The 48,031-nt window shown below is 67.7% G+C and carries 45 protein-coding genes and 1 pseudogene; 10 read left to right on the top strand and 36 right to left on the bottom strand.

Annotation, left to right across the window (positions count from 1 at the left end):
* Window positions 1-30 precede the first annotated feature (30 nt).
* Window positions 31-1,161 (top strand): GNAT family N-acetyltransferase, encoded by a 1,131-nt coding sequence (locus SB4_RS05580; RefSeq protein ID WP_082669994.1) that lies wholly within the window; start codon window positions 31-33, stop codon window positions 1,159-1,161.
* A 3-nt stretch (window positions 1,162-1,164) separates the two neighbouring features.
* Here the strand turns inward: SB4_RS05580 and SB4_RS05575 are convergent, their stop codons facing one another.
* Genes SB4_RS05575 through SB4_RS05565 form a run of 3 tightly spaced genes read right to left on the bottom strand, consistent with a single transcriptional unit; the run spans window position 1,165 to window position 5,656 of the window.
* Window positions 1,165-2,829 (bottom strand): hypothetical protein, encoded by a 1,665-nt coding sequence (locus tag SB4_RS05575; protein WP_058751762.1) that lies wholly within the window; start codon window positions 2,827-2,829, stop codon window positions 1,165-1,167.
* A gap of 10 nt (window positions 2,830-2,839) precedes the next feature.
* Window positions 2,840-4,402 carry a hypothetical protein gene (locus SB4_RS05570; protein ID WP_153006082.1) on the bottom strand — a complete coding sequence of 521 codons (1,563 nt, stop codon included), beginning with the start codon at window positions 4,400-4,402 and terminating at the stop codon, window positions 2,840-2,842.
* 33 nt (window positions 4,403-4,435) lie between these two features.
* Window positions 4,436-5,656 (bottom strand): argininosuccinate synthase, encoded by a 1,221-nt coding sequence (locus SB4_RS05565; RefSeq protein WP_058751760.1) that lies wholly within the window; start codon window positions 5,654-5,656, stop codon window positions 4,436-4,438.
* A gap of 148 nt (window positions 5,657-5,804) precedes the next feature.
* Here SB4_RS05565 and SB4_RS05560 point away from each other — a divergent pair, with 148 nt between their 5' ends.
* On the top strand, window positions 5,805-6,185 hold the full coding sequence (locus SB4_RS05560) for an EF-hand domain-containing protein (protein ID WP_058717837.1): 381 nt from the start codon (window positions 5,805-5,807) through the stop codon (window positions 6,183-6,185).
* A gap of 112 nt (window positions 6,186-6,297) precedes the next feature.
* Here the strand turns inward: SB4_RS05560 and SB4_RS05555 are convergent, their stop codons facing one another.
* The 4 genes from SB4_RS05555 to SB4_RS05540 all read right to left on the bottom strand — a co-directional run bounded on the left by SB4_RS05555 (window position 6,298) and on the right by SB4_RS05540 (window position 12,453).
* Window positions 6,298-7,647 (bottom strand): ammonium transporter, encoded by a 1,350-nt coding sequence (locus SB4_RS05555; RefSeq protein WP_058751759.1) that lies wholly within the window; start codon window positions 7,645-7,647, stop codon window positions 6,298-6,300.
* Between the two features lie 13 nt (window positions 7,648-7,660).
* The gene (locus SB4_RS05550; RefSeq protein WP_058717839.1) at window positions 7,661-7,999 is read right to left on the bottom strand and encodes a P-II family nitrogen regulator; all 339 of its coding nucleotides are present in this window, start codon (window positions 7,997-7,999) and stop codon (window positions 7,661-7,663) included.
* A gap of 311 nt (window positions 8,000-8,310) precedes the next feature.
* Window positions 8,311-9,759, bottom strand: a complete 1,449-nt coding sequence (tldD, locus tag SB4_RS05545; RefSeq protein WP_420893877.1) for a metalloprotease TldD — start codon at window positions 9,757-9,759, stop codon at window positions 8,311-8,313.
* Window positions 9,760-10,041: 282 nt separating this feature from the next.
* A complete protein-coding gene (locus tag SB4_RS05540) occupies window positions 10,042-12,453 on the bottom strand; it encodes a ligase-associated DNA damage response DEXH box helicase (RefSeq protein WP_193753743.1) in 2,412 nt (803 codons plus the stop codon).
* Window positions 12,454-12,472: 19 nt separating this feature from the next.
* On the opposite strand from SB4_RS05540, the gene SB4_RS05535 reads away from it, so the two are divergent.
* A complete protein-coding gene (locus tag SB4_RS05535) occupies window positions 12,473-13,471 on the top strand; it encodes a ligase-associated DNA damage response exonuclease (RefSeq protein WP_058751758.1) in 999 nt (332 codons plus the stop codon).
* A 6-nt stretch (window positions 13,472-13,477) separates the two neighbouring features.
* Here SB4_RS05535 and mdoH read toward each other — a convergent pair whose 3' ends face one another.
* The 3 genes from mdoH to SB4_RS05520 form a co-directional block, all read right to left on the bottom strand.
* Window positions 13,478-15,268: a glucans biosynthesis glucosyltransferase MdoH gene (mdoH, locus tag SB4_RS05530; protein WP_058751757.1), complete on the bottom strand. Its 1,791-nt coding sequence runs from the start codon at window positions 15,266-15,268 to the stop codon at window positions 13,478-13,480.
* 17 nt (window positions 15,269-15,285) lie between these two features.
* A complete protein-coding gene (locus SB4_RS05525) occupies window positions 15,286-16,806 on the bottom strand; it encodes an OpgD/OpgG family glucan biosynthesis protein (protein WP_058751756.1) in 1,521 nt (506 codons plus the stop codon).
* 455 nt (window positions 16,807-17,261) lie between these two features.
* Window positions 17,262-17,864 carry a TlpA family protein disulfide reductase gene (locus SB4_RS05520; RefSeq protein ID WP_058751755.1) on the bottom strand — a complete coding sequence of 201 codons (603 nt, stop codon included), beginning with the start codon at window positions 17,862-17,864 and terminating at the stop codon, window positions 17,262-17,264.
* Window positions 17,865-17,880: 16 nt separating this feature from the next.
* Between SB4_RS05520 and argH the strand changes: the two genes are divergently transcribed.
* The 5 genes from argH (at window position 17,881) to SB4_RS05495 (ending at window position 22,607) form a co-directional block, all read left to right on the top strand.
* The gene (gene argH, locus SB4_RS05515; RefSeq protein ID WP_058751754.1) at window positions 17,881-19,248 is read left to right on the top strand and encodes an argininosuccinate lyase; all 1,368 of its coding nucleotides are present in this window, start codon (window positions 17,881-17,883) and stop codon (window positions 19,246-19,248) included.
* Window positions 19,245-19,481 (top strand): hypothetical protein, encoded by a 237-nt coding sequence (locus SB4_RS05510; RefSeq protein WP_058751753.1) that lies wholly within the window; start codon window positions 19,245-19,247, stop codon window positions 19,479-19,481. Before argH ends, SB4_RS05510 begins: the two co-directional genes overlap by 4 nt.
* Window positions 19,481-20,743 (top strand): diaminopimelate decarboxylase, encoded by a 1,263-nt coding sequence (lysA, locus tag SB4_RS05505; protein WP_058751752.1) that lies wholly within the window; start codon window positions 19,481-19,483, stop codon window positions 20,741-20,743. The genes SB4_RS05510 and lysA overlap by 1 nt, the downstream gene beginning before the upstream one ends.
* 140 nt (window positions 20,744-20,883) lie before the next feature.
* Window positions 20,884-21,657 (top strand): precorrin-2 dehydrogenase/sirohydrochlorin ferrochelatase family protein, encoded by a 774-nt coding sequence (locus tag SB4_RS05500; RefSeq protein ID WP_058751751.1) that lies wholly within the window; start codon window positions 20,884-20,886, stop codon window positions 21,655-21,657.
* Window positions 21,654-22,607, top strand: coding sequence for a zinc transporter ZntB (locus SB4_RS05495; RefSeq protein WP_058717959.1), 954 nt, complete (start codon window positions 21,654-21,656; stop codon window positions 22,605-22,607). The genes SB4_RS05500 and SB4_RS05495 overlap by 4 nt, the downstream gene beginning before the upstream one ends.
* A gap of 48 nt (window positions 22,608-22,655) precedes the next feature.
* Here the strand turns inward: SB4_RS05495 and SB4_RS05490 are convergent, their stop codons facing one another.
* The 18 genes from SB4_RS05490 to SB4_RS05405 form a co-directional block, all read right to left on the bottom strand.
* Complete coding sequence (locus tag SB4_RS05490) at window positions 22,656-23,072, bottom strand: flagellar export chaperone FliS (protein ID WP_058717960.1); 417 nt, start codon at window positions 23,070-23,072, stop codon at window positions 22,656-22,658.
* Between the two features lies 1 nt (window position 23,073).
* Window positions 23,074-24,537, bottom strand: a complete 1,464-nt coding sequence (gene fliD / locus SB4_RS05485; protein ID WP_058751750.1) for a flagellar filament capping protein FliD — start codon at window positions 24,535-24,537, stop codon at window positions 23,074-23,076.
* A gap of 100 nt (window positions 24,538-24,637) precedes the next feature.
* A complete protein-coding gene (locus tag SB4_RS05480) occupies window positions 24,638-25,762 on the bottom strand; it encodes an EscU/YscU/HrcU family type III secretion system export apparatus switch protein (RefSeq protein ID WP_058717962.1) in 1,125 nt (374 codons plus the stop codon).
* On the bottom strand, window positions 25,762-26,535 hold the full coding sequence (gene fliR, locus SB4_RS05475; protein ID WP_058733632.1) for a flagellar biosynthetic protein FliR: 774 nt from the start codon (window positions 26,533-26,535) through the stop codon (window positions 25,762-25,764). Before fliR ends, SB4_RS05480 begins: the two co-directional genes overlap by 1 nt.
* Before the next feature lie 4 nt (window positions 26,536-26,539).
* Window positions 26,540-26,809 (bottom strand): flagellar biosynthesis protein FliQ, encoded by a 270-nt coding sequence (fliQ, locus tag SB4_RS05470; RefSeq protein WP_058717964.1) that lies wholly within the window; start codon window positions 26,807-26,809, stop codon window positions 26,540-26,542.
* Window positions 26,810-26,960: 151 nt separating this feature from the next.
* On the bottom strand, window positions 26,961-27,857 hold the full coding sequence (gene fliP, locus SB4_RS05465) for a flagellar type III secretion system pore protein FliP (RefSeq protein ID WP_058751749.1): 897 nt from the start codon (window positions 27,855-27,857) through the stop codon (window positions 26,961-26,963).
* Complete coding sequence (locus tag SB4_RS05460) at window positions 27,854-28,207, bottom strand: FliO/MopB family protein (protein ID WP_058717966.1); 354 nt, start codon at window positions 28,205-28,207, stop codon at window positions 27,854-27,856. Before SB4_RS05460 ends, fliP begins: the two co-directional genes overlap by 4 nt.
* Window positions 28,208-28,215: 8 nt before the next feature.
* Window positions 28,216-28,506, bottom strand: a complete 291-nt coding sequence (gene fliN / locus SB4_RS05455) for a flagellar motor switch protein FliN (protein WP_007406148.1) — start codon at window positions 28,504-28,506, stop codon at window positions 28,216-28,218.
* Entirely contained in the window at window positions 28,503-29,483 is a 981-nt protein-coding gene (locus tag SB4_RS05450; RefSeq protein ID WP_058751748.1) for a flagellar motor switch protein FliM, read from the bottom strand. The genes fliN and SB4_RS05450 overlap by 4 nt, the downstream gene beginning before the upstream one ends.
* A 3-nt stretch (window positions 29,484-29,486) precedes the next feature.
* Complete coding sequence (locus tag SB4_RS05445) at window positions 29,487-30,194, bottom strand: flagellar basal body-associated FliL family protein (RefSeq protein ID WP_058717968.1); 708 nt, start codon at window positions 30,192-30,194, stop codon at window positions 29,487-29,489.
* Between the two features lie 11 nt (window positions 30,195-30,205).
* Window positions 30,206-31,756: a flagellar hook-length control protein FliK gene (locus SB4_RS05440; protein ID WP_058751747.1), complete on the bottom strand. Its 1,551-nt coding sequence runs from the start codon at window positions 31,754-31,756 to the stop codon at window positions 30,206-30,208.
* Between the two features lie 99 nt (window positions 31,757-31,855).
* Entirely contained in the window at window positions 31,856-32,296 is a 441-nt protein-coding gene (locus SB4_RS05435; RefSeq protein WP_058717382.1) for a hypothetical protein, read from the bottom strand.
* A 17-nt stretch (window positions 32,297-32,313) separates the two neighbouring features.
* Window positions 32,314-33,651: a FliI/YscN family ATPase gene (locus tag SB4_RS05430; protein ID WP_058751746.1), complete on the bottom strand. Its 1,338-nt coding sequence runs from the start codon at window positions 33,649-33,651 to the stop codon at window positions 32,314-32,316.
* A complete protein-coding gene (locus tag SB4_RS05425) occupies window positions 33,645-34,448 on the bottom strand; it encodes a FliH/SctL family protein (RefSeq protein ID WP_058751745.1) in 804 nt (267 codons plus the stop codon). The genes SB4_RS05430 and SB4_RS05425 overlap by 7 nt, the downstream gene beginning before the upstream one ends.
* Window positions 34,441-35,460 (bottom strand): flagellar motor switch protein FliG, encoded by a 1,020-nt coding sequence (gene fliG, locus SB4_RS05420; protein ID WP_275044888.1) that lies wholly within the window; start codon window positions 35,458-35,460, stop codon window positions 34,441-34,443. The genes SB4_RS05425 and fliG overlap by 8 nt, the downstream gene beginning before the upstream one ends.
* Window positions 35,457-37,310 carry a flagellar basal-body MS-ring/collar protein FliF gene (gene fliF / locus SB4_RS05415; protein WP_058733624.1) on the bottom strand — a complete coding sequence of 618 codons (1,854 nt, stop codon included), beginning with the start codon at window positions 37,308-37,310 and terminating at the stop codon, window positions 35,457-35,459. The genes fliG and fliF overlap by 4 nt, the downstream gene beginning before the upstream one ends.
* Window position 37,311: 1 nt before the next feature.
* A complete protein-coding gene (fliE, locus tag SB4_RS05410; protein ID WP_058717384.1) occupies window positions 37,312-37,659 on the bottom strand; it encodes a flagellar hook-basal body complex protein FliE in 348 nt (115 codons plus the stop codon).
* A gap of 23 nt (window positions 37,660-37,682) precedes the next feature.
* Window positions 37,683-38,966, bottom strand: a complete 1,284-nt coding sequence (locus SB4_RS05405; RefSeq protein ID WP_058751744.1) for a sigma-54 interaction domain-containing protein — start codon at window positions 38,964-38,966, stop codon at window positions 37,683-37,685.
* 297 nt (window positions 38,967-39,263) lie between these two features.
* Between SB4_RS05405 and SB4_RS05400 the strand changes: the two genes are divergently transcribed.
* Both SB4_RS05400 and SB4_RS05395 read left to right on the top strand, forming a co-directional pair.
* Complete coding sequence (locus SB4_RS05400; protein ID WP_058751743.1) at window positions 39,264-40,112, top strand: flagellin N-terminal helical domain-containing protein; 849 nt, start codon at window positions 39,264-39,266, stop codon at window positions 40,110-40,112.
* 200 nt (window positions 40,113-40,312) lie between these two features.
* The gene (locus SB4_RS05395) at window positions 40,313-41,149 is read left to right on the top strand and encodes a flagellin N-terminal helical domain-containing protein (protein ID WP_058751742.1); all 837 of its coding nucleotides are present in this window, start codon (window positions 40,313-40,315) and stop codon (window positions 41,147-41,149) included.
* A 127-nt stretch (window positions 41,150-41,276) separates the two neighbouring features.
* Here the strand turns inward: SB4_RS05395 and SB4_RS05390 are convergent, their stop codons facing one another.
* The 8 genes and pseudogenes from SB4_RS05390 to SB4_RS19935 all read right to left on the bottom strand — a co-directional run.
* Complete coding sequence (locus SB4_RS05390; protein WP_058751741.1) at window positions 41,277-42,506, bottom strand: ABC transporter permease; 1,230 nt, start codon at window positions 42,504-42,506, stop codon at window positions 41,277-41,279.
* An 89-nt stretch (window positions 42,507-42,595) separates the two neighbouring features.
* The gene (locus SB4_RS05385; RefSeq protein ID WP_058733621.1) at window positions 42,596-43,405 is read right to left on the bottom strand and encodes a sigma-70 family RNA polymerase sigma factor; all 810 of its coding nucleotides are present in this window, start codon (window positions 43,403-43,405) and stop codon (window positions 42,596-42,598) included.
* Entirely contained in the window at window positions 43,402-45,483 is a 2,082-nt protein-coding gene (gene flhA, locus SB4_RS05380) for a flagellar biosynthesis protein FlhA (protein ID WP_058751740.1), read from the bottom strand. The genes SB4_RS05385 and flhA overlap by 4 nt, the downstream gene beginning before the upstream one ends.
* 3 nt (window positions 45,484-45,486) lie before the next feature.
* Complete coding sequence (locus SB4_RS05375; RefSeq protein WP_058751739.1) at window positions 45,487-46,344, bottom strand: hypothetical protein; 858 nt, start codon at window positions 46,342-46,344, stop codon at window positions 45,487-45,489.
* Between the two features lie 235 nt (window positions 46,345-46,579).
* A complete protein-coding gene (locus SB4_RS05370) occupies window positions 46,580-46,891 on the bottom strand; it encodes a flagellar protein FlgN (RefSeq protein WP_058717371.1) in 312 nt (103 codons plus the stop codon).
* Window positions 46,878-47,129 (bottom strand): flagellar biosynthesis anti-sigma factor FlgM, encoded by a 252-nt coding sequence (gene flgM / locus SB4_RS05365; protein WP_058717370.1) that lies wholly within the window; start codon window positions 47,127-47,129, stop codon window positions 46,878-46,880. The genes SB4_RS05370 and flgM overlap by 14 nt, the downstream gene beginning before the upstream one ends.
* Window positions 47,130-47,286: 157 nt before the next feature.
* A complete protein-coding gene (locus SB4_RS05360) occupies window positions 47,287-47,784 on the bottom strand; it encodes a flagella basal body P-ring formation protein FlgA (RefSeq protein WP_058751738.1) in 498 nt (165 codons plus the stop codon).
* Window positions 47,781-48,031: pseudogene (locus SB4_RS19935) on the bottom strand (hypothetical protein); the annotation flags it as partial. The gene SB4_RS05360 and the pseudogene SB4_RS19935, both read right to left, overlap by 4 nt.

The raw sequence follows: 48,031 nt of genomic DNA, 5'->3' as shown, positions 1-48,031 counted from the left end.
ACCCCACCCCACACCGCATATTCCCCAGCGATGACCACCGCCGTCGCGCGTATCCTGTCCGGCGCCACCGCCCTCTCCCCCGAGCAATGGGACGCCTGTGCGGGCACGGCCAATCCCTTCACATCCCACGCCTTCCTCACCGCACTGGAGGACTCGCACAGTGTCGGTGGCCGCTCCGGCTGGACGCCCGCCCCGATCGTCATCGACGGCCCCGATGGCCAGCCCGCCGCCATCGCGCCCGCCTATCTAAAGGCGCATAGCCAGGGCGAATATGTGTTCGACCAAGGCTGGGCCGATGCCTGGGAGCGGGCCGGGGGGCGCTACTATCCCAAGCTCCAGATCGCCTCGCCCTTCTCGCCCGTTCCCGGCCCCCGGCTGCTGCTGCGCGATCCCGCGCTCGCCCCGGCGCTGATCGGCGCGATCGAGGCGGTGACCGACCAGAACGAGCTGTCCTCCGCGCACGTTACCTTCGTCACGCCCGACCAGCTGCCGCATTTCGAGGCGGCGGGCTGGCTGATCCGCGAGGGCGTACAGTTCCACTGGCGCAACGACGGTTACGCCTGTTTCGACGATTTCCTGGATGCGCTCGCCAGCCGCAAGCGCAAGGCGATCCGCAAGGAACGCGCCGCCGCCGTCGAGGGGCTGACCATCCGCCATTTGAACGGTGCGGAGATTCAGCCCCATCATTGGGACGCCTTCTGGACCTTTTATCAGGACACGGGCAGCCGCAAATGGGGTCGCCCCTATCTCACCCGTGCCGCCTTCGACCGGATCGGCGAGCGGCTGGGCGACAAGGTGCTGCTGATCCTGGCCGAGCGCGACGGCGTACCGATCGCGGGGGCGCTCAACCTGATCGGCGCGGACACGCTCTATGGCCGCTATTGGGGCGCGACCGAGGAGGTGCCCTTCCTCCATTTCGAGCTCTGCTATTACCAAGCGATCGACGCCGCCATTGCGCGGCGGTTATCGACCGTGGAAGCGGGCGCACAGGGCGAGCACAAGCTGGCGCGCGGTTATGTCCCCGTGCCGACCTGGTCGGCGCATTACATCCCCCACCCCGCTTTCCGCCGCGCGGTCGCCGAATTCGTGGAACGCGAGCGTCACGCGATCGAAGCGGAAAGCGAGTATCTGGGCGAGCTTACCCCCTTCCGCCGGGGGTAGGCCTTATTTGTCGTCCTGATCCGCCGTGGCGCTGCGCCGGGCGGGGGCGCGCTTGTCCTCTTCGGGCAGCGGGCGGCTGAGCAGCTCATAGGCCGCCGGGTCGATGATCGGGCGACGATCATCGATGCGGTAGAGCACATCGCGCCCGGACCGCCAGATCGGCGTCAGCCCACGCGTCAGGCTCTCGTCATAGCGCGGCGGATGGACCAGCCAGACATAATCAAAGGCATCACGCGGCAGCAGCTTCAGCGCGGTGTCGATCGGCCGCCACCATTGCCCGCGACAGCGGATCTGGGTCACGATCTCCGACGGGTCATGCGCGAAACGCTTGGCGGGGGCATAGCGCACGGTCAGCAGCTGTCCACCCGCCATCGACCATTGGTCGTTCGCATAGGCCAGCTTGCGCTCCAGCGCGAGGCCGGCGACATGCTCCAGCCGGCTCGACGGCCAGACATCGGCGCAATATTGGCGGCCGACAAAGGTCAGTAGGCGCGCGCGCGGCGGGACATGATCGAGCGCGGTCAGCACCCGGTCATAGTCATTGCTGTACATCACATAGCTGACCGTGGTCGCCCCGATCCGCACGACGAAGAATAGCAGGCCGACCACCGCCAGCGTCGACGCACCACGCAGCGACAGGCCGCGCCGGGGCCTGAGCGCGATCAGCGCGATGGCCAGGACATACGGCGCGAGGCGCATATCGGCATAGGCCGAGCCGAAGACGACTCGGGGCAGCAGCAGGTAGACGACGAAGAGGAACGCCGCCGACAGGACCAGATTGCGCGAATATTCGACCCGCTCGTCGCGCACGCCCTTGAGCAGGACGAGGAACAGCACCGTGACCGAGGCGAGGTCGAACGCCATCCAGCGATCGCGCAGCACCATCGTGACCCAGTTGATCTTCCACCGCCAGTTGAACCAGTCGGTGGTCTTGCCGGTCACGTCCGCGCCCGACCGCCACAGCACCATCAGCACCATGGGCAGCGCCAGCGGGATACAGCCGATCCCGGCATGGAAGGCCGACTGGGCCCAGCCCCGGACGCCCTGGGCTCCCTTGGCCCGCCGGATGTCATGCTGGCGGATCAGCTCGGCCGAGAAGGCCAGCACGCCCAGCACGCCCCAGCCGAAGGTATGCGCGACCCACAACACGCAGGACAGCGGCACGAAGATCGCGGCGCGCAGGCGCACCGCACCCAGCCGCCCCATGCGCAGCCACAGGCCGAACAGGTTCAGCGCCAGCGCCATCGCCAGCGCGAAATTCACGAAGCCGAACTGGAAGGGATAGCTATAGGCGAGCGGCAGCGCGAACAGCGCGGTCGCGGGGATACGCCCCTGAACCTCGCGCGCGATCCAGAGCAGGCCGGTGACGGTCAGCACCGGAATCGCGATCACGATCAGCTTGACCGCGAGTTCGAGCCCGAAGATCGGCGCCAGCGGCTCGATCAGCAGGTCGATGCCCAGATTGCCGATCATCTGCCATTCGAAACGATACCAGGTCGCCAGCCAGGGCTGGTTCGCATAGTCCAGCTGGACGCGGTAGCGCCCCATATGCCCCGGCAGGTCGACCAGCGGCGGCACGGTCGGCCAGAGCAGCGGCAGGGCCGCGAGCAGCGCCATCGCCACCACGAACCACCGCGTCTGCCACCAGTTGAGCTTTCCCCCATTCATGCCGGTCGGCCTAGCGGATGGAGGGGGCGTCCGACAAGCATCGGCCGCGTCGAACGCGATAGACCGCCGAATCTCCCTCGGCCCAGACCGGCACCAGATCGGCGGCGCGGGCCCGCCCGCGTGGGAAACCGATCGTCCACACGGCGTCGAAGGCGCAGCGGTCGAACTCGCGGATCGCCTGGTCGAAATCGGTCGCCCCGCCTTCCGATCCCGGCGCGAAGACCAGGCCCGACGGGTCGCGGTCATAGGGGGCGGCGCGAGACACGCGCGGGCGGATCAGATGCTGGCCGGGCATGACCCAGGGCGTGTTGGTGAACACGCCCGCCCGCGCGATGGCGAGCCCCGCGACATGCCAGCGGCGCGGCGCATCCCAACGCTCCTCGCCCGCGACATTGGTCAGGACCAGCACCGCGCCGCCCTTCGGTAACGCCGGGATGGCGCGCCAGTCCCTCTCCTGCCCCTGCGCCAACTGCGCGAAGGCCAGTGTCGTGCCGACCAGCCGCGCCACGAAGAATCCCGTCGCCGCCAGCGCCAGACCGCCGCCCGAACCCGCCGGGATCACCCGCACCGACAACAGCCCCAGCATGAAGGCGGGGGCCAGCATCCGCATGTCGAGATAGGCACCGCCCTGAACGATATAGGGCAGCACCATGAAGATGACGAAGCCCAGCGCGGCGGGCACGCCCAGCACCGGCCGGACCGCCAGCCGCCGCGAGCGGATCGCGGCATAGCCGAACAGGATCAGGATGATCAGCGCGGCGACGTCCCAGGCAATCCACCGCTCCTGCAACAGGGTCAGTATCCAGCGCGTCTTGTACCACCAGATCCAGCGCCCGGTCTCGCCCGCCACTTGGTCGCCACCGCCGCGCAGCATCCACAGCGCAGGCAGCGTCATCGGCAGGACCATCAGCCCCGCCTGCACGGCGGCCGTCCACCAGCGCCGCCCCAGCTCGACCAGCCGCCCGGCCTCCATCGCAAAGACAAAGGCGAGCAGCATCGCCCAGCCGAGCGCATGGCACAGCCAGACGACCGGCGCGATCACCGCGAAGATCGCCAGCCGCCAGATCGGCGGCCGGGTCCGCGCCAGTCGCAGCCAAAGCGCCATGCTCAGCAGCACCAGCGCTTGGGCCAGACAGAAATTGACGAAGCCCATCTGGAACGCCTGGGCATAGGCCAGCGGAAAGGCGAGCATCGTGCCGGGCTGCACCTGCCCATGCGCCGCGCGGGCCAGCGCGATCATCCCCGCCACGGTCAGCGGCGGGATGATCAGCACCGCGATCTTGGCGGCGGGTTCGATCCCGATGCCCAGCGCATGGAGCGCCAGGACGATAGCCTCGACCCCCAGATTGCCGACCGCCGCCCAGTGCACGTCGTAATGCCGCGCCAGCGGCCCCCGCCCGGCTTCGGCCAGAATGCGGTAGCTGCCGATATGGTCGCCCATGTCGCTGAGCGGCGGGACGGCGGGCCAGAGCAGCGGCACCGCCGACAGGATCACGCACAGCCACAAAAAGGGGCGGGACTGCCACCACAGCCCCGCCCCTTCGTGCGTCGTCCCGTCCTGTCGGCGATCCATGCGCATGGCTCCTGTCAGGACGGGCACGTCGGATCAAATCTGGTCGCGACGTCCCAGCAAGCGCAGGCGCAGCGCGTTCAGCTTGATGAAGCCCGCCGCGTCGCGCTGGTCATAGGCGCCCTGATCGTCCTCGAAGGTGACGACCTTTTCCGAATACAGGCTGTAGGGCGACTTGCGGCCGGTCACGATCGCCTGGCCCTTGTACAGCTTCAGGCGGACGGTGCCGGTCACCTTTTCCTGGCTGTAGTTGACGGCGGCCTGCAGCATCTCGCGCTCCGGCGAGAACCAGAAGCCGTTATAGACCAGCTCGGCATAGCGCGGCGCCAGTTCGTCCTTCAGGTGCGCGGCACCCCGGTCGAGCGTGATCTGTTCGATGCCACGATGCGCCAGCGCATAGATGGTGCCGCCCGGCGTCTCGTACATGCCGCGGCTCTTCATGCCGACGAAGCGGTTCTCGACCAGGTCGAGGCGGCCGATGCCGTGCTTGCGACCCAGCTCGTTCAGCTTGGTCAGCAGCGTCGCGGGCGAGCACGCCTCGCCGTTCAGCGCAACGCCGTCGCCACGCTCGAAGTCGATGGTGATCGTCTCAGGGAGATCGGGCGCGTCTTCCGGGTTGACGGTGCGCGAATAGACGTAATCGGGGACCTCATCCCACGGATCCTCCAGCACCTTGCCCTCGGACGAGGTGTGCAACAGGTTCGCGTCGGTCGAGAAGGGCGCTTCACCGCGCTTGTCCTTCGACACCGGGATCTGGTGCGCCTCGGCAAACTCGATCAGCTTGGTGCGGCTGGTCAGGTCCCATTCGCGCCACGGCGCGATGACCTTGATGTCGGGGTTCAGCGCGTAATAGCCCAGCTCGAAGCGGACCTGGTCGTTGCCCTTGCCGGTCGCGCCGTGGCTGACCGCGTCGGCGTTGACCATCTTGGCGATCTCGATCTGGCGCTTGGCGATCAGCGGCCGCGCGATTGAGGTGCCGAGCAGGTACAGCCCCTCGTACAGCGCGTTGGCGCGCATCATCGGGAACACGTAGTCCTTGACGAACTCCTCGCGCAGATCGTCGATGAAGATGTGTTCGGGCTTTACGCCCGCCATCTCGGCCTTCTTGCGCGCGGGCTCCAGCTCTTCGCCCTGGCCCAGATCGGCGGTGAAGGTCACGACCTCGCAGCCATAATGCTGCTGCAGCCACTTGAGGATGACGCTGGTGTCGAGGCCGCCCGAATAGGCGAGGACGACGCGCTTGATATCTTCGCTCATGGCAAAGTCCTTCAAGGAAATGGGATGGATTTGCCTCGCGCCCTATGCGCTGTCGCGGTCCCACGCAACCTTCGGTTGGTTCGTTCATTGCGGCGACAGCCAAAGGCCGTCAGGAGCGGCCGTGATGTCCCGTTCTGGAGTCTCGTGCATGACCCGTTTCCTCCTCGCCGGCCTGATCGCCGCCACGCTGACCGTCCCCGCCCTGGCGCAGCAGGACACCCGCGCCTCGGCCGCCGCCAAATTCTCGCGTGAGTTCAAGGCGCGCGACACCAATCACGACGGCGTGCTGACCAAGGCCGAGGTCAAGGCCGCGATCATGAAGATGGGCAATGGCAAGAAACAGATCGATGCCGTCCATGCCCAGCGGCTGACCGACCTGTGGTTCGACAAGGCCGATGCCAACAAGGACGGCAAGGTGACCGAGGCCGAGGCGCAGGCGCTGCTGTCGCGCACCTTCGACGAATATGAAGCGGCCAAGGCGGCACAGGCCAAGGCCGCCGGTCCGGTGGCCGGGCCCAAGGGACGGTAAAGCCCCTTCCTCCTCGCGCACAAAAAAGGCCCGGTGCGTTGCCGCACCGGGCTTAGGTCGTCCGCAGGAGGAACGTCGTGGGGTGCGGGGGTTCTGTCGCCCCCGCGCCCGATCAGTTGTAGGCGCGCTCGCCGTGCTCGCCGAGGTCGAGGCCTTCCTGCTCGACTTCCTTCGAGACCCGCAGGCCGGTCAGGGCCTTGGCGACGAACATGGCGATGACGGTGCCGATGGTGGCCCAGACGATGGTTGTGGCAACCGCCTCGACCTGCACCAGCAGCTTGGGGCCAATGGCGTAATCGGCCGCACCCGGACCGCCCAGCGAGGGCGAATAGACCACCGCGGTGCCGATCGCGCCGATCATGCCGCCGATGCCATGGACACCAAAGGCGTCGAGCGCATCGTCATAGCCGAGCTTGGGCTTCAGGACCGACACGGCGTAGAAGCAGACCACGCTGGCGATGGCACCGAGCACGATCGCGCCGAACGGACCCGAATTGCCCGCCGCCGGGGTTACCGCGACCAGCCCTGCGACGATGCCCGAGCAGAAGCCCAGCGCCGAGCCCTTATGACCCGCAACCCGCTCGACCAGCATCCAGGCTAGGCCACCGGCGGCCGTCGCGACGAAGGTGTTGATCATCGCCAGACCCGCCGAGCCATTGGCCTCCAGCGCCGAGCCCGCATTGAACCCGAACCAGCCGACCCACAACAGGCCGGTGCCGACACCGGTCAGCGTCAGCGAGTGAGGGGGCATCGGCGTGGTCGGATACCCCATGCGCTTGCCCAGGATCAGTGCGGCGACCAGCGCCGAGACACCGGCGTTGATGTGCACCACGGTGCCTCCCGCAAAGTCGAGCGCGCCCGCCTTGAAGAACAGGCCCGACGACGCCCAGACCATGTGCGCGATCGGCAGGTAGACGATGGTCAGCCACACGGCGACGAATGCCATCACGGCCGAGAACTTCATCCGCTCGACCACCGAGCCCAGCACCAGCGCGGCGGTGATCGCGGCGAAGGTCATCTGGAAACAGATAAAGACATATTCGGGGATTTCGACGCCGGCGGTGAAGGTCGCCGCCTGGCTGGCGGGCGTGACGGCCTTCAGGAACGCCTTGCCAAGCCCCGACACGAAGTTGGAGGCGAAGCCGGGCACATCGGGGCCGAAGGCGACGCTATAGCCGTACATCACCCAGATCAGCATCGCGAGGCAGGCCGCCGCGCCGATCTGGGTCATGGTGGACAGCATGTTCTTCGCGCGGGTGAGGCCGCCATAGAACAGCGCCAGGCCCGGCAGGATCATCATCATGACCAACACGGTCGAGGTGAGCATCCATGCGGTGTCGCCCTTGTTCACGGTCGCGGCCGGGGCGGCGGTGGCCGCCGCTTGCGCCCAGGCGGGCATCGCGGCGAAGAGCGACAGGCCCAGGCCCGCTGCGCCGGTCGCCAATTTGGTGACATGCTTCATCGAAATCCCCCTCTCAGAGCGCTGCGTCGTCGGTTTCGCCGGTGCGGATACGCACGGCCTGGCCGACATCGAGCATGAAGATCTTGCCGTCGCCGATCGCGCCGGTATTGGCGGCGGCCTGGATCGATTCGACGACACGGTCGGCGATCTCGGACGCGCAGACGACCTCGATCTTGATCTTGGGCACCATGTTGGTGCTGTATTCGGCACCGCGATAGATTTCGGTCTGGCCCTTCTGCCGTCCGAAACCCTTCACCTCGGTCACCGTCATGCCCGCCACGCCCAAAGTGGTGAGCGCCTCGCGCACCTCGTCGAGCTTGAACGGCTTGATGATAGCAATGATCAGCTTCACCTACGCCCCCTTTGCGTTACCCGAGCAAAGGTATCGCAAGGGGTGTGCCAATTTACGTTTTTGTGACTTTCCAAGCGTAGGATGGTGCAGTGCGGGATGCCCGGCCTGCTCAACTGCATCAAATTTTAGGCATTCGATCAAGGATGCCCAAATTTTGGGCATCCCGCGTTCCTCCCCTGCAAGGGGAGGTGGCGCGCGCAGTGCGACGGAGGGGTGTACCGGTAGGAGGGGAAACCCGCCGTCGCGACCGGATACACCCCTCCACCAGCTTCGCTGGTCCCCCTCCCCTTGCAGGGGAGGAATTTTTGGGATTACGCCGCCAGCGCGGTTCCGCCGACGGTCAGTCCTTCGACCAGCAGAGTCGGCTGGCCCACGCCTGCGGGCACGCTCTGCCCGCCCTTGCCGCAGACTCCGACGCCCTCGTCCAGCGCGAAGTCGTTGCCGATGCCCTTCACCCGCGTCAGCACGCTGGGGCCGTCGCCGATCAGCGTCGCACCCTTGATCGGCGCACCCAGCTTGCCGTTCTCGATCCGGTACGCCTCGGTGCAGGAGAAGACGAACTTGCCGGACACGATGTCGACCTGCCCGCCGCCGAACGACTTGGCGAAGATGCCGTTCTTGACGCGCGACAGCAGCTCGGCGGGATCGTCCTGCCCGCCCTTCATGAAGGTGTTGGTCATGCGTGGCATCGGCGCATGGGCAAAGCTCTCGCGGCGGCCATTTCCGGTCGGCGCGACGCCCATCAGCCGCGCGTTGAGCCGATCCTGCATATAGCCCTTGAGGATACCGTCTTCGATCAGCACGACCTCGCGCGTCGGCGTGCCCTCGTCGTCGATCGACAGCGAACCGCGCCGGTCGGCAAGGCTGCCGTCATCGACCACCGTGACGCCGGGTGCCGCGACCCGCTCGCCGATGCGCCCCGAAAAGGCCGAGGTGCCCTTGCGATTGAAGTCGCCCTCCAGCCCGTGCCCGATCGCCTCGTGCAGCAGCACGCCCGGCCAGCCCGGCCCGAGCAGCACGGTCATCTCGCCCGCCGGGGCCGCAACCGAGTCGAGATTGACCAAGGCCTGGTTCAGCGCGACGTCGATGCCCCGCTCCCAGATCTCGCGCGCGACCAGCCGGTCGTAGAGGTAACGCCCACCGATCCCGAAGCTGCCCGTCTCGCGCCGCCCATTCTGCTCGACCACCACCGAGATGTTGAGCCGCACCAGCGGTCGCACATCGGTGGCGACGAAGCCGTCGGCGCGGACGATCTCGACCACGCTCCAGCTGCCCGACAGGCCGACCGACACCTGCACCACGCGCGGGTCGCGCGCGCGGGCAGCGGCGTCGATCGTCTGGCAGAGCGAGACCTTCTCGGCGAAGGGGATCAGGTCGAGGGGGTCGGTCGCGGTGTAGAGGTGCCGGTTGGTCCCCTGCGGCGGGGGCGCGGCGACGCCCTTGGCGGGGTCGATCAGCGCCATGGTCTGCGCGGCACGCTGGATCGCGGCCTCGGAGAGTTCGTTGGCATGGGCGAAGGCGGTCATCTCGCCTGACACCGCGCGCAGGCCGAAGCCGGAATGGGTATCGTAGCTGGCCGTCTTCAACCGCCCGTCGTCGAAGCCGAACGCTTCGGACCGCTTATACTGCAGATACAGCTCGCCATCATCGGCGCGGGACAAGGCGTTGGCGGTAAGCCGCAGCGCGGCGTCGGGGTCCAGCGTGTCGCGGTAGAGGAGCGAACGGGGGTCGGTGGCGGTCATCTTGGCGATATAGGGCATCCCTCACCGCTTTAAAACTGTAGCGCCTCGCCACGTCTTCTCCCCTCCCGCAGGCGGGAGGGGTCGGGGGAGGGCATGGAGTCTCACCGAGACCAGCGTCTGCGGCAAAACCCTCCCCCATCCCAGTTTCAGGTAAACGATGCCCCGCATCGTTTAGGTCATGCCGGGGGCATGACCGACCTGAAACTCGTTTACGGGAGGGGAGCGGCTAGGGGCGAGAGTGGCCCATACCCAACCGCCGTTCAGCCTGAGCGAAGTCGAAGGCCAAGGAAATCCCCCGCCTCACTCCGCCATCGCCTCCGCCGCCAGCGCCTCCGCCTCGATCAACAGATCGTCATCCGCACTTCCGGTCGCGACCTTCTCGCGCCCGATCAGCACCAGCACCGGCACCGCCAGAGGACTCACCCGCTCCAGATCGACATGCAGCATCGTGCCGCCCGCCCGGTCGAGCAGGTTAGCCAGCCGCCCGACATCGGTCATCCGCGCCCGCGCATCGTCCCATGCCGCCTGGAGCAGCAGATGCCCCGGCTCGTACTTGCGCAGCACGTCGTAGATCAGGTCGGTCGAAAAGGTCACTTGTCGCCCGGTCTTGCGCTTGCCGGGATGCTGGCGCTCGACCAGCCCGCCGATCACCGCCACCTCACGGAACGCGCGTTTCAGAAGGTGCGATTGCTGCACCCAGTCGACGAACTCGTTTTCGAGGATGTCGGGCGAGAAGAGGCTGGCCGGATCGGTCACCTTCTCCAGCCCGTAACAGGCCAGCGCATAGTCGCTGGCGACGAAGCCCAGCGGCTTGAGCCCTTGCACCTCCATTCGACGCGTGATCAGCATCCCCAGCGACTGGTGGGCGTTCCACCCCTCGAAGCTGTAGGCGACCATGTAATGCCGCCCCTCGCGCGGGAAGGTCTCGACCAGCAGCTGGCCGGGGCGGGGCAGGACCGAGCGGCGGTCCTGCATTTCCAGCCAGTCGTGCACGTCCGGGGGGAAGCGGTCCCATGCCGTCCGGTCGGCCAGGAACTCGCGCACCCTGTCGGCGAGGCTGGTCGACAGCGGCATCCGGCTGCCGCCATAGGTCGGGATGCGCGCAGGGCGGGAGGTGGCGCGGACGATCAAATCCTCGCCGTCGATCGACTCGACCTCCAGGCTTAGCCCGGCGAAGAAGAAGGTGTCGCCGGGGGCCAGCGTCGCGGCGAATCCCTCCTCGACCCGGCCCAGCTGGCGGCCGTTGCGGAAGCGGACCTTCAGCATCGTCGCTTCGACGATGATCCCGGCGTTCAGGCGATGCTGCGCCACGAACTGCGGATGGGTGACGCGCCACAGGCCATCGGGCTGCTGCACCAGCCGCTTGAACTTGTCATAGGCACGCAGCGAATAGCCGCCGTCCGCGATGAAATTGAGCACCCGGTCGAAGGTCGCGTCGTCCAGCGCCGAATAGGGCATGGCCGAGCGGATTTCGTCCAGCAGCGCGTCCTGCTCGAACGGCGCGGCGCACGCACAGGCCATGACATGCTGCGCCAGCACGTCGAGCGCACCGGGGCGGAAGACGTCGGGGTCCAGCTCGCCCGCCTCCACCGCGTCGAGCGCGGCGCGCGCCTCCAGATATTCAAAGCGGTTGCCGGGGACCAGGATCGCACGGCTCGATTCGTCCAGCCGGTGATTGGCGCGGCCGATCCGTTGCAAAAGCCGCGACGAGCCCTTGGGCGCGCCCATCTGGATCACGCAATCGACATCGCCCCAGTCGACGCCGAGGTCCAGGCTGGCGGTCGCGACCAGCGCGCGAAGCTGGCCGTCCGCCATCGCGCCCTCGACCTTTTGCCGCGCTTCCAGCGACAGCGAGCCGTGATGGACGCCGATCGGCAGGCTCTTGTCATTGGCTTTCCACAAATCCTGGAAGATCAGTTCGGCCAGGCTGCGGGTGTTGCAGAAGACGATGGTGGTCCGGTTCGCCTCGATCACGCGCATGACCTGCGCGGCGGCATAGCGGCCCGAATGGCCCGCCCAGGGGACGCGGTCCTCGGGTAGCAGGATCGAGATATTCGGCGGCGCGCCGGGTTCGCCGGTGACGAGGCCGACCGCATCGATATCGCCATCGGGGGCCAGCCAGGCGCGATAGCCGTCCGGGTCCGCCACCGTCGCCGACAGCGCGACGCGCCTTAGGTCAGGAGACAGCCGCTGCAATCGTGCCATGCACAGGGACAAGAGGTCACCGCGCTTGCCGGTGGCGAAGGCATGGACCTCATCGACCACGATGGTCTTCAACCCGGCGAACATCGTCGCGGCATCCGGGTAGCTGAGCAGCAACGACAGCGATTCCGGCGTGGTCAGCAATATCTGCGGCGGCTTCACGCGCTGCCGCGCCTTCTTGTCCGAAGACGTGTCGCCGGTTCGCGTTTCGACGCGGATGTCCAGGCCCATCTCCTCGATCGGCGTGACTAGGTTGCGGCGGATGTCGACTGCCAGCGCTTTCAGTGGCGAGACATAGAGCGTGTGCAGCCCCTCGCTCGGGGCTTCGATCAGCTCGGTCAGGGTCGGCAGGAACCCCGCCAGCGTCTTGCCCGCGCCCGTCGTCGCGACCAGCAGCGCGTGGCGGCCTGCGCGGGCTTCCTCCAGCATGGCCAGCTGATGGGTGCGTGGCGACCAGCCCTTGGCGGCGAACCAGTCGGTCAGGGCGGGGGGAAGGGAACCGGGGGGCATCCCAAAGGATATAGGTATCATGGTCAAGCTCGGCGACTGGATACAGCCCCATAAACACGGGATTTACGTGGCCTCCGCCGATGTCTGGGTCGATCCGTCCGAACCCGAGCCACGCGCGCTGGTGACGCACGGCCATGCCGACCATGCGCGCGGCGGGCACGGCACGGTCTGGGCGACGCCCGATACGCTGGCGATCATGGAAGCGCGCTACGGCCCGCAGAACGGTGTCGGCGTCGGCTATGGCGAGACGATCCGGCTGGGCGAGGTGGACGTCAGCTTCGTGCCCGCGGGCCATGTGCTGGGATCGGCGCAGATCGTGCTCGACTATCGGGGCGAGCGGGTGGTGGTGTCGGGCGATTACAAGCGCCGCGCCGACCCGACCTGTACGCCGTTCGAGCCGGTGAAATGCGACGTGTTCGTTACCGAGGCGACCTTCGCGCTGCCCGTCTTCCGCCATCCCGAGACGGGCGACGAGATCGACAAGCTGATCGCGCGGCTGCACGCCAATCCGACGCGCTGCGTGCTGGTCGGGGCCTATGCGTTGGGCAAGGCGCAGCGGGTGATCGCCGAACTGCGCGTGCGCGGGCATGAGGCGCCCATCTATCTGCACGGCGCTTTGGCGCGGCTATGCTCGCTGTATCAGGAACTGGGCGTCGATCTGGGCGAACTGCGCATGGTGGCGGACACCCCCAAGGCGGAGATGGCGGGCCATGTCGTGATGTGCCCGCCGGGTGCGCTCAACGATCGCTGGTCGCGGCGGCTGCCCGACCCGATCACCGCGATGGCCAGCGGCTGGATGCGGGTGCGCCAGCGCGCGCGGCAGAAGAATGTCGAGCTGCCGCTGATCCTGTCCGATCACGCCGATTGGGACGAGCTGACCCAGACCCTGACCGAGATCGCCCCGCGCGAGGTGTGGGTGACACATGGGCGCGAGGAGGCGTTGGTCCACTGGTGCGAGACCCGGCAGATGAAGGCGCGAGCCCTGGCGCTGGTGGGGTTCGAGGATGAGGATGATTGAGCGGCCTTAGGCCATAGCCAAGGGCCGCGCCGGTTCCGCCACCGCCGACCCCGGCACCGCGAACACCCCTTTTTTCGCCAGCTGCTCGCCCGGCCGAACCTTCGCGGTCTCCATCGCCAGCCAAGGCGCCAGCAACAGCCCCAGCGTCACCGGCGACAACCAGGCCCCCAACATGGGGTTGAGGAACGATACCCCCAGCAGCAGCACACCTACGGCCCAATGCCAGTAATAGCGCGGCATCGCGTCCGCCGCGGCCAGACCGTCGCGCACCCGGCTCTGCGGGTTCCAGCCGGACGGCTTGCCGCGCACGATGTTGATCAGGTCGATCGTCTGGGTCAGCGCGATCACCGGCGCGGTCAGGATCGACAGCGGCACGTCGAGCGCCACCGAGGACAGGATGCCGCGCACCCCGCCATAGCTTGCCCGGCGGTCGCGGTCGGCCATCGCCCAGATCATGCTGAGGATCTTCGGCCCGAACAGCAGCACCAGTGTCACCGCCAGCACCCGCACCGAGGTGACGGCATGGACCGTCGCGGCATCGTCGGACAGGCTCTGCGCGATCGAGGTGGCGATCAGGACCAGCCAGGCGGGCGACATCAGATAGGCCGACGCGCCGATCAGCAGCTGCATCCGGCTGGTCGGGTGGAAACCGCTGGCACCCAGCAGTTTCAGATGCTGGATATTGCCCTGCGCCCAGCGCCGGTCGCGCACTGCCTGGTCGATCAGGGTGGGCGGAAACTCCTCGAAACTGTCCTCAACCATCAGCATGTGCAGCCGCCAGCCGCGCCGCCGGAGCAGTGCCGCCTCGACCATGTCATGGCTCATGATCGTGCCGCCGAAGGGCGGGCTTCCGGGCAAATCGGGCAAGCCGCAGCTTTCCGCAAAGGCGCGGATACGGATCAGCGCGTTGTGCCCCCAGAAGGTCGATTCTGACCCCGACCACCAGACCAGCCCGGCGGTCGAGATCGGCCCATAGAAGCGGCTGGCGAACTGCATCCAGCGCTGGAAGAAGGTCGTCGCGCCGATGATCATCGGCACCGTTTGCAACAGCGCAATCGAGGGACGCTGCTCCATGATCTGCGCCATGCCGACGATCGTGTCGCCGCCCATCAGGCTGTCGGCGTCGAGCATCAGCATGAAGTCGTACGCGCCGCCATGGTTGCGGACCCATTCGGCGACATTGCCCGGCTTGCGCCCGATATTCTCGGTCCGGCGGCGATAATAGAGCGGCACGCGCAACCGGGGGGCCAGCCGTTCCCAGGCAGCACGCTCCTCGGCCTCGGCGGCTGGCCCCGAATCGGACAGGACGAAAAAGGCGAAGCGGTCGGCGGCTCCGGCACGGTCGATCATCGTCGCCATGCGCGCGATCCGGTCATACACCGCATCGACGTCCTCATTATGCACCGGCACCAGCACGGCCGTCCGGGCGGAGGGCGGGGTGCTGCCGCGCGGCGCGGGCGTGATGCCCGGATGCGCGCCCGAGATCAGCAGGATGAAGCCGATCGCCGCCGACACGAAGCCGAACGAAATCCAGGCGAAGAGCGGGAAGAACAACAGGAGCAGCATCCCGTCGAGCAGGCTGAACCCGTCGCTGAGCAGCGCCTCCTTGACCGAAGCCGAGGCAGCGGTCGCCAGCAATCCGGTCAGCAGGATCAGCAGCAATCGCCGGGTCAGGATGTCGTCGGGCGACAGGTTGACGCCGGGGCGGGGTTCGGGCGCGTTGTGCGGCGGGGGCGGGCCGTCGAAGCGCTGCACCGGCATGTCGAGCGGCGCGGGATCGGGCATGATCGGCGGCATCACGCCGTGCCGCCCACTCATGGCAGGAACACCGGCATGAGCACCGTCTCGGTCAGTGCCGTGTCACCGCGCTTCAGGAACAGGCGGACGTCCGCCGGTCCCTGACCCTCGGGCGCGATATCGGCGGTGACGCGCCAGCGATTGGCCTGCCCCACCACCGGATAGGCGGCCTGGGTCAGCAGCTTGCCGCGCGAGACCCCGATCTCGGCGGTCACGCCGCTCTGCCGGTCGAGCCCGGCGAGTACCGGGCCGATAAAATCGACGACCACCTTGCGTGCGCCGGGCGTCGGCTCGGCACCGGGGCGTCCAGCGGCACCGGTCCAGCTGTCGACCGCATGGGCGGCGGCGGGCACGATGGTCGGGTCGGTCGATCCCCAGCTCAACCGGTAATCGAACTGCTGCTTCTGCCCGGCCTTGGGCGCATCGGCGGGGTTCCAGAAGGCGACAATATTGTCGACCGTCTCGGAGTTGGTCGGGAAGGCATAGAGCATCACCTGGCCCCGACCCCAATCGCCCTGCGGCTGCACCCACAGATTCGCGCGGCGGTCGTAAAAGGCACCGTCATCCTGATAATGGTCGAACGCCTGGTCACGCTGGAGCAGGCCGAAGCCGCGCGGATTGGTGTCGGCGAAGCTGTCGAGCGTGGGACGCGGCGGATTGACCAGCGGTCGCCACAGCCGCTCGCCAGCACCCGTCAGCAGCGCCAGGCCGTCGGAATCGTGAATCTCGGGCCGCCAGTCGCTGCCGCCCGCACGGTTGCCCTCGCCATACCAGAACATGCTGGTCGCGGGAGCGATGCCCAGCCGTTCGACATCGCGGCGGAAGAACAGGACGGCAGAAATGCGTTGCTCCACCCCGTCCGCGTCCTTGGCCGACTCGATGCGGTAGGCACCGGTGACGCTCGGTCCGTCGAGCAGGGCATAAACGGTATAGCTTTGCGCCCCCGTCCGCTCGATCCAGAAGTCGGTGAAGGCGGGAAATTCCTCGCGTCCGTCGATGCCGGTGTCGATGGCGATGCCGCGCGCCGACAGGCCATACTGGTCCTGCGCACCTGCCGTGCGGAAATAGGAGGCGCCCTGAAAGGCCAGCCAGTCGCTCTTCCCGTCCGCCGTCATCGCCCGGAAACCGGCGATGCCCAGCGGTGGCGCATGACCCGCCTCGGCGGTGAAGAGCGAGGGCGAGAAGGGGACAGTGCGAGCGGTGCCGCCCTCGACGATATGGATGCCGACCGGGTTGGGGGCGTAGCGGCCGAGCGGGAACAGGCGGATGCCGCCCGCCAGCGTCTGGTCGTCGCGGTAACGGATGGTGCCGACCGCGTCATAGTCGATCGCGGCGGCGGCCTCGACCTTGGCTTGCGGGCGATAGGGCCGTCGCGCGAGCGACTCGGCGCGTGATTGCAGGGTGTCCCAGGAAAAGGGCTCGGGCTTGCCCAGCTTGACGCCAGCGGGCGCGGCCTGGGCGGCGGCGCGAACGGCGATGGCGGGCGCAAGGCCCAAGGCGGCAAAGGCCGCGACCAGTTCTCGACGATTGGCGTGCATCAGCACCTCTCATGGCGGACAAGCCCGGACAGCGCTTCGCATGTTCGGGCTGTTGTGCAACGCAACATGCGGTGATCGGTTGCGACAGCGCCTTCAGTTGCCAAAAATGGTATATTATAATGGACGAGGGCCCATTTTTATGATATTCCATCAATCAGATCGCGAGGGGGGCCTTGAATGATCCTATGGCGCGGCGGCGTTTCCTGTCCGCTGCGTGACTGATTTTCACTCACCGGATGACGGGAGCGGCGATGTGTCGCGCGTTCGTCAAGAAGAGCCCGTAGGGGCACCGTGCGGAGCATGGTGCCGCCATGAGCGCCGCCCCGACCCGATTACGAGACTGTTTACCCCAGCCTGTCCCGCTCGGCTTTGGCCGGGCGGGGCTTTTTTAGGTATCGGGTACGGCGCTCAAGCGGGGTCAAACGCCGCTTTGCCGCATTGGTTCCGCTGTTTTTTCAGGCCTCGGCCAATAATTTTCCCGCTTCGGCCCCCGCCCAGTCGAAGCCGCCGGTCACGCGCCACAGTTCATGACCGGTCTTGTCGAACAGGATCGTGGTCGGCAGGTTGGCGTGATAATGGGTGCTCAATCCGATCTTCGGATCGAGATAGACGGGGAGTGCGTCGAGCTTCTTGCCCGCCAGGAAGGGCGCGACCTTCGACCCGTCCAGGTCCTGGCTGACCGCGATCACCGCGACCTTGCCCTTCAGCCGGCCGGCGGTGGCGGCCAGCGTCGGCATCTCGGCGATGCACGGCCCGCACCAGGTTGCCCAGAGGTTGACCAGCACCGGCTTGCCCCGGAAATCGGCCAGCGTCGCGGGCTTGCCGTCCAGCGTGGTGAAGCCCAGCGTCGGCGCGGCCTCGCCCTTGTGGCTGCGGTCGACCGCTCCGGCGGGCTTGGGGGCTTGCGGCGTGGAGGAAGCGACCTCGCCCCCCGTGACTTCGCCGCTCGAAACTTCTTGCGCCGTGGTGTTGGCGACTTGCTCCGGCGCGGGGCTTTGCTTATCGCACCCGGCGACCATCAGCCCCAGGAGACAGGCGATCACGGTACGCGACGACATGGGCGGCTCCAACGCAATGTGGGGCGGGCGCTTCGCAGAAGGTCCCGCCGCGGTGATGCGCGAGATAAACGCGTCCATCCCCTTCGACAAGCGATTGTGGAAACAGGACATCGCCGGGTCGAAAGCGCATGTCGCGATGCTGGGCAAACAGGGCATCGTGTCGGCCGAGGACGCTGCGACGATTTCCGCCGGGCTGGACCGGGTCGCCGAGGATTACGCCGCGAACGGTGTTCCTGAGGACCTGACCCTCGAAGACATCCATATGCAGACCGAGGCGAAGCTGGCCCAGCTGATCGGCCCGGTCGCGGGCCGTCTGCACACCGCGCGGTCGCGCAACGATCAGGTGGCGACCGATTTCCGCCTGTGGGTGCGCGATGCGATCGATGAGACGCTGGCGGCGCTCGGCGCTTTGCGGAACGCGCTGCTGACGCGGGCGGAAGAACATGCCGACAGCGTGATGCCGGGCTTCACACACCTGCAATCCGCGCAGCCGGTGACGCTGGGCCATCACCTGATGGCCTATCACGAGATGATCGTGCGCGACGCCAGCCGCTTCGTCGCGGCGCGCGCGCGGATGAACCAGTGTCCGCTGGGCTCGGCGGCGCTGGCGGGGACGGGCTTCCCGGTCGACCGGCATATGACGGCGCAGGCGCTGGGCTTCGACGAGCCGACGCGCAACTCGCTCGACGCGGTCAGCGACCGGGACTTCGCCATCGACTATCTGCAGGCGGCGACCAACTGCTCGCTGCACCTGTCGCGGCTGGCCGAGGAGTTCGTGCTCTGGGCGTCGCAGCCCTTCGGCTTCGTCGCGCTGTCCGACCAATGGTCGACCGGCAGCTCGATCATGCCGCAGAAGCGCAACCCCGACGCGGCCGAGCTGGTGCGCGGCCATGCCGGGCGGATCATGGGTTGCATGACCAGCCTGATGGTCACGATGAAGGGCCTGCCGCTCGCCTATTCCAAGGACATGCAGGACGACAAGCCGCCGGTGTTCGAGGCGCACGACCTGCTGGCGCTGTCGATCGCGGCGATGACCGGCATGGTCGAGAGCGCGACGTTCCGGACGGAGCGGATGCGCGGCGTCGCGGAGGCGGGTTTCTCGACCGCGACCGACCTGGCCGACTGGCTGGTCCGCGTCGGCGGCATTCCCTTCCGCGAGGCGCATCACATTACGGGGCGCGCGGTGAAGCTCGCCGAGGAGAAGGGCGTGATGCTGCACCAGCTGTCGATCGAGGACCTCAAGGGCATCGACGCGCGGATCGATGAGCGCATCTATGACGTGCTGTCGGTTGATGCCTCGGTCGCCAGCCGGGTTAGCTTCGGCGGCACCGCGCCCGCCAATGTCCGCGCCGCGATCGCGACCGCACGGGGCCTCAGGGCATGAAGCCCGCGCTCGCCCTGCTGGTCACGCTGGCGCTGACCGGCTGTGGCGCGGCCAACCGGCTGCAACCGGCCAAGGGCGAGAGCCTGCCGGTCGCGCCGCGCGGCGCCACCGCGACCCCGACGCCGCAGCAATTGCTGACGGCCACCCCCCAACAACGCCCGCAGCGTTCCGACGAACTGATGACCCAGTCGCAGGATCGGCGTTCGGACGAATTCGATTTGCCCCCCCGCTGATGGACCATTTTCACTTTTCGAACGGCGAACTCCATGTGGAGGACGTGCCCGTATCCCGGATCGCCGCCGAAGTCGGCACGCCGGTCTATATCTACTCGGCCTCGACCTTCCGCCGTCATGCGCAGGTGTTCCGCGAGGGGCTGAGCGCCCTGCCGCGCGTGCACCTCGCCTATGCGATCAAGGCGAACCCGAACCTCGCCGTGCTGCGCGTGTTGGCCGATGAGGGTTACGGCGCGGACGTCGTCTCGGTTGGCGAGATGCGTCGTGCGCTGGCGGCGGGCATGAAGGCGGAGGACATCGTCTTCTCGGGCGTTGGCAAGACGCGGGCCGAGCTGGTCGCCGCACTGGAAGCCGGGATCGGCCAGTTCAACCTGGAGCTGGAGGAAGAGGGCGCGGTCCTTGCCGAACTGGCGCATGAGCGCGGGCTGGTCGCCCCCGCCACGCTGCGCGTGAACCCGGACGTCGATGCGGGCACGCACGCGAAGATCTCCACGGGCCGCAAGGAGAACAAGTTCGGCGTGCCGATCGACCAGGCGCTGGGCATGTTCGACCGTCTGGCGGGCCTGCCCGGCATCGACCTGAAGGGCGTCGCCTGCCACATCGGCAGCCAGCTGGGCGACCTCGCCCCGCTGGAGGCCGCCTATAAGCGCGTCGGCGAGCTGGTCGCCGAGCTGCGCGGGGCGGGGCACCGCATCACCCGCGTCGACCTAGGCGGTGGTCTGGGCGTGCCCTACAAGCCGGGCGACGTGATGCCCGCACCCGCCGCTTATGGCGAGATGGTCGCGCGCGTGACGAAGGACTGGGATGTCGAGCTGATGTTCGAGCCCGGCCGGGTGATCGCGGGCAATGCCGGGGTTCTCGCGACCGAGGTGGTCTGGGTGAAGCCCGGCGTCGCCAATCCGTATGTTATTGTCGATGCGGCGATGAACGACCTGATGCGGCCTGCGCTGTATGACGCGCATCATGACTTCGTCGCGGTTCGCCCGACCGGCGAGACGATGATGGCGAATATCGCAGGCCCGGTGTGCGAGACGGGCGATACCTTCGGCATGAACCGCGAGATCGACGCGGTGAAGTCGGGCGACCTCGCCGTGTTCCGCACGGCGGGTGCCTATGGCGCGACCATGGCGTCGACCTATAATAGCCGCCCGCTGGTGCCCGAGGTCATGGTCGAGGGGGACCGCTTCGCCGTCGTCGCCGACCGCATCGCCGCCGAGACGATCATTGCCGCCGAGCGTGTGCCGGAGTGGCTGAAGAAGTGATGCCAGCGCCTGCGGCCTTCCTCCCCGGTAAGGGGAGGTGGCAGGCCGTCAGGCCTGACGGAGGGGTGTCACCCCTCTCGATAGCAGGACACCCCTCCACCAGCTTCGCTGGTCTCCCTCCCCTTACAGGGGAGGAATAGGTGAGTCTCAACAGCCTGCCGCTGTTCGTCCGGCTGAATGGTCGCCCGGTCATTCTGGTCGGCGAGGGCGAACCCGCCGAGGCCAAGCGGCGACTGCTCGACCGTGCCGGGGCGCTGGTCGTCGGCGAGGACGCGCAGGCCGCGCTCGCCATCGTCGCGATCGAGGATGAGGCCGAAGCGCAAGCCGCCATCGCGCGGTTGAAGGCGCGCGGCGTGCTGGTCAACGCGGTCGACCGTCCGGCAGCGTGCGACTTCACCCTGCCCGCCATCGTCGAGCGGGGGCCGGTGATCGTCGCGATCGGCACCGGCGGCGTGTCGGCGGGGCTGGCGGCGGCGCTGCGCCAGCGGCTGGAGACGTTGCTCCCGGCCGGATTGGGTACGCTGGCCGAGGGGCTTTATGCCGCCCGAAGCGCCCTGCGCGCCCGCTTTCCCGATGGGGCGGAGCGGCGGCGGGCGATCGGTGCAGCGCTGTCGCCGGGCGGCGCACTCGATCCGCTGGCGGAACAGACCGATGTCGATGGCTGGCTGTCGCAGGCCGCCCGCCCGGCGGCAAAGGTCGAGGCGTTCGTCCTCACCTCGACCGACCCGGACGACCTGACCCTGCGCCAGGCGCGGGCGCTCGCCGCCGCCGACCGGGTCTATCACCGCGCCGATGTGCCGCCCGCCATTCTCGACCGCGCCCGCGCCGATGCGGTGCGGATCGCCTGCGACGCGCTTCCGGCGGAACCGGGCGAGGGGCAGATCGTCGACCTCGCCATGGACGTTTCCGCATGACCGGCTTTGCCTATCGCATCGATCAGGGCCATGCCGCCCCCATCCCGATCCGCGAGGCGGTGGAGGCCAAGGCGCGGCTGGTCTGGGTGCATCTGGAAACCAATGACGCGGTGGCGCAGCGCTGGCTGCGCGATTCGGCGCATCTGGCGGATTATGTCATCGACTCGCTGACCGCGACCGAGACGCGGCCGCGCTGCGAGGCGGTGGGCGAGGGGGCGTTCCTGAACCTGCGCGGGCGGAGCAGCGAGCCGCTGGACGGGTCGGACATGCTCGCCTCGGTCCGCATCTGGGCGGTGAAGGGCAAGGTCTATTCGGTCACCCGCCGCCCGTTGGTGGCGGTCGACACGGTGCGCAAGGAGGTGGAGGAGGGCCGGGTCGCCGATCCGGGCGACCTGATCACCGCCTTCGCCACCGCGATCACCAGCGATATGGACCCGGATGTCGCCAATCTGGGCGACGAACTTGACGGATGCGAGGAGCAGCTGGACGAACACCGCGTCTTCCAGCTGCGCCGCACGGTCAGCCGGGTGCGCGTCGCCGCAATCGGCTATCGCCGCTTCCTCAATCCGCAGCGGGCGGCGCTGGAAAAGCTGGCGGCGCTGCCCGGAGACTGGCTGGCCGATGACGACCGGCTGCACCTGTCCGCCGCCGCCGACCGGGCGGCGCGCATGGCCGAGGAGCTGGAATCGATCCGCGAACGCGCCGCGCTGATCCACGAAACGCTCAGCGACATGCGCGCCGAGCAGATCGACAATCGCGCGCTGCTCATCTCGATCGTCGCGATGGTGTTCCTGCCGCTGACCTTCATCACCGGGCTGTACGGGATGAACGTCAAGAACCTGCCCTATGCCGAGGAGCCCTGGGCGTTCGACGCGATCCTGGGATCGTGCGCCGCCATCGCGGCGGGGATCGTCATCTATTTCGTCCAGCGCCACTGGTTCCGGCGGTAAGGGGCGGGCCGGGGCCGACGGTCCCCTCGCGCGGAACGGAGCCGCCCCTTATACCGCCTTCTTCTTGTTCATCTGGCGCACGGTTTCCCATGCCTCGGCGATGTCAGCGATGCTGGCGGCGACGTCGCGGAAGACCTGCGGATTCTGGTCGAGCGAACCCTCGACGATCTGCCGCCGCGCGCCCGTGTAAAGCTTGGCGAAGGTGATCGATATGTCGCCGCCATTCTCGAAATCGAGCCCGGCCTCCAGCGCGAACAGGATCGCGGTGGCGCGCGTTACCCGCTCGCTCTTACGCGCGAGCTGGCCATGTTCGGTCGCCCAGGCGGCCGAGCGGAGCGACGAGATGAGTTCCTCGTACAGAAGCTGGACCAGTTCGGGCCCGTCCGCGGTCGCGGTGCGACCGACGACGTCGATCTGGCGATAGGTGGCCGCAGGGTCAGCGAGCAGTCCGGTTGCGTAACCCATATCAGTTGCTTTTCGTCCACATCTTGACCTGCTGGTCTATGAAGCTCTGCGTCGACTTGTAGCTGGCGACGCGCGCGTTCATCGCCGAGAACTGCGCGGTCATCCGATCCTGGGCGCTGCTCTGGTCATCGGCCAGATTGCTCTGGGCCAGCGTGTTGGCGCTTTGATCCTGGTTCAACTGCTTCGCCGTCGCCCCCAGGCCATAGATGGTGCTGGTCGCCGACATCTGGATGCTGTTCAGCTGCGCCGACAGGCCGATCAGATTGTCGCCACTCGACTGGAACATCTGTTCCACCGCATCGGGATATTGCGCGATCACCTTCGAGAGCCGCGTCGCATCGACCTTCAGCGTGCCGTCCTTGTTGGTGCCCACGCCCAGATCGGCCAGCGTCTTCGGGCCCGGCGAATTGGGGTCGCCGGGGACGATCTTCGCCGTGGTCAGCCGCCCCAGCGACAGGGCCAGGGAGCGCGCCGCCACATTGGAGCGCAGGTCGCCATTCTGGGGATCGAGCTCCTTGTTCAACTCGCCGATCTTGTCGTTATAGGTCGTGACGAACTGCGAGACGATCGAGGTCAGCGCGTCGGTCGGCGTGGTGCCGGTCAGCGAGACGGCCGCGGTCGACACCGCGTTCAGCGTCATGACGACGCCCGGCACCAGATCGCTGAAGCTGTTGCTGGCACGCTGGATCGACACGCCGTCGACCTTCATCTGAGCATTGGCCGCGGTGGAGACGTTGTTCGTGGTGGTCGCGTTATTGCCCACCGCGAAATTGGACAGGCCCGCCTGATTGCCCTCCGTCGCGCTGATGGTGAAGCTGTTGGCCGAGCCGGTAGGGCCGGTGAAGGACAGATAGGCCTTGCCGTTGACGTCGGAGATGACCGAGGCGGTCACGCCGGTCTTGGCCGCGTTAATCTGCGACGCGACCTGGTCGATCGTCGGGTTCGATCCGTCCGCGAAGCTGACGTCGACCGCCGTGTTCGATCCGACCTGGATGGTCAGCTTGCCGGTGCCCATCGAGGCGGTCCGGTCATAGCTGTTCTTGGTGACGCTGGTCTGCGCGGTCGCAAGCGCGCTGACCGTGATCGACTTGGACAGGCCGGACAGTTTCGCGCCCGCCTGGGTCGTCACGCTCAGCACGGACGAATTGCTGCTGGTCGCCTGCGTCGCCAGCGTACCGCCGCTGGCGATCGACGCGAGCGAGCTGGCGAAGTCGGTGATCGAGCTCATGATCGTCGAGGTCGCCGAAATCTGCGCGGTCAAGGTGTCCGCCTTCGCCTTCAGGGCGGCGTTGCGGCTGGCGAACTGGGCCTGGATCAATCCGGGGACCAGCGTAGACAGGTCGATGCCCGAGCCGGCCTGCAACGAATTGAACAGCGCCTGTGCGGCGGTTTTGGTCGCGTCTGTCGTCGATGGTGTCGGCGTCGGGGTCGACGACGCTGAGGAAGTCGAGGAAATGGTGGTCATCGACGGGGCTCCGACACGGGTTCACCATCGTTAACGGCCCGCCGCCGCGAAGATTTAGCGGGATGCGACGAACCGAATAGTTTCAGGGTGAGCGAACCCGTCACTGGGCGACGCCGTTTTCGTCGAAGCGGGCGCCGACCGGCACCTCGACCGGCGGCTGCGACGTGCCGCCCGCCCCGGCGTTGAGGCCGAAGACGAAGGCGAGGACGACCGCGATCGCCTGATACAGGTCGGGGCGAACTTCCTGGCCCTCGCGGCTGGTATAATAGACCGCACGGGCCAGCTGCGGATATTCGAGCACCGGCGTATCCAGCTCGGCGGCGAGTTCGCGAATGGCCAGCGCGGTCGCCCCGCGTCCCTTGGCCACCACCACCGGCACCTCGTCCTGGCCGCGCTCGTAGCGCAGCGCGACGGCGAAATGGGTCGGGTTGGTCAGGATGACATGCGCTTCCTTGACCGCCGCGCGCACCGCGCGCTGCGACATCTCGCGCTGCTTGGCGCGGATATGCCCCTTGGCCTCGGGACTGCCTTCGGCTTCCTTATGCTCGTCCTTGATCTCCTGCTTGGTCATTTTCAGCTTGGAGAACAGCTGGAAGATCTGGATCGGCACGTCGAACCCGGCGATCAGGATCAGGCCGAACCCCATCACCAGCAGGATGGTGATGAAGGTGCCGCCCAGCTCGCCGATCGCGCCGTTGATGTCGCTCTGCGCCAGGCCCAGCGTCGGACGCGTGGTGCGCCACAGCATATACGCGCCGATCGCGCCGAGCAGCACGACCTTCACCAGCGACTTGCCGAGTTCGGTCCACCCCTGCGGCCCGAAGATGCGCTTCAGGCCCGAGGCGGGGTTCAGCTTGGACGGTTTGGGCGCGATCGCCTTGGGATTGAATTGCAGCGAGCCGAGGCCCGCCTGCGACGCGATGGTCGCGACGACGGTGACCGCGAACAGCGATGCCATCGAGGGCAGGATCTTCCACCCCGCCTCGACCAGCGGGCGGAAGGGCTCGAAATCCTCGACATCGGCATGGGTGAACTGAAAACTCGTCGCCATCACCGCCTTGCACGCGCCGATCAGCGTCGGCCCTGCGAACATCAGCCAGGCGATACCCGCCATCATCACCAGCGCCGCCGCAAGGTCCTTGCTGCGCAGGATCTGCCCATCCTCGCGCGCCTTTTGGCGGCGCTTTTGGGTTGGGGCTTCTGTCTTTTCGCCGCCCTCCGACATCAGCCGAGCACCAGCGTTTCGGTGGCGGCAAGGCCCTCGCGGATGATGACCAGCATATAGTCACCCATGGCGGGAAAGGCGATGGCGATGGCAATGACGCCGATGGTCAGCGAGGCGGGCAGGCCGACCGAGAACAGGTTGAGCGAGGGGGCCGCGCGGCTCATCATCCCCATGACGAGGTTCAGGCACAGGAGCAGGAACCCGACCGGCAGTGCCAGTAACAGCCCCGCCAGAAACGCATAGGAGCCGAACAGCGCGATCGCCCGAAACTGCGCCGGACCCATCCAGGCCTGGCCGGGCGGGAGTGCGGTGTAGCTTTTGACGATCGTGTCGACCAAGACGAGGTGCCCGTCGACCGACAGGAACAACAGGGTCAGCATCACCGTGAAGAACTGGCCCAGCGCCTGGGTCGACCGGCCGTTGAGCGGATCGATCGTGGCGGCGAAGTTGATGCCCATCGACCCGCCGATCAGCTCGCTGGCGACCAGGGGCGCGGTGAAGGCGACCTGCAGGATCAGGCCGAGCGCCAGGCCCACGATCGCCTCGGCGACGACGGCCATGATGGTGGGGACCGCGAAGATCACGGGCGGCGGCACGACGGGGTGCGCCATGTTGACCAGAAAGGCGATGGCCCCGGCCAGGCTGATGCGCACGGGCAGGGGGATCGACACCGCGCCGAACACGGGCGCGGTGATGAACGCCGCCCCGACCCGGATCATGATGAACAGGATCGCCCAGGCCTGTGGCTCGATCGAGAGGCCGAAGCCCAGCATGCGATTACTTGACCAGGTCCGGGATGCGCTCGAACATGCTGACGGTAAAGTCGCTCAGCAGGCCCATGATCAGGCTGCCGAAGATCAGGATCGAGACGGCGACGACGATCAGCTTGGGCACGAAGGACAGGGTCTGCTCGTTGATCGAGGTCGCGGCCTGCACCATGCCGATGACCAAGCCCGACACCAGCACCGGCAACAGGATCGGCGCGGCGGCGAGCGCCAGCACCCACATGGTCTGGTTGGCCAGCGTCAGGAAATATTCGGCGTCCATGATGCGGTCTTCATCCCATAGGGGGTGTTTGCATGACCCTTGGCATCGCTTCGGGCTGGCACGGATTATGGTTGAGATTGGTTAACGAAGGGCTTCCATCGGGCCATTCCAACCATTCCTCCCCTTGCAGGGGAGGAACAGCGAGCGTTCCTTAAGTCGCGAAACTGTTGGCCAAACTGCCCATGGTCAGCGCCCATCCGTCGACCAGCACGAACAGCAGCAGCTTGAACGGCAGCGAGATGATCGAGGGCGAGAGCATCATCATGCCCAGCGCCATCAGGACGGTGGCGACCACCAGGTCGATGACGATGAAGGGCAGGAAGATCAGGAAGCCGATCTGGAACGCGGTCTTCAGCTCCGAGGTGACGAAGGCGGGGAGCAGCACCGAATAGGGGATGTCGTTGGGGCTGGCATAGGGGCCCGACTTCGCCATTTCGGCGAACATCGTCACGTCCTTGATCCGGGTCTGCTTGGCCATGAAGGCGTGGAGCGGCGCGCCGGCGGCCTTGATCATCTCGGTGCCGGGCAGCTTGCCCTCGGCATAGGGCTGGATGGCTTGCGTGTTCATCTGGTTGATGGTCGGCGCCATGATGAACAGCGACAGGAAGACCGACAGGCCGATCAGCACCTGATTGGGCGGGGTCTGTTGCAGGCCCAGCGCCTGGCGCAGGATGGCGAGCACGATGACGATCCGGGTAAAGCTGGTCATCATCAGGATGATGCCCGGCAGGATCGTCAGCAGGCCCATGATGATCAGGACCTGGAGCGACAGGCTCAGCGATCCCGAACCGCCATTGGCGCCGCCGCCCAGCTGGCCGATCGCGCGATCGACCGCGTCGCCTACTCCGGGAGCCGGAGCGGCGGCCGGGGTCGCGACCGGTGCGGCGGCGGCGGGCGTCGCCTGGGCAAAGGCGGGCATCGCGATGACGAAGGCCAGCAGCAGGGCGAGGAGTATCCACAGCGGCTTCAGACTGCGCGAAGGGCGTGCGTCCTGGCGCGTGCGGATCAGCGCGGGGCCGGTGCCCCGGCGGGTGACGGAAATGCTCACTGGTCGAACTTCTTGGGTGCGAAGCGCGACACGAAGTCACGGCCGCGCGCGGTCATTGGCTCCATCGGCGTCGGCGTGACCGGCGTCGCGGGGCCCTTGCCCTCGACCTTGTCGACCAGCTGGACACCGCCGCGCCCGACCGAGACGAGCAGGTTGCGCCCCTCGAACTCGATGACCGCCAGGCGCAGGCCGGGTGAGATCATCATCGTCTCGCGGACCTGGATCAGCCGCGTCGCGGGCCGCCCCGGCATCCGGCTTTCCAGCCGCCGCCAGAGGTACAGGCACCCGATCATCAGGCCGCAGATCAGCGGCAGCAGGACGACCAGTTTCAGGATATAGGACCAGAGCATGGGATGGATCAGCCGCGCTTGTCGGGGTTGACCAGCTCGGTCATGCGCACGCCGAAGCGGTCGCCGACCGTCACCACCTCGCCGCGGCCGATCAGCGTGCCGTTGACCAGCACGTCGAGCAGCTCATTGGCCTGGCGGTCCAGCTCGATGACGCTCGATTCGGACAGCGCCAGCAACTCGCGCAGCGACAGCTGGGTCGAGCCGATCTCCACGGTCAGCTTGACGTCGACATCCTGAAGCAGCCGGAAATTGGCCGCGACCGATGTGTCGACGGGGAAACCCCCGGCCATGTCGTTCATTCGTGATGTCCTTCATAGGATTGCGCGATCGCCTCGGGCGGGCGGGCAAGCGAGGTAAGCTGGACCGCGGCGCGGCCGTTGGAGGTGCCGACGGTGCCCGTGCCGAGCAGGTCGCCACCGACCATCACCGGCACTTCCGGGCCGAAACTGATCGGGATCACGTCGCCGGTCTTCAGCTCCATCAGGCGGCTGAGCGGCACGACGGGTTCGGCCAGGACCGAGCGGACCGGGAAGCGCACGGTCATGACCGCACGGGTCAGGTCGCCGCGCCAGGTGGGATGCGCCTCGCCCTGCTTGTCGACGACCTTGCCGGTCAGGGCGGAGCCATGCGGCTTCAGCGCGCTGACCGGATAGAGGATGTCGAGCATCGAGGGGCGGCGGTCCTGCCGCGCGATGCCGAAACGGGTGACGATCATCGCGTCCTCGGCCTCGATCCCCGACAGCAGGGCGGGCGAGGATTCGGGGCGACCGGCGCGGAAGTCGAGCCGGGCGAGCGATTCCCAGGCGTTGCGCATCGGCGTCGCCATCATGTCGCCCAGCTGGGTTACCATCGCCTCGGCCGCGGGCGAGAATTCGGGCGGCAGCGGATCGGGCACCGCGCCGGTGCCGCCGAAGAACAGGTCGATCAGGGACAGGCCGAAACCGCCCTCGATGACGATCAGGGCCTGGGCATCGTTGGTCATGCCGTTCATCGACGTCATGACCATGGGCAGCCAAGCGCTCAGGCCGTCGCCACGCTCGGCCCGGTAATCGGAAAAGCGCTGGACGACCAGCGGCTCGGCCCAGCAGCGCAGTTCCTCGCGCAGGAGCGATTCGAACAATCCGCGCAACGTCCGCGCCAGGCGCGCGGACAGATGCTGCATCGTGTGAAGGTCGCCGAACGGATTGATCTTGTGCGAACCCAGCACGCCGTGATCAGCGACATACTGATCACGGGCGCGTTCGCGTCGTTCAACCTGAGGGGCGGCGTTAACCATGCCTCACTGAACAACGAAATTGGTAAAGTAGACGTTAGCGATGCCGCCGAATCCCTCCTTTTGGCGAAGAATCTCGTTGATCGAGTCCACCAGGCGGCGTTGCAGCTGGCGCTTGCCATCGCCCGAGGTCACCATGTCCTCGCTGGCATCGCCCAGGGTCATCAGGATCGCCGAGCGGACCGCCAGGTCGTTGGTCTTCAGATTGTTGATGACCGTATCGTCATACGGGGTCGAGACGGCGAGGCCGACCTGGACGATATGCACCGAATCGCGCAGGTTCGAGGTGAAGTCCTTGGGCAGCTGGTAATAATTGGAGGCATAACGCTCGCCGCCGTCGCCGACCGGCGTCTTCATGCCGACATTCTCGTGCTTGTCGCCGCCTTCGCCGCCTTCGCCATGGCCGCCACCTTCGCCGCCGCCATGACCGCCTTCGCCGCCCTCACCCTCGGCCCCGGCACGCTTCTGCTCGGACTTGGGAACCAGCTTGGGCCCCGGATGGCTGGCATCGGCCTCGGCTTCCTCCTTGGCGGCCTTGTCCTTCTCGGAGCCGCCATGGCCGCCGATCAGCCCGGAGCTGGCGGCATAGAGGCCCGCGCCGACACCGCCGCCCAGCAGGACGAGCACGCCGACGACCATGATGATGATCTTGCCGAGTTTGCCCTTCTTCTTCTTGGGCGCGTCCTCGGCGGATGTGTCTTTCGCGTCGCTCATTGCTCAGTTCCTCAGGCGATTCGGGTGGATGGGGTGGTGGGAGAGGCGGTGGCGGACGATCCGGCCTCCGCCTCGTCGGAAAGACTGGTATCCGGGCTGCGCGGCCGGGTCGGCATCACGGGCACGGGCTGGGCGGGCGCGCGCTGGTCGCGCATCGACTGGCCCATATCGGACCCCGCCATGCCGCCCGTCGCGACGGCCGTGTCGCCGAGTCGCATCCCCTTGTCCTCGGCCAGCCGGGCCAGTGTCGCATGGGCATCGGCCAGCATCGTGGCGGTCTGCGCCTGCTCGGCGGTGAAGTGCAGATGCGTGCCGCCCGCGTCATGGCGAATCGCGACCGCGATCCCGCCCAGCGCATCGGGTGACAGCTGAATCCGCGTATCGGCGGTGGCGGCATCCTCGCGCATCCGGTCGATGCGTTCGATCATGCCCTGCGGCCAATGCGCCTGCGTCATGTCGAGCGGCTTTTGATCGGCCGCGCCGGTGGCGGTCACGGGACGCGCCATCTCGCCGGTCGCCAGCGCGGTGGGATTGAAGGTGCTCGTCGTAGCGGTCGTGAGGCCGTCGATCGGGTCCTCGTCGCGCCCCTTTGTCGTCGACCGGTCGCGCAGCGCCCCCGCCAGCATCCCGACCATGGCCGACGCCTGGCCCGGCTGGGTCACGGTCAGCGGACCGCTGGGCAGGGGCGTCATGGCGAGCGGCGGGGTGGTTGCCGTGACGGTCTGGCTGTCGAGCGGCGCGGCGGCGCGGTCCGGTGCGGACAGTGTGGCGGGTGGCACGGTCTGGGGCATCACCGCCGCCAGCAAACCGATGGTCGCGCTGGCCTGGGCAGGCTGGGTCACGGTCAGCGGACCGCTCGGCAGGCTAGGCGTCGTCGCTGTCGGCTCGGTTGGTGCCGCCATCGGCATCGCGACCAGCCGGAACGCAGGCGTCGTCGCGAGGGCGGCGGCGGTGGTCGGCAACGCCGTCGTCTGGCGCAGTGTTTGCAGAATCGTCGGGTCGATCGCGGGGCTGGCCGTGGTGCTGGCGTCGAGCGGGACGACCACCGACGGCGGCACGGGTAGCGCGTTGATGGGGCTGACGGCCGGACGTGCTGGCATGGATTCGACCAAGCTAGAAGCTGCATCAATCAGGTTCGTGGCCGGACGGGGCGGCTGGGCGTCGACCAACGGCAGGGCCATGTCGGGCGACGGCAAACCTGTCGCGTCGCCCGGCGACGGTGAAGCAGAGACAGGCTGCGGCGCGAGCGACGGCGCGGCGCGGGTCGTCGTGACCGCGACGGTGGCGCTGGCGACCGTCACCGTTACCGGGCTGTCCGCCGCCGCCACAGGCGTGGTTGGATCGGGCGTGACCGGCAAGGGCAGGGGCAAGGTTGGGGTCGGCAAGACGTTGCCGGGTTGCGCTGCCGCTTCGCCGTCGGCGGTTGCCGGCGTGTCGTCCCGATCCGCGTCGCCATCGGCCAGCGCCCGGCCGACGATATGGACGGCCTTGTCGTCGGCCGGGATGGCCGCATTCGACTTGGCGTTCAAAAAGTCAGCGAAACTCGTGGGTTGGCCGGTCACCGTGCCGCCATCGGGGCGCGTTCGGGCCGATGCCGTCCGGCTGGGCGGCGGTGCGTCGGGCGCAAGGAAAGATGAAATGGCTGACATGACAGGCCAGCATCAGCAAGGATCATGCCGGTTTTGCGAGCGGCGCGGACCGGCGGCAGGCATGTCCTCCAGCGCGCGCATTTCGGCACGGATCGCGGCGGCACGGGCCCGTTCCAGCAGCTTTTCGACGGCGGTCTGATCGCGCTTGGCTTCGCGCGTCTGCTCGGCGGCCTGCTCCGCGCGCCGCTCGGCGACGGTGACGCGCGAGGCGGCAGCCTCCGCCGATTCGAGCAGGCGGCCGCGAAAATGCGCGCTCGCCATCAACGAAGCGGCGGCGGTGGCGGGCGCGGCGATGGGCGACACCGCCTCGACCAACTGGGCGATACGCTGCGACAATTGCTGTTCGGTCGCGACCCGCTCCTGCGCGCGGGCTTCGTCGGCACGGGTCAGGTTGAGTTGCAACGTGCGGACCCGGTGGAGCCGGTTCAGCATCGTCTGTTGCCGGGAGGCCATGTCAGCTTACCTTCGGGTCAGAGGCCGGGCTGGCCGAAGACGCCGACCAGCTCCTCGACCGCATGGTCGAGCGGCACGATCTCGTCGGCATCCTGGCGGATATATTCCATCACCGCCGGATGGCAGGCGATGGCGGCGTCGATCGCGGGATCGGCGCCGGCGCGGTAAGCGCCCATCAGCACCAGGTCGCGATTCTCCTCATAGGTCGCCAGGTGACGGCGCAGCGTGCGCGCGGCCATGGCATGCGGCTTGCCGACGATATCGGTCATCACGCGGCTGACCGAAGGACCGATATCGATCGCCGGATAGACACCGCGCTCGGCCAGATGGCGGTTGAGCACGATATGCCCGTCCAGGATCGAGCGGGCCGAGTCGACGACCGGGTCGTTGCCGTCGTCGCCGTCCGCCAGCACCGTGTAGATGGCGGTGATCGAACCGGTGCCATGCGCATCGGCGCCCGCGCGTTCGATCAGATTGGGCAGCATAGCGATGGCGGACGGCGGGTAGCCGCGCGCGGAGGCGGGTTCGCCCAGCGCCAGCCCGATCTCGCGCCCCGCATGGGCGACGCGAGTCAGCGAATCCATGATGAGCAGGACCTTCTTGCCCTCGGCACGGAAGGCCTCGGCAATGGCGGTGGCGCGCAGGGCGCCGCGAATGCGCAGCACCGGCGAATGGTTGGCGGGCACCGCGACCACGACCGAGCGCGCGCGAGCCTCCCCTGCGACCTTGGTCTCCAGGAAGTCGGCGACCTCGCGGCTGCGTTCGCCGATCAGGCCGATGACGATGACATCGGCGCGCGCGGCGCGGACCATCATGCCCAGCAGCACCGATTTGCCGACGCCCGATCCCGCCATGATGCCGACGCGCTGGCCCTGGCCGATGGTCAGCAGGCCGTTGATCGCACGCACCCCGACGTCCAGCGGCTCGCGCACCCGGCCGCGATCGAGCGGCGACTGCATCTTGCCCGCCAGCGGCCAGCGGCCCGCGCCGCGAATGGGACCCAGGCCGTCGATCGGCTTGCCCGACCCGTCGACCACGCGGCCGAGCATCGCTGCGCCGACCTCGGCCTCGCCCGGCGCGCCGAGCGGACGCACCGGCGCACGGGGAAGGAGCGCGGCGGGACCGCCCAGATTCATCAGGAGCGTGCGGCCGTTGCGAAACCCGATCACCTCGGCCTCGACGCGCGTCTCGGGATCGTCGCCGATGGCGCAGACCGTGCCGACCGGCAGCGACAGGCCGACCGCTTCCATCAACAGCCCGTCATAGGATGACAGGCGGCCGCAGACCGTGGCGCGCGGCGCGAAATGCGCGCTCGCCAGCGTATCCAGATAATCGGCGGCGAAGCGGTTCAGCATTGGGGAACGGGCACCTTGTCCATGACGGCGGCGAGCTGGTCGAGCCACAGGCGCGGGCCGTCCTCGACGATGGTGGAGGCGCTTTCCAGCACGAAGCTGCCGCGCTCGATGGTCGGGTCGCCGACCGGGAAGATGGTCTGCGGCAGGCGACCGTCGAGCAGCGCGACATCGTCCGGGTGGACGCGCAGCATCGCCGATTCCTGCGCATCGGTCAGCAGGTCGACCGCACCCTCGATCCGGGCGGTCAGCCGGTCGGCATCGATGCCGATCTCGCCCACCAGCCGGGTGACGAGCGCCATGACCGTGTGGCGCAGCTGTCCCGCGATCAGCTCGCGATCGATGCGTGCGGCCAGCGCCTGGGTGATACCGTCGAGCAGCTGGCTGTCGCGTGCCTGCCCGGCGGCTAGCGCCTGAAACTCGGCGGTGGCGGCCTCGACACCTTCGGCATAACCCTCGGCATGACCGGCGGCACGCGCCATCGCGATTGGATCGGTGGCGGGATCGGCGCCGGGTTCGCACGCGGCAAAGGGGTCCCAGCCGTCGGTCGGGTCCTCGGCGCGGTTGACCGGGTGGAAATGGCGCGGCTTGACCTCGCCCGCCGGTTCGGCGGCGGACTGGCCGCCCGGCATGGGCGAGCGCGCCCGGAACGAGATCGGCCCCGAACCCAGGTCGATGCCCAGACCCGCCAAGCCCGGCAAGTCGGTGCGGGCAAAGCCGCCCGGCGGGGTGAAGGCCTGTTGCAGCGCGGCGGCGGCCGCATTCTGCCGGGCCGAGAAGCCCGCGACGAAATCAGACATAATCGTCCTCCCCGCCGCCCATCATGATGGTGCCTTCCTTGGCCAGGTTGCGCGCGACGGCGATCATCGCCTTCTGCGCCTCCAGAACTTCCGACAGCTTCATCGGCCCGCGACCTTCCATTTCGTCGCGGATGCCCGCCGCCGCGCGCGACGACATGCAGCCCAGGAAGCGTTCGCGCGCCGCCTCGTCCGCGCCCTTGAGCGAGCGGATGAGCACTTCGCCATCGACGTTGCGGATGAGGGTGCCGAGATTCTTGTCGTCCATCTCCAGCAGGTTCTCGAAGATGAACAGCGCCTCCTCGATCTGCTTGGCGACGTCGCGGTCGATCTTGAACAGCTTGGGCATGACCCGCTGTTCGGTCGCCTTGCGCGCGCTCGACAGGATCTTGGCGGCTTCGCGCGATCCGCCCATGGCCAGGCCGTTGCCGCCGCCATTGCCGCCGCCGCTACGGCGTTGCAGGACGGCGTTCAGCGTCTCGACCGCCTGCGGCGTCACCGGGCCCAGCCGGGCGACGCGGTGCAGGATGTCGGGCTGCATGACCTCGGGCAGCAGTTCGAGCACCTGGCCCGCGACCGCCGGATCGCAATTGGCGATGATCACCGCGCCGATCTGGGGGTGTTCCTTCTCGACGATCTTGGCGATGTCGCCGGCGTCGAGCCATTTGAGCATGTCGATCTCGCACTGCGCCTCGGCCGGCGTGATGCGCGACAGCACGCTGTCGGCCCGTTCGGGGCCGAGCGCGCGGTTCATCATCTTTTCCACGATCGGCTTGGGTTGGAAGGCGATCGAGTTGCGGGCGCGGGCCGCTCCGACGAAATTGTCGAGCACGGCGTCGACCTCGCTCTCGTTGACATCGGCGATGGAATACATCGCGCGGCCCAGCTCGCGGACTTCCTCCGGGTCCAGTTTCTGCAGGATGGCGGCGGCCTCGGCCTCGCCGACCAGCATCATCAGGACAGCGGCCCGCTCGACACCGGTATAGCTGCGCGGGGAGTCGGCACCAGTCGTCACGCGGCTTCCTCTTCCGAAGTACGGATCATGTCACGGATGGCGAGTGCGGCGCGGGCCGGATTGTCGCGGGTGAACCCGCGCACCTTGACGATACGCTCGTTCAGATGGGTCGACTGTTCGATATCGTCCAGCGTCACGGGCCGCAGCTGCGCCATGTATTCGAGGCCATCCTGGGTCAGCGCGGGGTTCATCTTGGCGACGTCGATCCCGGCGGCGGTCAGCGCGGCCAGCGCGGCGGCGTCGAGCGGCACGGCCGTGCCTTCGGGATTCACGACCATCTTCGAGCCATCCGCCGTGGTGATGATCTGGCCGGGCTGGCCGGTCGCGCCGTCGGCGGCGCCCATGGCCAGCGCCTTGGTATCGGCCTCATCCTTCTTCTTCGTCATCGCCTTGACCAGCGGGCGGACACCCAACAGCAGGACGAGGAGCGCGATAACCAGTGCGGTCGCGTTGCGCGCCGCCACCGGCATCCAGCTATTGTCGTACCAGGCGCGCTTTTCCTCGACGCCGGCATCGGCGAACTTGCGGCTGATCACGGTCACATTGTCGTTGCGCTGCTGGTCGAAGCCGACCGCCGACTTCACCAGGTCGGAGATCTGGTTGATCTCCATCTGGCTGCGCTTGCCCGTGGCGGGATCGCGCAGCAGGACGGCGACGGTCAGCCGCTTGATCGAACCCGGCGCGGCGCGGGTGACCGACACTTCCTTGTTCAGGTCATAGGCGCGCTGGAACGCATCGGACTGCTTCTCGGGATTGACGCCCGGGCCACCGGCGACCGGTTTGCCATCGGCAGGCGGCGCACCGTTCGCGCCGTTCGCGGGCTGCGGCTGTTGCAGCGTGCTGGCGGGCGGCGGCGTGTTGGACAGCGCACCGGGGATGCCGCCGGGCGTGGTCGGGTCCTTCTGGTTGCCGGTCCAGTTGCCGGTTTCGGCGCGCAGCGCACCGTCCTTGTCATAGCGTTCGCGGGTCGCGCTGGTTTCGTCCAGATTGACCTCGGTCTGCACCTCGGCGGTGAAGTTGCCCGCGCCGACCAGCGGGGTCAGCAGCTGGATCAGCTGGGTGCGGTACTTCTCTTCCAGGCGACGCTGGAACTCGATGCGGCGATCGTCGCCGCTCGCGCCGTCCGCACCCTTCTTGGACAGCAGGCCGCCCATCTGGTCGACCACGGTCACGTCCTCGGGCTTCATGCCCGGCACCGACGAGGCGACGAGATTGACGATCGACTGGACCTGCGATTCCGACAGCGAGCGCCCGGCGTTGAGCTTCAGCACCACCGAAGCCGAGGGCGAGGACTTGTCGCGGATAAAGGGCGAGGCGTCGGGCGTGGCGAGGTGCACGCGCGCCTCGGCCACCGCGTCGATCTCCTGGATCGAGCGGGCGAGTTCGCTCTCGCGCGCCTGGCGAAGGCGTTCGCCCTCGACCGCGCGGCTGACGCCCATCGGCAACTGGTCGAGGATGGCATAGCCGCCTGGGGCCTGTTTCGGCAGCCCTTGGCTCGCCAGCAGCATCCGGGCCCGCGAATAATCCTCTTCGTTGACGGTCAACGCGCCGGTGCCGTCGTCGATCTTGCTCTTGATGTTCGCGGTCGACAGCGCCGAGGTCACCGCCTGCTTGTCTGCGTCCGACAGATTCTCGAACAGCGTCTTTTGCGGCGGGCTGGACAGCGCCATCCATGCAAGCGCGGCGGCGGCGATCAGCCCGATCAGCAGCGCCATGGGCGCCGACCGGCGGACCGCGGGCTGGGCCATGACCGACTTGATCTGGCGCAGCGGGTTGGCGAACTTCTCCGGCAAAGGCGGCAAGGCCGGTGCAGGAGGATTGGCGGATGCGGGGGTGAGGGCTGTGCTCATCTTACACCGGCATGCTCATGATGTCCTTATAGGCGGACAGGAGTTTGTTGCGGACCTGCAACGTTGCCTCGAAGCCGACCGATGCCTGCTGGCGGGCCATCATCACCTTCGCGATGTCGACCGTTTCGCCGCGTTCATAGGATTCGGACAGGCGGGCCGCCTGCTGCTGGCCTTCGTTCACGCCCTTCAGCGCGGTCTCCAGCGTGTCGGCGAAAGTCGCCGGGGCTGCGGGAGCTTGAGTCTGGGCGGCCTGTGCCGCCTGGTTGGCACCGGCCTGGCTTGCCGCCTTGAGCGCTTGATTGCGTTCCAGGATCTGCGCGCGAAGCGCCATCACCCGGTCGACGCTCATCGCGCCGCCGACACCACCGACACTCACGCGGTCATGGCCCGGCTAGAAGGACGAATGATCTCTTCGCCCTGCTCGCGCGCCTTGGCGAGGCGGTAGCGCAGCGTGCGCTCCGAAATGCCCAGGCGCTTGGCGGTTTCGACCCGGTTGCCGCCACATGCGGCCAGCATCTCGCGGATCGCGGCGAATTCGCTCATCTGCACGACCTTGCCGAGCGTCGCCTCGGCGACCGACCCGATCGCGGGTTCGTCGTCCAGATCGTTGGCGACCATCGCGCGGTCGAACACGATATGCTCGGGCTCGATGGTCGCGCCGCCCGCAAAGAGCAGGGCGCGCTGGATGACGTTTTCCAGTTCGCGGACATTGCCCGGCCAATTGTGCTTGGCGAGCTTCTCGATCGCGGCGGTGCTCGGCCACGGCACCATGGTGCGGCCGGCGGCGTGGCGCAGGATCATCGTCGCGGCGAGCGCGGGAATGTCCATGCGCCGCTCGCACAGCGACTTGGTGGTCAGCGGGAAGACCGACAGGCGGTAGTAGAGGTCGGCGCGGAACCGGCCCGCGGCCACTTCGGCCTGCAGGTCGCGGTTGGCGCAGGCGATGACGCGGACGTCGACCGACTGCGGCATCGACGCGCCGAGCGGGATCACCTCGCGCTCCTGCAGCACGCGGAGCAGCTTGGCCTGGAGCTGAAGCGGCATTTCGGCAATCTCGTCGAGGAGCAGCGTGCCGCCGTCCGCCGCGCGGAAGAAGCCTTCGCCCGCCTGCGCCGCGCCGGTGAAGGCGCCCTTCTGGTGACCGAAGAGCAGCGCCTCCAGCATGGATTCGGGCAGCGCCGCGCAGTTGATCGCGACGAACGGCTTGGTGGCGCGCGACGACTGGGCGTGGATGGCGCGGGCCAGCACTTCCTTGCCGGTGCCGGTCGGGCCGTTGATCAGGACCGTGATGTCCGACTGGGCCACGCGCTCGGCCAGGGTGAAGAGGGCCAGGCTCTCCGGGTCGGCGGCGGTTGGCATGGCGGGGCCTGCGACCAGCGCGCGGACGAAGCTGTTGCCGACACCGGACTCGTTTGCCGGATAGGTGACCGTGATCGGGCAATTGCCCTGCATCGGGACCACCGAGGCCTCCGGGCCGTCGGCGACGATCACCGTGCGGGACGGATGAACGACCGTGTCGCCCTTCGCCAGCAGGAACATGTCCCCGGCCTGGGGCGCGGCACCGGGTTCGGCAATGGCCAGACCCTGGGCGCGCAACGCGGAAATCAGCGCGTATTTCTGCTTAACCAGCGCGGGGGAGGGGTGAATCGACGGCATCGGCGACAAGTCCTTTCGTGACTCGTCAATGCGCTCTCCTTGGTAAAACGCAGGTTAATGCGGCAATTCCGGCGGCAACTTTTTTCCGGGCGCGGGCGGCCGGGTGCGCGCGCCCGCATCAGGCGCGCCGGCCTGCGCCCGCCCGCCCGCGGTAAACGGCAAAACCGGCAAAACTTTACGGCGGAAAATTGCCGGATGGCGGCTAAATCCTGCCGGAATGCGGCCGTTCTCCACTTCGACGGCTCGACGGTCCCAGGGGACAGCGAGGGACCCGTCGAGCTACTCGGAGGAAGAACGATGACTGTTATTGCGACGAACGTGAATGCGATGCGCTCCACCGCCGCCAGCAACCTGGCCCAGAATGCGCTGAGCACGTCGATGCAGCGCCTGTCGACCGGCAAGCGCATCAACTCGGCAGCGGACGACTCGGCGGGCCTGGCGATTTCCTCGTCGATGACCTCGCAGATCCGCGGCATGGCGCAGGGTATCCGCAACGCCAATGACGGCATCTCGATGGCCCAGACCGCCGAAGGCGCGATGGACGAAGTCAACAACATGCTGCAGCGGATGCGCGAGCTGAAAGTCCAGTCGACCAACGGCACTTATCAGAGCACCGACACCGCCAACATCAACAACGAGCAGCTGGCGCTCGCCAATCAGATCAACAGCGTGCTGGGCAACACCACGTTCAACAAGAACAAGCTGTTCGACTCGGGTGCCGCGACCGGCTTCACCATCCAGACCGGTGCCAGCGCCGCCGATACGGTCACGCTGAAGTCGACCGATTTCACCGGTGGCTCGGGCGGCAATGCGGCCATGAAGGCCGTGACGGGTGGTGCCGGTGGCACCGCGCCGACCGCTTCCTCGGTCGGTGGTGTGACGCTCGCCCAGTATGACGATGCGATCAGCGCGGTGGCGACGGCGCGTGCCGGCCTGGGTGCGACCCAGAACCAGCTCCAGTCGGCGGTCAACAACACGACCTCGACCATGACCAACCTGTCGGAAGCCAAGAGCCGCATCGAGGATACCGATTTCTCGACCGAAACGACCGCGCTCGCCAAGGCCCAGATCCTCAGCCAGGCGTCGACCGCCATGCTGAGCCAGGCCAACCAGTCGCAGCAGGGCGTGCTCAAGCTGCTCGGCTAAGCCCCGGATTGGGGGTTTATCCCCTGAACCCCCGATAACTGTTCCCCCGCCATTTCAATGAGATGGCGGGGGGCAGCCAAAAATATTCGTCGCCCGCTGCACTTTTTTCCTAAAGTGCGGCGAAAGGCGACCGTTTTCCGTGGTGGCAGCTCGACCTTCGCCTTGGGGGCGGCGGAGAGCTCCAGCTTTGGAGAACAACCATGACGGTGATCGCCACCAATATCTCGGCCTTACGCGCCGCCAATGCATCGATCTCTGCCCAGACAGGGCTCGACGTTTCGATGAACCGTCTTTCGACGGGCAAGCGGATCAACTCCGCGATGGACGACGCGGCAGGCCTGGCCATCACGTCCTCGATGACCGCACAGGTCCGAGGCATGAATCAGGGCGTGCGCAACGCCAATGACGGCATTTCGATGGCGCAGACGGCCGAAGGCGCGCTCCAGGAAGTCAGCAACATGCTGCAGCGGATGCGCGAACTGTCGGTGCAGAAGGCCAACGCCACCTATTCGGCGCAGGACAAGACCAGCATCACCGTCGAACAGGACGCGCTCTCGGCCCAGATTTCGACGATCCTGACCAACACGACCTTCAACGGTCAGAAGCTGTTCGACGGCACGGCGGGTTCGTCGGGTTCCGTGCAGATCCAGGCGGGCGCCTATTCCACCGACGCGCTCACCATGACGTTCGGCAATCTGAAGACCGACTCGACGCTGACCACCATCATCGACTTTCCCAACCAGAAGCTGCAGTCGACGACCCCGCCGACGCTGGAAGATTTCGACACGGCGATCGCCAAGGTGTCGAACTTCCGCTCCGGTCTCGGCGCGGTGCAGAACCGTCTTCAGTCGGCGATCAACAACCTGACGTCGAACGCCACCAATCTTTCGGCCGCGCGCAGCCGCATCGAGGACACCGATTTCTCGGCGGAAACGACCGCGCTCGCCAAGGCGCAGATCCTGAGCCAGGCGTCGAACGCGATGCTGAGCCAGGCGAATCAGTCGCAGCAGGGCGTGCTCAAGCTGCTCGGACAGTAATACCAGGTTCCTGAGCGCCCTGGCACCGCGCCCCCACTCGGGTGCCGGGGCCAACCGGCCGCGCTTCGGCGAACCGGTTTGCAGGACAAACCCCGGCGGCCTTCGGGCCGCCGGGGTTTACTTGCGTTCACTCGCCCCGCAGCACCAGCGCCGGCGGTATACGCGCCGCTACCCAGGCCGGATAAAGGCTGGCGAACACCGCGCCCGCCATCACGCACAGGCCGATCGTTGCCACCGCCTGCGGTGCGATTCCGACGGGAAGCGACAGGAATATGTTCAGTTCGCGCTCCCGTGACGGGACAAGCCACAGCGCCAGCGCGGTGATTCGCTCGCGCTGCGTCAACAATCCTGTCGCTAGCGCCAGCCCAGTCATCGCGCCGACCGCTGCGATGATGCTGCCTACGCTCGCAAAGACCCGCGCGATGCCGTGCGCCGACATGCCCATGCTGCGCAGCACCGCGATCTCGCGCCTTTTCGACCGGGCGAGCAGCGTCATCGACGACAGGACGTTGAAGAGGGCGATCACCGTGACCAGCCCGACCGCGATCGTCATACCGATCTTCTCGGTCGCGAGCGCCGCGATCAGCGCCCGGTTGGCCTGCGTCCAGCTGGTGATGCGATAGGCCGGACCCAGGCGGTGGCGAATCTCCGCGGCGACCCGGTTTTCATCCTGGGGCCGGACCAATGTCACGGCGACGCGCCGGGTCACGGCCGTGCCGTCGTCCAGCACGGCAAGACCATGGGAGGGGCCCAGGATGACGGGGGCCTCGTCGCCGACCGCGTCGTCGTCATGGTACAGGCCGGACACCCGGGCCTGGAACAGGCGCAGGTTGACCGACCGATCGGGCGCGACCTCGACCCGGCCGATCGCGACGGGCGAACCGGGAAGCAGGCCGAGCTGCAACGCGGCATTTTCACCCACGGCGATGGTGTCGGGGGCGGTGGGGCGAACGCCCATGGCCGGGCGTACGAGCGCGGGGTGGCGGGCGATGTCCTGGGCGGTCAGGCCCTGGACGCGAACCGGGCTCATCCGCCCGTCGATCGACAGGGCGGCGGTCAGCTCGCGCAACGGCTCGGCCCGCGCGACGCCGGGCAGGCGCGTGACGATTGCGGCGACCCGCTCCTCGTCCATGCGCTGATGCGCGGGGGCGGTGATACTGAGATGGCCGTCGACCGGTGCGACGGTGCTGGCCAGCTTGGCATGGGCACCGTTCATCACGGCCATGACCAGCACCAGCGAGGCGACGCCGATCGCGACGCCGATGCACCCGATCGCACCGACCAGCAGGACCAGCCGCCCCCCGGCACCTGGCCAGAGATAACGGGCGATCAGTCGGCGTTCATGGAATGCAAACATGCTCTTCCCCTTTGGAGGGGGGAAGGCTTAGGCGTAGAGTGGCTTTACGGAAAAGCGGATTGTGCAGGCGGCGGGGTGGCGCCCTCCCATCACGCCTGCGCGGCGAGCGCCTTTTTCAGGCGGGCGTGTGCCGCGCTCTTGATCTGGCAGACGCGGGCGGCGCCGACGCCCAGCACCTGGCCGATTTCCTCGAGATTGAGTTCCTCGACATAATAGAGCTGGATGACCAGCGCCTCGCGCTCGGGCAGGCCGGAGATGGCGGCGATCAGCGCGTCGCGCAGGTCGCTTTCGACCAGCTGGTCGAAGGCGTTGGGCGTGTCGTCGGCGAACCAGGGCAGGTCGTCGGCATAGACGTCCTCGATCGGCTCCATGCGTACGGCTTCGGCGGTCTTGTATTCGGTGCGCAGCTTCTCGACCGACACCCCCAGCTTCTGCGCCACCACCTCGTCGGTCGGCGCCTGGCCGGTCGCCTGGGTCAGCGCGGCGACGGTCTTGCTATAGTCGCGGCGGCGGCGCATGGCCCCGCGGGTCGTGGTCGCCTGGCGCCGCAGCTCGTCGATCATCGCGCCGCGCAGGCGCGCCTTCAGATAATGGCCGAACTCGACCCCGCGCTCCTCGAACGAGGCGGTCGCCTCGACCAAGGCGACCAGGCCGACCTGGACCAGATCCTCGATCTCGACCAGGTTCGACATCGACCCATGGACGTGCCACGCGATGCGCCGGACCAGCGGCAGGTGACGCCGGATCAGCGCGCTCGTATCGCCCGCCGGCCCGCGCGGGGCGGGGCGATAAGTCAGCGGCTGGTCCGCAACGGTCGGGTTGATCAGCGCCGGATCGAAGCTCGTCGGATTGACCGGCTGGGCATTCATGAATGCGCCGCTGAGAGGGTGCGAGGTCATGCAGCAATCGCCTGTTGCTGGGGGTGATGGGGGGCGCCGATGACGGCGACGACTTCGACCGGCTTGTCTTCCGGCACTTCAAAGAAAGAGAGGACCGGCACGTCGGGCAGGCAGGTGCGCAGCAATTTGCGCATCGCCAGACGGACGCCCGGCTGGACGACGAGGGCAAAGGGCTTGGCCTCGGCGATCAGGGGTTGCGCGGCCTGGGTCAGGGCGGTGGTGATCCGCTGGCCCAGATCGGGTTCGATGACATGGCGGCGCGACACATCGGCGCGCATCGCCTGGCCGAGCAGCCCTTCGAGCTGGCCGTCCAGCGTCATGACGCGCAGCGGTTCGCGCACGCCGCACAGCTTCTGGATGATCAGGCCGCCCAGATTGGGGCGGATCAGCTCGATGATATCCTCGGCGTCGGTCGACTTCTGCGCGGCGACGGCGATGGCGCTGGCGATGCGGCGGAACTCCTTGAGGGAGATATTCTCCGCCAGCAGGCCCTTGAGCACCTGGGTCAGCGTGGTCAGCGGCAGCGGCGTCGGGCAGAGCGAGGCGGCCAGCTGCGCCGCGCGTTCCTTCAACCCGTCGAGCAGCGCCTGCACCTCGTCGGGGCCGAGCAGTTCGGACGCGTTGGTGGTCAGCACATGGTTCAGGTGCGTCGCCATGACCGTGCCCGGATCGACCACGAGATAGCCCATGCCGGTCGCCGCATCGGCGTCGCCCTTCAGAATCCAGGTCGCGGGCAGGCCGAAGGTCGGGTCCTGCACGGCCTTGCCGTTCAGCGTGCCGAACGCCTGGCCGGTGTCGAGCGCCAGCATCTCGTCGGGCGAGACCTGATCCTCGGCGGCGACCACGCCGTTGATGATGATGCGATAGCTATAGGGTGCCAGGCCGATGTCATCGCGGACGCGCGCCTGCGGCACGACGAAGCCGAGATCCTTGGACAGCTGGCGCCGGACGCCGGTGATGCGGGCCATCAATGGCGCGCCGCGCCGTTCGTCGACCAGCGGCACCAGGCCGTAACCGATGTCGATATGCACCTGCATCCCGTCGATCACTTCGTCCCAGCTGACGCGCGAGGGGTCGACCGGCTCGGGCGCGGGGGCAGGGGGCGCGAGCACCGGACGCTTCTCGATCTGGCGCAGCTTCCATGCGGTGAAACCGGCGATGGCGGCGGCGGGCAGCAGGATCATGTGCGGCATGCCGGGCAGCACGCCGAGCAGGCCCAGGATGACCGCGACCGGAATCCAGGTCTTCGACGCGCCGAACTGCGACCCGATCTGGCCCGCCAGGTCCTTGTCGGACGAGACGCGGGTGACGATCGCGGCGGCGGCGATGGACAGCATCAGCGAGGGCAGCTGCGCGACCAGCGCGTCGCCGATTGCGAGCAGGATATAGGTCTTGGCCGCGTCGGCGATACCCATGCCATGGCTGACCGGACCCAGGATCAGGCCGCCGATGATGTTGGCCGCCAGGATCAGCATCGCGGCGACCGCGTCGCCCTTCACGAACTTGGACGAACCGTCCATCGAGCCGTAGAAATCGGCCTCGGTCGACACTTCCAGGCGACGCGCCTTGGCCTGGTCCGGCGTGATGAGACCGGCGTTCAGGTCGGCGTCGATCGCCATCTGCTTGCCGGGCAACGCGTCCAGGGTGAAGCGGGCCGACACCTCCGACACACGGCCCGCGCCCTTGGTCACGACGATCAGGTTGATGATCATCAGGATCGCGAAGACGAAGAGGCCGACGACATAGTCGCCGCCGATCAGGAAGGTGCCGAACGCCTCGATGACATGACCGGCCGCGCTCTCGCCCTCATGGCCATGGACCAGCACGATGCGGGTGGACGCGACGTTCAGGCCCAGGCGGAACAGGGTCGCGAACAGGAGGACGGTCGGGAAGGCCGAGAAGTCGAGCGGCTTTTCGGCGTTCAGCGCCACCATCAGGACGGCCAGGCTGATCGCGATGTTGGCGACGAAGAAGATGTCGAGCAGCGCCGGCGGGATCGGCACGACCATGACCAGCACCAGCAGCAGGATCGCCGCAGGCAGCGCCATGGTGCGGCCGCTGGAGAAGAGCTTGCCCATCGCTTAGCCACCCATCCGTGCGAGCATCATGTACGCCAGTCGCGCGTGGTCGGGCTTGGGCCGCAGCACGCTGTCGCCGGTGGCGGCGGCGTTGCGCATCCCCAGCTGGTTCATCGTGCTGGTCGCCCAGGCGATGGCGTCGGCGGCGCTTTCGTTGGTGCCGGTGACGACGGTCGCGTCGCCGTCCATGCCCTGGAGCGCGAGCGACTGGGCCGCGAACTGCAGGTTGGCGGCGCGCGTCTCGTTGCTGTCGGCCTGGGTGCCCGCCAGCTTGGCGGCGAAACGGTCATAGATGTCGGACAGCGAGCGCGGCTGGCCGTTCGAGGCATAGAAGATCGAGCGATTGGCGCGCGCGGCGGCCGGGAACAGCGCGGCGGCGCTGGCCTGCGGATTGCTGGCCATCGTGCCCAGAAACTTGGTCGCACCGCCGAGCCCGAGGAAATGCGCCATGTACAGGTCGGTGCCACCCGCCTCGCGGCCCAGCGTCGATTCCAACGCAGCCTTGTTGTCCGAGGCGTGCTCGGCGGCCATCAGCGAGGCGGCGGTCGGGTCGTTGCGCAGACCCATCACCGCCGCGCGCGCGCCGCCGGTCACATAATAACGTCCGCCCGACTGGCCGATCGAGTCGGCGGCCCAGCCCAGGCCGTGCTCGGCGCCGTGCTTCTTCACCACGGCGAGCCAGCTCTGTTCGACGAACTGATACAGGCCCGAGGCGGACGAGGTGCCCGCCCGCGCATTCGCGTTCAGCCCCGACTCCAGCTTGGCCTGGCCGAGCAGATAGCCGAAATCGACACCCGTGCGGCTGGACGCCAGCGCGATGGCCGATTGGACTCTGGCTTGGGATACGGGTTGGACGGTCATGCTGTTTGGTTAAAGCCCTTGTTCGGGGCTTACTCAGCAAGGGGCGTGCCAATTCGCGTGGTTGCCGGGGCGGCAAGGGCCGGAAAAACCTGCCGAGCAACAAAAAAGCCCGGAAAAACCGGGCTTTGACTGTGCGGTGGAGAGGGGCGGGTCAGCGAGTGTAGCGGCGTGGCACCCGGTCGATCCGGCAAAGCGGCAATGCCTTGCCGCCCGGCAGGCGGCAACGGCGCGGCAATCAGGCGTAGGCGCGCATCATCGGGCGATAGCTGCCGCCGGCATCGCCGGTCAGCGTCTGCAACCGGCGACGGACATTGGCCGCCATCAGGTTGACATAGATGCGGCACGTCTCGTTCAGGCGATTGGCCTCGTCGGCCAGCTCGCGCAGTTCGGGCCCGGCCGGGCCGGTGCCCAGCGAGGCGATCTCTTCGATCGCGGCCAGCTTTTCGGTGGTTGCACGCTCCAGGGCGGCGACATCGTTCACCTTGAGCGCGGCGATCTCCCGATGAAGGGCCTCGATGACCCGGATCAAACCGTCACGCCGCGTCATTATGGTTCCAGCTCAGCTTCAGGGCGATCATCTGGTCGGCAATGGTTGCCGGCAGGATCGGAAAATGGCCGTCGGCAATGGCCCGCTTGATCTGGGCGACGCGCTCCGAATTCACCGGCGGCTGGGCCGACATCGCGCTGGCCAGACCCGTGAGGGCGCTGGTGTCACCGTTGGTGTCCTTCGCTGCGGCCGGAGCCGAAGCGAGCCCCGCCTCCGGGGTCGCCGCGACACGGTCCACGGGCGTTAACCGCGCGGTCCTTATGTCTCCGGCATTCAGCCTTGAAGTTGATATTTCCACCATGCCCGCACCTATCGGTTCCGCTGACATTCCATGAAACGGCCGGGTGGTGAAATCCTTTAGCAAGAAATCCGGTTATTTCCCGCCTGGCGTCCGATCACTCGGCCCAGCCGGGCAGGGTGGCGCGGCCGCTGGACAGGGCGACGGCCTGAACCGGCTGGCGGGCGGAATCGATGCGGACGGGGAAGTGCGCACCGGGCGCGGCATCGGCCATGGCGATGCCGTCGCGGGTGATGGAGAAGCCGTTTGAGCCCGCCTCGATCGTCACCGGGTCACCGCGCCGTATGACTGGCTCCTGCTTGATCGCGACCGCTGGCATGGCGGTGGCCGCCGGGGCGGCCTTGGGCACCGACAGGACGGGCACGAAGATCCGCCATTGCGGCGAGGCGCAGGTGACGACGACCGCATCGTGCATCTCGGTGCGCCAGGACAGGGCGACGGTCGGGCATTGCGCCAGTCTCAACCGGGCATCGACCGCGGAACGCGCGCCACCCTCCACCCCGATCGGGCGGCCGGTAAAGGCGGTGACGGCGGCGTCGAGTGCGCTGATATCCTGAAAGCCGGCGGCACCGGCGAGGAGCAGGGGCAAGATCATCGGGGTTTCCTTTGTGCTTCGCCGGAAAAGGCCAGGGTGACCAGCGCCCTGCGCTGGCCCGGGGCGGTGGCGGTGGAGAGGGTCAGGCGGTTCGCGGCGACCGGCCCGATCAGCGCGGCGGCGGCGCGCGCGCGATCGGCGGCGAGCACGACCGCGCTATGGGTCAGCGGATCGACATCGGCCGCACTGCCATCGGTCGCGGCGGTGACGGACAGGCGGACCCGCGGATCGGCCAGCGCCTCGCGCG

The sequence above is a fragment of the Sphingomonas sanguinis genome (genome assembly GCF_001476905.1).
GTDB classification, from domain to species: Bacteria; Pseudomonadota; Alphaproteobacteria; order Sphingomonadales; family Sphingomonadaceae; genus Sphingomonas; species Sphingomonas sanguinis_B.
The sequence above is the reverse complement of the archived record's forward strand: the minus strand, read 5'-3'. Positions and strand labels throughout refer to the sequence as shown.

What these genes read in the sequence shown, in the direction of transcription:
- SB4_RS05580 (WP_082669994.1), top strand. Translation starts at nt 31, where the DNA reads ATGACCACCGCCGTCGCGCGTATCCTGTCCGGCGCCACCGCCCTCTCC.
- SB4_RS05575 (WP_058751762.1), bottom strand. Translation starts at nt 2,829, where the DNA reads ATGAATGGGGGAAAGCTCAACTGGTGGCAGACGCGGTGGTTCGTGGTG.
- SB4_RS05570 (WP_153006082.1), bottom strand. Translation starts at nt 4,402, where the DNA reads ATGGATCGCCGACAGGACGGGACGACGCACGAAGGGGCGGGGCTGTGG.
- SB4_RS05565 (WP_058751760.1), bottom strand. Translation starts at nt 5,656, where the DNA reads ATGAGCGAAGATATCAAGCGCGTCGTCCTCGCCTATTCGGGCGGCCTC.
- SB4_RS05560 (WP_058717837.1), top strand. Translation starts at nt 5,805, where the DNA reads ATGACCCGTTTCCTCCTCGCCGGCCTGATCGCCGCCACGCTGACCGTC.
- SB4_RS05555 (WP_058751759.1), bottom strand. Translation starts at nt 7,647, where the DNA reads ATGAAGCATGTCACCAAATTGGCGACCGGCGCAGCGGGCCTGGGCCTG.
- tldD (WP_420893877.1), bottom strand. Translation starts at nt 9,759, where the DNA reads ATGCCCTATATCGCCAAGATGACCGCCACCGACCCCCGTTCGCTCCTC.
- SB4_RS05540 (WP_193753743.1), bottom strand. Translation starts at nt 12,453, where the DNA reads ATGCCCCCCGGTTCCCTTCCCCCCGCCCTGACCGACTGGTTCGCCGCC.
- SB4_RS05535 (WP_058751758.1), top strand. Translation starts at nt 12,473, where the DNA reads ATGGTCAAGCTCGGCGACTGGATACAGCCCCATAAACACGGGATTTAC.
- mdoH (WP_058751757.1), bottom strand. Translation starts at nt 15,268, where the DNA reads ATGCCGCCGATCATGCCCGATCCCGCGCCGCTCGACATGCCGGTGCAG.
- SB4_RS05525 (WP_058751756.1), bottom strand. Translation starts at nt 16,806, where the DNA reads ATGCACGCCAATCGTCGAGAACTGGTCGCGGCCTTTGCCGCCTTGGGC.
- SB4_RS05520 (WP_058751755.1), bottom strand. Translation starts at nt 17,864, where the DNA reads ATGTCGTCGCGTACCGTGATCGCCTGTCTCCTGGGGCTGATGGTCGCC.
- argH (WP_058751754.1), top strand. Translation starts at nt 17,881, where the DNA reads ATGTGGGGCGGGCGCTTCGCAGAAGGTCCCGCCGCGGTGATGCGCGAG.
- SB4_RS05510 (WP_058751753.1), top strand. Translation starts at nt 19,245, where the DNA reads ATGAAGCCCGCGCTCGCCCTGCTGGTCACGCTGGCGCTGACCGGCTGT.
- lysA (WP_058751752.1), top strand. Translation starts at nt 19,481, where the DNA reads ATGGACCATTTTCACTTTTCGAACGGCGAACTCCATGTGGAGGACGTG.
- SB4_RS05495 (WP_058717959.1), top strand. Translation starts at nt 21,654, where the DNA reads ATGACCGGCTTTGCCTATCGCATCGATCAGGGCCATGCCGCCCCCATC.
- SB4_RS05490 (WP_058717960.1), bottom strand. Translation starts at nt 23,072, where the DNA reads ATGGGTTACGCAACCGGACTGCTCGCTGACCCTGCGGCCACCTATCGC.
- fliD (WP_058751750.1), bottom strand. Translation starts at nt 24,537, where the DNA reads ATGACCACCATTTCCTCGACTTCCTCAGCGTCGTCGACCCCGACGCCG.
- SB4_RS05480 (WP_058717962.1), bottom strand. Translation starts at nt 25,762, where the DNA reads ATGTCGGAGGGCGGCGAAAAGACAGAAGCCCCAACCCAAAAGCGCCGC.
- fliR (WP_058733632.1), bottom strand. Translation starts at nt 26,535, where the DNA reads ATGCTGGGCTTCGGCCTCTCGATCGAGCCACAGGCCTGGGCGATCCTG.
- fliQ (WP_058717964.1), bottom strand. Translation starts at nt 26,809, where the DNA reads ATGGACGCCGAATATTTCCTGACGCTGGCCAACCAGACCATGTGGGTG.
- SB4_RS05460 (WP_058717966.1), bottom strand. Translation starts at nt 28,207, where the DNA reads ATGCTCTGGTCCTATATCCTGAAACTGGTCGTCCTGCTGCCGCTGATC.
- fliN (WP_007406148.1), bottom strand. Translation starts at nt 28,506, where the DNA reads ATGAACGACATGGCCGGGGGTTTCCCCGTCGACACATCGGTCGCGGCC.
- SB4_RS05450 (WP_058751748.1), bottom strand. Translation starts at nt 29,483, where the DNA reads ATGGTTAACGCCGCCCCTCAGGTTGAACGACGCGAACGCGCCCGTGAT.
- SB4_RS05445 (WP_058717968.1), bottom strand. Translation starts at nt 30,194, where the DNA reads ATGAGCGACGCGAAAGACACATCCGCCGAGGACGCGCCCAAGAAGAAG.
- SB4_RS05435 (WP_058717382.1), bottom strand. Translation starts at nt 32,296, where the DNA reads ATGGCCTCCCGGCAACAGACGATGCTGAACCGGCTCCACCGGGTCCGC.
- SB4_RS05430 (WP_058751746.1), bottom strand. Translation starts at nt 33,651, where the DNA reads ATGCTGAACCGCTTCGCCGCCGATTATCTGGATACGCTGGCGAGCGCG.
- SB4_RS05425 (WP_058751745.1), bottom strand. Translation starts at nt 34,448, where the DNA reads ATGTCTGATTTCGTCGCGGGCTTCTCGGCCCGGCAGAATGCGGCCGCC.
- fliF (WP_058733624.1), bottom strand. Translation starts at nt 37,310, where the DNA reads ATGAGCACAGCCCTCACCCCCGCATCCGCCAATCCTCCTGCACCGGCC.
- fliE (WP_058717384.1), bottom strand. Translation starts at nt 37,659, where the DNA reads ATGAGCGTCGACCGGGTGATGGCGCTTCGCGCGCAGATCCTGGAACGC.
- SB4_RS05405 (WP_058751744.1), bottom strand. Translation starts at nt 38,966, where the DNA reads ATGCCGTCGATTCACCCCTCCCCCGCGCTGGTTAAGCAGAAATACGCG.
- SB4_RS05400 (WP_058751743.1), top strand. Translation starts at nt 39,264, where the DNA reads ATGACTGTTATTGCGACGAACGTGAATGCGATGCGCTCCACCGCCGCC.
- SB4_RS05395 (WP_058751742.1), top strand. Translation starts at nt 40,313, where the DNA reads ATGACGGTGATCGCCACCAATATCTCGGCCTTACGCGCCGCCAATGCA.
- SB4_RS05390 (WP_058751741.1), bottom strand. Translation starts at nt 42,506, where the DNA reads ATGTTTGCATTCCATGAACGCCGACTGATCGCCCGTTATCTCTGGCCA.
- SB4_RS05385 (WP_058733621.1), bottom strand. Translation starts at nt 43,405, where the DNA reads ATGACCTCGCACCCTCTCAGCGGCGCATTCATGAATGCCCAGCCGGTC.
- flhA (WP_058751740.1), bottom strand. Translation starts at nt 45,483, where the DNA reads ATGGGCAAGCTCTTCTCCAGCGGCCGCACCATGGCGCTGCCTGCGGCG.
- SB4_RS05375 (WP_058751739.1), bottom strand. Translation starts at nt 46,344, where the DNA reads ATGACCGTCCAACCCGTATCCCAAGCCAGAGTCCAATCGGCCATCGCG.
- SB4_RS05370 (WP_058717371.1), bottom strand. Translation starts at nt 46,891, where the DNA reads ATGACGCGGCGTGACGGTTTGATCCGGGTCATCGAGGCCCTTCATCGG.
- SB4_RS05360 (WP_058751738.1), bottom strand. Translation starts at nt 47,784, where the DNA reads ATGATCTTGCCCCTGCTCCTCGCCGGTGCCGCCGGCTTTCAGGATATC.